This is a genomic window from Hungatella sp., assembly GCF_046966825.1.
On sequence record NZ_JBKVCZ010000028.1, the window covers coordinates 1 to 57671 of the forward strand.

Annotated in this window: 50 protein-coding genes (1 of these 50 running past the window's edge); 37 read left to right on the forward strand and 13 right to left on the reverse strand. The window is 48.6% G+C overall.

Annotated features, from left to right (window positions below):
• The 4 genes from ACLTD4_RS11150 to trmL form a co-directional block, all read left to right on the forward strand.
• Positions 1-463: AIR synthase-related protein (locus tag ACLTD4_RS11150; protein ID WP_412331314.1), on the forward strand; the 463-nt coding region annotated here is incomplete at its 5' end.
• A gap of 41 nt (positions 464-504) precedes the next feature.
• Positions 505-987: an Lrp/AsnC family transcriptional regulator gene (locus tag ACLTD4_RS11155; RefSeq protein WP_055657830.1), complete on the forward strand. Its 483-nt coding sequence runs from the start codon at positions 505-507 to the stop codon at positions 985-987.
• Positions 984-2153 (forward strand): aminotransferase class I/II-fold pyridoxal phosphate-dependent enzyme, encoded by a 1170-nt coding sequence (locus ACLTD4_RS11160; protein ID WP_002601950.1) that lies wholly within the window; start codon positions 984-986, stop codon positions 2151-2153. Before ACLTD4_RS11155 ends, ACLTD4_RS11160 begins: the two co-directional genes overlap by 4 nt.
• A 7-nt stretch (positions 2154-2160) precedes the next feature.
• A complete protein-coding gene (gene trmL, locus ACLTD4_RS11165) occupies positions 2161-2655 on the forward strand; it encodes a tRNA (uridine(34)/cytosine(34)/5-carboxymethylaminomethyluridine(34)-2'-O)-methyltransferase TrmL (RefSeq protein ID WP_002601949.1) in 495 nt (164 codons plus the stop codon).
• Positions 2656-2744: 89 nt separating this feature from the next.
• Here trmL and ACLTD4_RS11170 read toward each other — a convergent pair whose 3' ends face one another.
• Together ACLTD4_RS11170 and ACLTD4_RS11175 are read right to left on the reverse strand one after the other, a co-directional pair.
• Positions 2745-4151, reverse strand: a complete 1407-nt coding sequence (locus ACLTD4_RS11170; protein ID WP_002601948.1) for a sensor histidine kinase — start codon at positions 4149-4151, stop codon at positions 2745-2747.
• 207 nt (positions 4152-4358) lie between these two features.
• Entirely contained in the window at positions 4359-4772 is a 414-nt protein-coding gene (locus tag ACLTD4_RS11175) for a hypothetical protein (protein ID WP_055657828.1), read from the reverse strand.
• Positions 4773-5460: 688 nt separating this feature from the next.
• Between ACLTD4_RS11175 and ACLTD4_RS11180 the strand changes: the two genes are divergently transcribed.
• The 6 genes from ACLTD4_RS11180 to ACLTD4_RS11205 all read left to right on the forward strand — a co-directional run bounded on the left by ACLTD4_RS11180 (position 5461) and on the right by ACLTD4_RS11205 (position 10440).
• On the forward strand, positions 5461-6162 hold the full coding sequence (locus ACLTD4_RS11180) for a lantibiotic protection ABC transporter ATP-binding protein (RefSeq protein WP_055657824.1): 702 nt from the start codon (positions 5461-5463) through the stop codon (positions 6160-6162).
• A complete protein-coding gene (locus ACLTD4_RS11185) occupies positions 6162-6938 on the forward strand; it encodes a lantibiotic immunity ABC transporter MutE/EpiE family permease subunit (protein ID WP_117624223.1) in 777 nt (258 codons plus the stop codon). The genes ACLTD4_RS11180 and ACLTD4_RS11185 overlap by 1 nt, the downstream gene beginning before the upstream one ends.
• Complete coding sequence (locus ACLTD4_RS11190) at positions 6938-7702, forward strand: lantibiotic immunity ABC transporter MutG family permease subunit (protein WP_117624224.1); 765 nt, start codon at positions 6938-6940, stop codon at positions 7700-7702. The genes ACLTD4_RS11185 and ACLTD4_RS11190 overlap by 1 nt, the downstream gene beginning before the upstream one ends.
• Positions 7703-7715: 13 nt before the next feature.
• On the forward strand, positions 7716-8408 hold the full coding sequence (locus tag ACLTD4_RS11195; protein ID WP_055657817.1) for a response regulator transcription factor: 693 nt from the start codon (positions 7716-7718) through the stop codon (positions 8406-8408).
• Between the two features lie 7 nt (positions 8409-8415).
• Positions 8416-9846 (forward strand): sensor histidine kinase, encoded by a 1431-nt coding sequence (locus ACLTD4_RS11200; protein ID WP_117624225.1) that lies wholly within the window; start codon positions 8416-8418, stop codon positions 9844-9846.
• 234 nt (positions 9847-10080) lie between these two features.
• Positions 10081-10440: a sulfatase-like hydrolase/transferase gene (locus ACLTD4_RS11205; RefSeq protein ID WP_207660902.1), complete on the forward strand. Its 360-nt coding sequence runs from the start codon at positions 10081-10083 to the stop codon at positions 10438-10440.
• A 127-nt stretch (positions 10441-10567) separates the two neighbouring features.
• Here the strand turns inward: ACLTD4_RS11205 and ACLTD4_RS11210 are convergent, their stop codons facing one another.
• From ACLTD4_RS11210 to rbr, 3 genes are all read right to left on the reverse strand, one after another.
• The gene (locus ACLTD4_RS11210) at positions 10568-11278 is read right to left on the reverse strand and encodes a response regulator transcription factor (protein WP_002601932.1); all 711 of its coding nucleotides are present in this window, start codon (positions 11276-11278) and stop codon (positions 10568-10570) included.
• A 340-nt stretch (positions 11279-11618) separates the two neighbouring features.
• Positions 11619-14018, reverse strand: a complete 2400-nt coding sequence (locus ACLTD4_RS11215) for an endonuclease MutS2 (RefSeq protein WP_117621207.1) — start codon at positions 14016-14018, stop codon at positions 11619-11621.
• A gap of 220 nt (positions 14019-14238) precedes the next feature.
• Positions 14239-14832 (reverse strand): rubrerythrin, encoded by a 594-nt coding sequence (gene rbr, locus ACLTD4_RS11220; RefSeq protein WP_242353185.1) that lies wholly within the window; start codon positions 14830-14832, stop codon positions 14239-14241.
• 168 nt (positions 14833-15000) lie between these two features.
• On the opposite strand from rbr, the gene ACLTD4_RS11225 reads away from it, so the two are divergent.
• Entirely contained in the window at positions 15001-16317 is a 1317-nt protein-coding gene (locus tag ACLTD4_RS11225) for a S1C family serine protease (protein ID WP_117633842.1), read from the forward strand.
• Positions 16318-16428: 111 nt separating this feature from the next.
• Entirely contained in the window at positions 16429-17376 is a 948-nt protein-coding gene (locus tag ACLTD4_RS11230) for a 3'-5' exoribonuclease YhaM family protein (protein ID WP_002601928.1), read from the forward strand.
• Between the two features lie 85 nt (positions 17377-17461).
• Here the strand turns inward: ACLTD4_RS11230 and ACLTD4_RS11235 are convergent, their stop codons facing one another.
• Positions 17462-18412 carry an Rpn family recombination-promoting nuclease/putative transposase gene (locus ACLTD4_RS11235; protein ID WP_117621204.1) on the reverse strand — a complete coding sequence of 317 codons (951 nt, stop codon included), beginning with the start codon at positions 18410-18412 and terminating at the stop codon, positions 17462-17464.
• 909 nt (positions 18413-19321) lie between these two features.
• Between ACLTD4_RS11235 and ACLTD4_RS11240 the strand changes: the two genes are divergently transcribed.
• From ACLTD4_RS11240 to ACLTD4_RS11270, 7 genes are all read left to right on the forward strand, one after another.
• Positions 19322-20176, forward strand: a complete 855-nt coding sequence (locus ACLTD4_RS11240) for a hypothetical protein (protein WP_117621203.1) — start codon at positions 19322-19324, stop codon at positions 20174-20176.
• Positions 20177-20213: 37 nt separating this feature from the next.
• Positions 20214-20555 (forward strand): hypothetical protein, encoded by a 342-nt coding sequence (locus tag ACLTD4_RS11245; protein WP_055657805.1) that lies wholly within the window; start codon positions 20214-20216, stop codon positions 20553-20555.
• A gap of 31 nt (positions 20556-20586) precedes the next feature.
• Positions 20587-21360, forward strand: a complete 774-nt coding sequence (locus ACLTD4_RS11250) for a sugar phosphate isomerase/epimerase family protein (protein WP_117621202.1) — start codon at positions 20587-20589, stop codon at positions 21358-21360.
• Positions 21361-21519: 159 nt separating this feature from the next.
• Complete coding sequence (locus ACLTD4_RS11255; protein ID WP_147335869.1) at positions 21520-21780, forward strand: Imm7 family immunity protein; 261 nt, start codon at positions 21520-21522, stop codon at positions 21778-21780.
• 300 nt (positions 21781-22080) lie between these two features.
• Positions 22081-23148, forward strand: coding sequence for a TRAP transporter substrate-binding protein (locus ACLTD4_RS11260; protein ID WP_412331315.1), 1068 nt, complete (start codon positions 22081-22083; stop codon positions 23146-23148).
• Positions 23149-23159: 11 nt separating this feature from the next.
• Complete coding sequence (locus tag ACLTD4_RS11265; protein WP_055657798.1) at positions 23160-23690, forward strand: TRAP transporter small permease; 531 nt, start codon at positions 23160-23162, stop codon at positions 23688-23690.
• Positions 23691-23693: 3 nt separating this feature from the next.
• The gene (locus ACLTD4_RS11270; RefSeq protein ID WP_055657797.1) at positions 23694-24998 is read left to right on the forward strand and encodes a TRAP transporter large permease; all 1305 of its coding nucleotides are present in this window, start codon (positions 23694-23696) and stop codon (positions 24996-24998) included.
• Between the two features lie 41 nt (positions 24999-25039).
• On the opposite strand, the gene ACLTD4_RS11275 is transcribed toward ACLTD4_RS11270, so the two are convergent.
• Positions 25040-25249, reverse strand: coding sequence for a hypothetical protein (locus tag ACLTD4_RS11275; protein WP_055657795.1), 210 nt, complete (start codon positions 25247-25249; stop codon positions 25040-25042).
• A 499-nt stretch (positions 25250-25748) separates the two neighbouring features.
• Between ACLTD4_RS11275 and ACLTD4_RS11280 the strand changes: the two genes are divergently transcribed.
• The 4 genes from ACLTD4_RS11280 (at position 25749) to ACLTD4_RS11295 (ending at position 32662) form a co-directional block, all read left to right on the forward strand.
• Complete coding sequence (locus ACLTD4_RS11280; protein ID WP_002601919.1) at positions 25749-26462, forward strand: response regulator transcription factor; 714 nt, start codon at positions 25749-25751, stop codon at positions 26460-26462.
• On the forward strand, positions 26434-28836 hold the full coding sequence (locus ACLTD4_RS11285; RefSeq protein WP_412331316.1) for a sensor histidine kinase: 2403 nt from the start codon (positions 26434-26436) through the stop codon (positions 28834-28836). The genes ACLTD4_RS11280 and ACLTD4_RS11285 overlap by 29 nt, the downstream gene beginning before the upstream one ends.
• Positions 28837-29083: 247 nt before the next feature.
• Positions 29084-30223, forward strand: coding sequence for an N-acetylglucosamine-6-phosphate deacetylase (gene nagA / locus ACLTD4_RS11290; protein ID WP_117621214.1), 1140 nt, complete (start codon positions 29084-29086; stop codon positions 30221-30223).
• Positions 30224-30430: 207 nt separating this feature from the next.
• A complete protein-coding gene (locus ACLTD4_RS11295) occupies positions 30431-32662 on the forward strand; it encodes a YARHG domain-containing protein (RefSeq protein ID WP_117621199.1) in 2232 nt (743 codons plus the stop codon).
• A gap of 311 nt (positions 32663-32973) precedes the next feature.
• Here ACLTD4_RS11295 and phoU read toward each other — a convergent pair whose 3' ends face one another.
• The 6 genes from phoU to ACLTD4_RS11325 all read right to left on the reverse strand — a co-directional run bounded on the left by phoU (position 32974) and on the right by ACLTD4_RS11325 (position 39168).
• The gene (phoU, locus tag ACLTD4_RS11300) at positions 32974-33636 is read right to left on the reverse strand and encodes a phosphate signaling complex protein PhoU (protein WP_002601915.1); all 663 of its coding nucleotides are present in this window, start codon (positions 33634-33636) and stop codon (positions 32974-32976) included.
• Between the two features lie 46 nt (positions 33637-33682).
• The gene (gene pstB / locus ACLTD4_RS11305; protein WP_117621198.1) at positions 33683-34447 is read right to left on the reverse strand and encodes a phosphate ABC transporter ATP-binding protein PstB; all 765 of its coding nucleotides are present in this window, start codon (positions 34445-34447) and stop codon (positions 33683-33685) included.
• Entirely contained in the window at positions 34447-35352 is a 906-nt protein-coding gene (gene pstA, locus ACLTD4_RS11310) for a phosphate ABC transporter permease PstA (protein ID WP_002601913.1), read from the reverse strand. The genes pstB and pstA overlap by 1 nt, the downstream gene beginning before the upstream one ends.
• Positions 35345-36280, reverse strand: coding sequence for a phosphate ABC transporter permease subunit PstC (pstC, locus tag ACLTD4_RS11315; RefSeq protein ID WP_002601912.1), 936 nt, complete (start codon positions 36278-36280; stop codon positions 35345-35347). Before pstC ends, pstA begins: the two co-directional genes overlap by 8 nt.
• 95 nt (positions 36281-36375) lie before the next feature.
• Positions 36376-37308: a phosphate ABC transporter substrate-binding protein gene (locus tag ACLTD4_RS11320; RefSeq protein WP_002601911.1), complete on the reverse strand. Its 933-nt coding sequence runs from the start codon at positions 37306-37308 to the stop codon at positions 36376-36378.
• A 438-nt stretch (positions 37309-37746) separates the two neighbouring features.
• Positions 37747-39168, reverse strand: coding sequence for a uracil-xanthine permease family protein (locus ACLTD4_RS11325; RefSeq protein WP_055657785.1), 1422 nt, complete (start codon positions 39166-39168; stop codon positions 37747-37749).
• 190 nt (positions 39169-39358) lie between these two features.
• Here ACLTD4_RS11325 and ACLTD4_RS11330 point away from each other — a divergent pair, with 190 nt between their 5' ends.
• The 14 genes from ACLTD4_RS11330 to ACLTD4_RS11395 form a co-directional block, all read left to right on the forward strand.
• On the forward strand, positions 39359-40030 hold the full coding sequence (locus ACLTD4_RS11330) for a transcriptional regulator (protein WP_242353198.1): 672 nt from the start codon (positions 39359-39361) through the stop codon (positions 40028-40030).
• Positions 40031-40241: 211 nt separating this feature from the next.
• Positions 40242-41519 carry a serine dehydratase subunit alpha family protein gene (locus tag ACLTD4_RS11335; RefSeq protein ID WP_117621197.1) on the forward strand — a complete coding sequence of 426 codons (1278 nt, stop codon included), beginning with the start codon at positions 40242-40244 and terminating at the stop codon, positions 41517-41519.
• A gap of 16 nt (positions 41520-41535) precedes the next feature.
• Positions 41536-42867, forward strand: a complete 1332-nt coding sequence (locus ACLTD4_RS11340; protein WP_117621196.1) for a cation:dicarboxylate symporter family transporter — start codon at positions 41536-41538, stop codon at positions 42865-42867.
• The gene (locus tag ACLTD4_RS11345) at positions 42864-44204 is read left to right on the forward strand and encodes a CoA-disulfide reductase (RefSeq protein ID WP_055657778.1); all 1341 of its coding nucleotides are present in this window, start codon (positions 42864-42866) and stop codon (positions 44202-44204) included. Before ACLTD4_RS11340 ends, ACLTD4_RS11345 begins: the two co-directional genes overlap by 4 nt.
• Before the next feature lie 33 nt (positions 44205-44237).
• The gene (locus ACLTD4_RS11350; protein WP_055657776.1) at positions 44238-45809 is read left to right on the forward strand and encodes an AbgT family transporter; all 1572 of its coding nucleotides are present in this window, start codon (positions 44238-44240) and stop codon (positions 45807-45809) included.
• 21 nt (positions 45810-45830) lie between these two features.
• Positions 45831-46907, forward strand: coding sequence for a M24 family metallopeptidase (locus ACLTD4_RS11355; RefSeq protein WP_117621195.1), 1077 nt, complete (start codon positions 45831-45833; stop codon positions 46905-46907).
• A gap of 168 nt (positions 46908-47075) precedes the next feature.
• On the forward strand, positions 47076-47477 hold the full coding sequence (locus ACLTD4_RS11360) for a DUF2809 domain-containing protein (protein ID WP_117621194.1): 402 nt from the start codon (positions 47076-47078) through the stop codon (positions 47475-47477).
• A 101-nt stretch (positions 47478-47578) separates the two neighbouring features.
• On the forward strand, positions 47579-49234 hold the full coding sequence (locus ACLTD4_RS11365; protein ID WP_117633868.1) for a plasmid pRiA4b ORF-3 family protein: 1656 nt from the start codon (positions 47579-47581) through the stop codon (positions 49232-49234).
• Between the two features lie 332 nt (positions 49235-49566).
• Entirely contained in the window at positions 49567-49917 is a 351-nt protein-coding gene (locus ACLTD4_RS11370; protein WP_242353322.1) for a hypothetical protein, read from the forward strand.
• Between the two features lie 127 nt (positions 49918-50044).
• The gene (locus ACLTD4_RS11375; RefSeq protein ID WP_055654452.1) at positions 50045-51082 is read left to right on the forward strand and encodes a DNA polymerase beta superfamily protein; all 1038 of its coding nucleotides are present in this window, start codon (positions 50045-50047) and stop codon (positions 51080-51082) included.
• Positions 51072-51869, forward strand: a complete 798-nt coding sequence (locus ACLTD4_RS11380; RefSeq protein ID WP_117621193.1) for a nucleotidyltransferase domain-containing protein — start codon at positions 51072-51074, stop codon at positions 51867-51869. Before ACLTD4_RS11375 ends, ACLTD4_RS11380 begins: the two co-directional genes overlap by 11 nt.
• A gap of 17 nt (positions 51870-51886) precedes the next feature.
• A complete protein-coding gene (locus ACLTD4_RS11385; RefSeq protein WP_117621192.1) occupies positions 51887-53020 on the forward strand; it encodes a Gfo/Idh/MocA family protein in 1134 nt (377 codons plus the stop codon).
• Between the two features lie 61 nt (positions 53021-53081).
• The gene (locus ACLTD4_RS11390; RefSeq protein ID WP_117621191.1) at positions 53082-56438 is read left to right on the forward strand and encodes a DEAD/DEAH box helicase; all 3357 of its coding nucleotides are present in this window, start codon (positions 53082-53084) and stop codon (positions 56436-56438) included.
• A gap of 57 nt (positions 56439-56495) precedes the next feature.
• Positions 56496-57671 carry the 5' portion of a helix-turn-helix domain-containing protein gene (locus ACLTD4_RS11395; protein ID WP_242353210.1) on the forward strand. The gene runs 426 nt beyond the window's last position, so only the first 1176 of its 1602 coding nucleotides appear in the window; it begins with the start codon at positions 56496-56498; its stop codon lies off the right edge, out of view.

Genomic DNA, 57671 nt, shown 5'->3' on the forward strand with positions numbered 1-57671 from the left:
GCAGAAGCACGGAGAACTGCTTACATGGTTTACGGAAAGCTATTTAGACCGGATTATGGAAAATGAAGATGGAACACTGAGTGGGAATCTGGAACGGTGGAAGGCATTGGGAGCCACGGAGTGTGAACCGGCAGGGGAGGGCGGAATACTTTCCGCCCTCTGGAATTTATCCGGGGCATACATGACGGGCATCGAATTTTCACTGCGCCAGATTCCTGTCAAACAGGAGACAATTGAGGTCTGCGAGCGGTACGATTTAAACCCGTACAGGCTTTATTCGGACGGCTGCCTGCTCTTTGTCACAGACAACGGCGGTGAGATGGTTCTGGCCCTGGAACGGGAAGGAATCCACGCTGCGGTGATTGGACGGGTGACGGAAGGCATCGGAAGAATCATCCGCCACGGAGAAAGCTCCGGTTACTTAGACCGGCCCGCGGAGGATGAGATTCATAAAGTATTATAAGCAATCATTATAATAAATCATTTTAATCAGGAGGTAAGGTTATGAGAGAGAAGATATTGGCGGTTATTGAAAAAAACAGCAGAATCGACTTGAAGGATCTGGCGGTTCTTTTAGGGGAAAGTGAGGCCGCGGTCGCCAATGAGATCGCCGAGATGGAAAAAGAGCATATCATCTGCGGTTACCATACCCTGATTAACTGGGACAATACCAGTGATGAAAAAGTGGTTGCCTTAATCGAAGTTAAGGTAACGCCGCAGAGAGGCATGGGATTCGACAAGATTGCGGAGCGCATCTATCAGTACAGCGAGGTAGAATCAGTTTATCTGATGTCAGGCGCATATGACTTTACCGTATTTATCGAGGGAAGAACCATGAGACAGGTAGCACAGTTTGTCTCAGAGAAGCTCTCTCCGATGGAATCCGTATTAAGCACAGCAACTCACTTTGTACTTAAAAAATACAAGGATCATGGCACCGTACTCGAAGAAGAGGCGCAGGATGAAAGGATGTTGATTACCCCGTGAGAAATCCATTATCTGAAAGAATCGTAGAGATTCCGCCATCAGGAATCCGTAAATTTTTTGACATTGTAAGTGAAATGAAGGACGCGATATCCCTGGGCGTCGGTGAACCGGACTTCGAGACTCCGTGGCATATCAGGGAAGAGGGAATCTATTCTCTGGAGAAAGGGCGCACATTCTATACGTCCAACGCCGGTTTGAGGGAATTGAAGGTTGAGATCAGCAGCTACTTAAAGAGACGCTTTGATGTTACATACGATCCGGACCATGAGGTGATGGTGACGGTGGGCGGCAGCGAGGCCATTGACGTGGCTCTGCGCGCCATGCTGGACCCGGGCGACGAAGTGCTGATTCCGCAGCCCTGTTTCGTTTCCTATGTGCCGTGTACCATTCTGGCAAACGGTGTGCCGGTTCCGATTCCGCTGGAGGAAAAGGATAACTTTAAGCTGACAAAGGAAAAACTGCTTTCATATATCACCCCGAAGTCGAAGATTCTCGTTCTGCCGTTCCCGAACAATCCAACCGGCGCGGTAATGACCGCGGAGGAGCTGGCTGTTATCGCGGAGATCGTCATCGAGAAGGATCTTTTTGTGCTGACAGATGAGATATACGGGGAGCTGACGTATGGAATGGAGCATACCACCATCGCATCCTTCCCGGGCCTTAAAGAGCGTACCGTGCTGATTAACGGATTTTCCAAGGCTTACGCCATGACAGGCTGGCGTCTCGGCTATCTGGCCGCACCGGCTGTTATTCTGGAACAGATGTTAAAGATTCACCAGTTCGCCATCATGTGCGCGCCGACCACCAGCCAGTACGCTGCCATCGCGGCTCTGCGGGACGGGGACAAGGACGTGCAGATGATGAGAGAGTCATACGACCAGAGACGCCGTTTTCTCATGAACGCGTTTAAGGAGATGGGACTGGAATGCTTTGAGCCCAACGGCGCATTTTACGCATTCCCCAGCATTAAGCGTTTCGGCATGACCTCCGATGAGTTCGCTACAAGGCTGCTCCAGGAGGAGAAGGTGGCTGTCGTTCCGGGAACGGCGTTCGGCGACTGCGGTGAGGGATATCTGCGTGTTTCCTATGCATACTCTTTAAAGAGCTTAAAAGAGGCGCTGGGACGTATGGAACGCTTTGTGAAGAGACTGGACGGAAAGGCATAGAATCAATATGAACGTTGTATTACTGGAACCGGAGATGCCGGCCAATACCGGCAATATCGGAAGAACCTGTGTGGCCACGGGGACGAAGCTTCATCTCATCGAGCCGCTGGGATTTAAACTGAATGACAAGCTGATCAAGAGGGCTGGACTGGACTACTGGGATAAGCTGGATGTGACGGTTTACTGTGATTACCAGGATTTCCTGGACAGGAATCCGGGAGCAAAGATTTATATGGCTACGACGAAGGGGCTTCATGTTTATTCGGACGTGGAGTATGAACCGGACTGTTTCCTGATGTTTGGGAAAGAGAGCGCCGGTATTCCGGAGGATATTCTCCTGGAGAATCAGGAACAGTGTGTGCGGATTCCCATGTGGGGAGACATACGCTCGCTGAACCTGTCAAACTCGGTGTCGATTGTGCTGTATGAGGCACTTAGACAGAACGGGTTTGAGAAGATGACCATGCAGGGGCAGCTGCACCATCTGCATTGGAAAGAGTAAGCATGACAGTGTGTATAGAATAAGAGCGGGTATCAAATAAACAGAAAAAAGGAAGGCTGAGTCATTCAGCCCTCCTTTTTTCTGTTTTATTAAAGATTAGTAGATTTCGGAAGGCTGAATATAAATTCTGTTCCAACGCCCTCTGTGCTGACCACATCAATGTTCTCACCGTGAGACTGGATGATCTCCTTTACGATCGCCAGGCCAAGGCCGGTTCCCTTCTTATCTTTTCCGCGTGATAAATCAGACTTGTAAAAACGTTCCCATATCTTCTTTATGCTGTCCTTCGGGATACCGATTCCGGTGTCCTTTACGGAGATAAAGATCTTTTCGTATTTCCCGGAAGCCTGGATGTAGATGGTGGAATCGTGGTGGCTGAATTTGATGGCATTGTCGATCAGGTTGTACATGACCTGCTGAATCTTCCCGAGATCGGCGTAAACCATCTGAATATTGTTGGAGAAGGTCAGGTCGAAGTTGATATTCTTCTCCTCACACGTTCCCTCAAAGGACGCCGCCGTGTCCTTGATTACCCGGTTGATGTCGAAATTCGTCCGGTTCAAATAGCCCTTGCTGTCCAGCGTGTTCAGCGTCAGCATTCCCTGCGTCAGCTTGTTTAACCGCTCGGTCTCTGTAATCACCCGGGTTAAATACTTCTCATACATCTCCGGAGGGATGGTGCCATCCAGAATGGCCTCTAAGTATCCTTTGATGGAGGTCAGCGGGGAGCGGAAATCATGAGACACATTGGCGATAAATGTCTTCTGGTATTCCTCCATCTTGTTCAGCTCATCCGACATATAGTTTAAGGTGGCCGCTAAATATCCCATCTCGTCTCTGGTATTCACATCAATGTGGTACGTTAAATTCCCCTGAGCGTATTCGTTGGCGCCCGCCGTGATCTTTTTCAGCGGGAAGTATACCGTCTTTGTAAAGACGAGAAGGATGATCAGGGAGAGGCCGAATACCACAGCGAGTGTAATGTATACAATATTCAAAATGCCATCTCTCGTATTCTGCAGAACAGAGAGCGGCATATGGATGACCACATAGCCGTAAGTCGTGTAATTCCCGGTAATGGGGGCGTGGACACTCAGTACATCATAGGTGAACTGGTCATAGAATGTGCCGATGGTATACGACTTGTTGCCGGCCGCCGTGGGATCGAAGCGGTCGATGACCCGGCCGGTCCGCTCTGACTGGTCGCTGTCCACCACAATCTTTCCCTGGCGGTCGATGATCCAGATCTGGGCGTGGAGGTAATGGGCGGATCCCACCAGCTGAGGGTAGGATGAGATCAGATCCATGTCTTTTCCATGGTACATGCCGCTGTAGGTGGAGGCGATCTGATTGGCTTCATCGTACAGCGAATCAGCCTGTTCGCGGATCAGGTAGCGCTCCGTCATCCGGGAAGACAGGGTGGCAATTGAGGCAAAACCTAAAAGGCCGAATACCAGGTAGCCGAGAATAAACTTGTAATAAAGGGAATGAGTCATTGTGATTCTCCATTTTCATTGATCTGTAGGTATCATTCGATATGATAAATTAAGTATAATACTTTTTGACCATTAAGTCACTACGGATTTTAACGGACGGGGAGAAAGACTGTTACTAATTTACTTTTCATGGAACAAAACGAATGCTCCGCCCTTCCGGCAGTGAAACCGGTTGGCGGAGCATTCACTCTGTTCTGGAAAATCCGTTTATTTTGCAGGCTGAATATCGGTGACAACGGTATCGAGGTTGTCCGGGGTGGGCAGTCCGTTGGTATAGCTCACGGCTATTTTATCTCCGGACTTGATGTCTTTGTACTCTTCACTCTGTGTTTCATCCAGTGGGAAGACGTACGCTTCCTCGCCCTCTTCCGCAACAATGGTAATCATAAAGCCTTTGTTTTCCTCTACAACTCCCGTTACAGTACCTTCGCTGCTCTGGGAATCTCCTGTGGAATCGGAGCCGGAATCGGCAGCACCGGATTCGTCCCTGGTGGTTGCGCTGGCGGAAGTTTCCGTCTTTGCGGATGTAGTCGGGGCAGCCGCTTCCTTTTTCGATGAGCATGCGGCCGCAGATAATGCGAATACCAGGACAGCTGCGATGATTAATAATTTCTTCTTCATAATAATCCTCCATATGATGTTTTTTAATTACAGAGAATTAGACGTGGAAGAGAAGTAAAAAGTTGCAAAGGATGGAAAAAATGTCTCAGCCACTTATCGACATGGCGGGCAAAGTTATCCACAATAATGTGGAAATGTCTGTGGATTAATTGTTAATATCTGAAAATTGTGTAAACTGGGATGTGGAAAACGTAAAAAAGGGAATGAAGAGTGTGGATAACGGAAAGATATGGAGGAAAGAGGGAAAATACGGAAAGATTTTATTTGAAATAACTGAAATTACTACCAATTTACTACTTGCAGAATTAGCTTTGATATGCCATCAAAATCTTTATGATGATATTCCAATACTGTCTCGCATCCGTGCTCCGAAACTTGATTTGTACTGTCTGTTTCCTGCTGCCTGGCAGAGTGTCAAGCTGTCGCTGTATGGATCAATAGCCGTTTTGTCATAATCAATCACCCTGTTACATTTTACAGTTCCTTTTGGCAGTCAACACAGTTCTTAATATTAGCTTAAATAAGACATATTATTTGTATGCTGCTTCTTGAATTTACTTAACTGACCGTATATAATTGCAAACGTGTATGCTAAAATTTAAACTTTTTGAAACGTTATAGAATTGTTATTTTCGTATGTTACCTTTTTCCTGTAAGAAAATCTGGCTTATAGGAAAGGGCTATACACATGAGAGATTTAATACTGGAAACAAAAAATTTATCAAAAAAATATGGGCAACAGATGGCGGTAGAAAACATTTCGCTGCAAATCAAAAGAAATACAATCTATGGGTTGCTTGGCCCGAATGGTGCTGGAAAATCTACGATACTAAAAATGATTATAGGTTTGATGCGGCCTACAAGTGGCCAAATTTATTTTAAAGGACAGTTATGGAAAGCAGAGTGTCTTTCAGAAATTGGTGCGTTAATTGAAACTCCAGCTTTGTATGGAAACCTTACCGCAGAAGAAAATCTCTTAGTCCATACGAAATTGCTAGGGTTACCGAAATCACGAATTAAAGAAGTTCTTGAAGCGGTAGACCTTGTTGACACAGGAAAAAAAAGAACTTCTCAGTTCTCGTTAGGGATGAAACAGCGTTTGGGGATAGCAATTGCACTTCTAAACAATCTGGATTTGTTGATTTTAGACGAGCCTACAAATGGTCTTGACCCTTTTGGAATTCAAGAATTGCGGGAACTCATACAATCTTTTCCTCAAAAAGGTATTACCGTGATACTCTCCAGTCATAACTTATCAGAAGTATCACAGGTTGTGGATGATATTGGTATAATTAGTGGGGGCAGACTTCTTTTTCAAGGGACACCCGACCCTAATAAGGATTTGGAGGAATTTTTTACAGATGTCATTATTAAAGGAGGGAAAAGGTAATGAAAGGACTGCAATCCGAACTTGTTAAATATCGAAGAACCTTTACAGGTAAACTGATTATTCTCATGCCGATTTTTTTCGGTATTTATGCAAGTATCATTCAAATTTTGATGAAGAACCCTTTAGCACAGGCAAACAATAACACGGCTATTGAATGGTCAACATTCCTTGCAATTATATTCAATTGGTGGTCAGTTATATTTTTACCTTTAGGATTTGCTCTTTTTGCAGTGTTAATAGCTTCTCAAGAAAAAAAAGCAGGAAATTACCGCGCGTTACGCGCTCATAATATATCTCCTGCAATGATATGGGTAAACAAAATTGTGGGCATGGGATTTTACAGTTTTCTATCAACAATGACTCTTATAATTGTAACAATTATATCTGGATTATTGACTGTAAGAGGAACAGTTCCAATTGATAAAATTATTTTAGGGGGAATTACTTGTTGGATTACTTCCCTTGTATTGATTTCCATTCAATTATGGGCAGCAACATATGGAAATATCTTTATGAGTATGGGGATTGGCTTTGCAGGTATGCTTTTAGGGGTATTCCTTGCCCCAACAAATTATTGGATAGCATTTCCATGGAGTTGGGCAACTAGATTGATGTGTCCAATTATTGGCGTTCATCCCAATAACACTTTGTTAGTGGCAGGTGACTCACTTTTTAATGCTTCTGTGATTCCAATGGGAATTACTGTATCGTTGCTTACATTTTTCATCTTTTCACTTATTACTGCTTTATGGTTTGAAAGAAAAGAGGTTAAGTAATGAACATTTTAGTTTCAGAATGGCTTCGGACAAAGCGAACAGCTATTCGTTGGCTTACCTTTTTTATGCCATTTTTTGTAGCAGTATGTGCTATAATCTATATTACCTTTCGTAAGGGTACTACACAAGAATTTATATTTGAAGGCTTTTTTACAATATGGACAGCGGTGATAATACCTGTTGGAGCAGGCGTTCTATCAGGTTATATTGTCTACGAAGAAGAAATGGCTGGCAATTTCAATGGTTTTTTAAGTAGTGGTATCTCTCGTACCAAACTTTACTTAGGAAAGTTTCTGTTGCTGTTCTTTTGCTCAGCAATATGTACATTTATAGCGGTTTGTGTTCTATATATTGGTATTAACTATGTTGTTTTTGATAGCGCTAATATAATGATATTTTTGTCGGCAGCCGTCCTTGCTGTTACCGGAACACTCCCTTTACTCGCACTTCATTTATGGGTTAGTTTTGCACGAGGAATGGGAGCTTCTATTGGAATTAGTTTTGCTGGTATCTTGATGGCTGTATTATTCGGGACAACAAATCTTGGAGATAACATTTGGATGTTTATACCGTGGGCATGGCCTGTAAAATTAGGGATGCTTCCGGGAACACATTTTATTATGAATAGTGGCGTAATCTCTTCAAGTGAGATTATTAATAATACAACGAGAACTGCTTTAGTAGGCTTGGTTGTTGTTGTAGCTGCTTTACTTTTATTTTTACTTTTAGGAATTCTTTGGTTTCGAAAGTGGGAAAATAGTTAAAGGGGGGAGAACATTGAGTAAAATTTTAATTATTGATGATGAAAAAGAACTTGTATCACTGCTCGAGAACAGACTAAAAGCAAGAGGACATGATGTGCTGACCGCGCATGATGGTCAATCTGGCATTGGGTTATCAAAGAAACAACCTGATCTTATTATTTTGGATATCATGATGCCAGGGATAGATGGTTTTGAAGTATGCAGAGCAATTCGCTCTGATGTACTTTGCCCCATACTCTTTTTAAGTGCCAGACAGTCTGAAACTGATAAAGTTAAAGGATTAACTCTAGGAGGGGATGACTATATTACAAAACCATTTGGCCTACGCGAATTGATGGCTCGTATTGAAGCAAATTTACGCAGAGAAGAACGCTCGCAATATATCAATGAAGAACATAAACGTGCAAAATTGTATTTTGGCTCCCTTTCTATTGACTTGCATGGACAAAACGTAAGAATCAACGATACAAGCATAGATTTAACGAAAAGAGAATACGAAATAACCGAATTGTTAGCGCTTCACGCTGGTCAGGTCTTTTCCAGGGAACAGATTTACGAAAAGATATGGGGATATGACGCGGGAGGTGATTCATCAACTGTTGTAGAACGCATTAAAATAATTCGTTCTAAATTTGCTGCAATTGCGCCAGAGAAAAATATAATCTCAACAGTTTGGGGTATCGGATATAAATGGAATAAACAATAGGAGGGAAATGAAAAAAACATCACTTGCCGTTCAATTTCGTCAAACTTTTGTGTTGATTGTAATTTTAAGTATTATCGCTTCAATAACTACTATTGCGCTTTCTGCTTTTTTACTAGTTCTTTCTATGAATAAAACGATATATCCTCCTAATTTTTACGAAAAGCAGATACCTTTTGTAGAAGCATATATTCGTTCTGAAAATGTAAATATATTATTACAATCTGGTAAATCTGGAATAGAAGATGTAATTCAAGGTGATGGGCTATTTTACCAAGTAGTAGATAACAACGGTGATATTCTATATGGTACATTTCCTGTAAAACTATATGAAACAAAAGAGGAGCTTCTTAATGAGTTAATTAATTTAACTGTTTTGCGCCATAAATATTATGTCAAAACGGTTCCGATTGAGGAAAATGGAGGATTTAAAGGCGCTGTATTGCTGGCTTATAAAATCAAAATGACATTTATAAATACAGCCGGAAAGCTTGTTGCAGCTTTTTTCTCCTTATCCCTAATTTCGCCTTTTATCTATTTATTCGGGTTTACACTTATTATCTCTAAAAAATTTTCAAAAGAAATAAATTATCCTTTGCAACTATTGGCTGAAGCCTCAAGGAAAATTAAAGATAAAAACCTTGATTTTGAAATTGAGTATCATTCGGATAATGAATTAGGAAAACTTTGTGAAGCATTTTCTGATATGCAGATCGAATTAAAAAAGTCACTCTCTACACAGTGGAAGATGGAACAAGAACGTAGTGAAATGGTTGCGTCATTGGCGCATGACCTTAAATCTCCACTTTCTATCATTATGGGATATACGGATGCGTTGATTGAAGATAATTCCAGTGGGAATGAAGAATTAAAAGAATATCTGACTATTATCCGCGATAATACTGAAAGAAGTGCTAATCTTGTGCGCCAAATGCAATATATATCTGATTTAGAAAGAAAAAGCTCGGAGTTATGCCTTACTCCTATAAATCTAAAAGATTTCTTGCAGAAAAAAGTCAATGAGTATACACTTCAAGCTATAAAAAAAGGAATCAATTTAACTTGGATAATGCAGCCAGAGGTACATTGTGAAATTCAGATAGATACTGACAAACTTACTCGCATCTTTGATAACATTATTTCAAATAGCTTACAATACACACCACATGGTGGACATATAGATATTGACGTTAGGATGAATGGGCAAAAAATCGTCTATAAAGTTTCTGATACTGGATGTGGATTTAGTCCAAAAGATCTGAGAAAGGCAACGCAAAGATTTTATCGTGGTGATGAAGCGCGACTAAGTGAAGGGAACCACTCTGGGCTTGGATTATACATTGTAAAACAACTAGTAGAACAACTAGGGGGAACGCTCCAGATAAAGAATGGGGAATTTGGTGGTGCCTGCGTTATGTTTTACCACCTTCTTATAATATAGTGAAACAATATTCTAATGCGGCGGCTCTGATTTTTTAGAGCCGCCGTTTCTACTTTGTTTTTCCATAATACCCATGAGTTTCATCAATTAATAAAAACATAGCTCCACCGGCGGGCAAGTCTATCTTTGAATATGAACTATCAAGGGGTGAGATCATGGATTACCCTGTTGGGTTAGAATGGCAGACAAGATGTGAGTTTAATGTGTATCAGTAATACAATTGGGGGCTCATTCGTGAAGCCTCATAACCCATATCAGGTGCTCGAATCGTATTTTGACATGTTTCCTCCCGAGAAGCTTTTTCCTCTCCACAGTACGACAGAGAATCTGGAGAAGAATACCATTGTCATTTACGTGTCGGACCATGGGGATTTCAACGGCGAGTATGGATTAATACGGAAAGGGCTGGATTTGCTGACTCATGTTCCCATGGTAATGAAAGGGCCTGATATTGTCCCTCAGGGTCGGCGCGGATTGTGCTTCGTAAGTCTTGTTGATATGTCACGAACCCTGTGCGATATGTTTGGAGCGGGCATCCGAAAGGCTACTGGTATCAGGAGTGGTCTTGTGAAGATATGGGAGTGTGAAGGATGAAGGCGATTGGAAGCCGGGGACTGGAATAAAGACTTAATGAGAATGGGAGAAGGCCGTATCCTGGCCTCCTCCCATTAAGTATTTTGCTGTTATATTTCAAATATTCTGCTGTTATACCTCAAATATCCTACCGTTTTACCTCAAATTTATAACCAATTCCCCACACTGTGGTCAATGCCCAGTTGGCGTGATCCTTAATTTTTTCCCGCAGACGTTTGATATGTACATCCACGGTTCTGGTATCTCCGATGTATTCGTATCCCCAGATGTGGTCTAATAGCTGCTCTCTGGTAAATACCTGGTTTGGTGAGGAAGCAAGGAAGTAAAGCAGCTCCAGTTCCTTCGGCGGCATCTCGATGGAGTGGCCCATATAGATGACGGAATAGTTCGTAAGGTTTACAATCAGATCAGGATACTCCACGTAATCGCCCTGCTGGTCGGTCTGGGCAGCCGCCGGCACTGCGGCCTGCTGGTAACGGCGAAGCACCGCCTTGACTCTGGCCACCAGTTCCTTTGAGTCGAAGGGCTTGATCATATAATCATCGGCGCCCAGCTCCAGGCCCAGCACCTTGTCGAAGACCTCACCTTTTGCGGACAGCATGATGATGGGAACCGGGGACTGAGCCCGCATTTCCCGGCAGACCTGATAGCCATCCATACCCGGAAGCATCAGATCGAGGAGAACCAGATTCGGTTTAAACTCCGGAAATACCCGGAGCGCCTCCTCACCGTCGTTTACAATCATCGTTTCAAAACATTCTTTCGTCAAATAAAGAGAAATCAATTCGGCGATGTTATTATCATCGTCTACGATCAATATTCTCTGTTTTTCTGCCATAGCCAAATCCTCCTTGCGTTGTATTCAGTATTCCCTTTGCTGTTCCCGGCCCCGCCGTCCTTTGCTTCCCGGTCTGTCCCGGCCCCGGCTGGCTCATGCGGCCTTTCCTGTGACTTTGCAGGGTATTAGCAATTCTTAACGCGCAAAATTTTTCGTTCAGAGAAAATCCCCACCTGTTTGAGCGCAGCGAGTTTGGGGATTTCCTCTGGTTTTTAGAAAAATTCTGCACGTTTAGAAGTGCTTATACCCGAAACCGGAACTGGAAAGGCCGCATGAGCCAGCCGGGGCCGGGACAGACCGGGAAGCAAAGGACGGCGGGGCCGGGAACAGCAATAGATTCCTATTTAAAAGTGACGATCGTTACGCCGGAATCCCCTTCGCCGAATACACCCAGCCGGAAATCTTTGACGTATTTCAGTTTTTTCAAGTGCTTATGGACCGCATTCTTGAGCGCTCCAGTGCCTCGCCCATGTACGACACGAACCTGAGGCAGGTGCGCCAGATAGGCGTCGTCTAAGTACTTATCCAGTTCCGGAATGGCCTCGTCGGTAGTCATACCGATCAGATTTACCTCCGGTGAGATGGACAGAGACTTGGACATACGGGTGGAACTGCTTCCGCTTCCTGCCTTTTTCCTGCCGTTGCCGCTTCCAAGAGTCGGGCCTGAGACGGACTGCTCATTTAACAGCTCCAGATCGCTTATATTGACGAGAGAGCGGAGAATTCCCATCTGTACATACAGATCCCCTTTGGGATTGGGAAGAGAACTCACCGTTCCATTTAAGTTCATACTGAGAACGCGCACGCCGTCGCCGAGTTTCAGCTTTTTCGGATCGATGGACTTTTGCGGCTCTTTTGCCTGGTTCTTTAAGGACAGTGAGGAATCCACTTCCTTTAATTTACCGCGGATACGGGCCCGCTCTGCTTCCAGCTCTTTTCCGACACCCGATTCGGAAGCCAGCTTGTTGATCTGGCGGATCGTCTGGTCTGCGGTATCCTTGGCGTCACGCAGTATCCGCTGAGCCTCTTCTCTGGCATCGTGGATCATCTTGTCACGCCGCTCGTCAAGACGTTCTTCCTTCTGCGTCAGCCTGGCCTTCAGCTGCTCTACCTCCATCTTGTATGACTCAATCTGGATGCGCTCCTTTTCGATGGTAACCCGGTTCTGTTCCAGATGGGTAAGCAGGTCTTCGAAGGTTTCATCCTTGGCCTCCAGGTGGGTCTTCGCATCCTCGATAATGTAATCGGGAAGCCCCAGCTTCGATGAGATGGCGAAGGCGTTGCTCTTGCCCGGGACACCGATCAGAAGACGGTAGGTGGGCTGCAGCGTCTCCACATTAAATTCACAGCAGGCGTTTTCAACGCCCGGCGTGGTCAGGGCAAAGACCTTCAGTTCGCTGTAGTGAGTAGTCGCCATGGTACGGCATTTCATGTTGTGTAAAAATGACAGGATAGCGATGGCAAGCGCCGCGCCCTCGGTCGGATCCGTTCCAGCCCCCAGCTCGTCGAAAAGGCAGAGTGAGCGGCTGTCGGCCTGACCGAGAATCTGTACGATATTGGTCATATGGGCGGAGAAGGTGCTGAGGCTCTGCTCAATACTCTGTTCATCTCCGATATCTGCAAACACTTCATCAAAAACGGAAAGCTCCGAGCCGTCGAAAGCCGGTATATGGAGACCGGCCTGTCCGATCAGTGTAAATAATCCGACGGTCTTCAAGGAGACGGTTTTACCGCCCGTGTTGGGGCCTGTGACGACCAGCAGATCGAAATCCCTTCCCAGATGCACGGTGATGGGAACGACCCTTGACGGGTCTAAAAGCGGATGGCGGCCATCCTTGATGTGGATGACGCCCTTCTTATTAAAACGCGGCTCGCTGGCCTGATAGTGCCGGGAGAGCGCCGCTTTTGCAAAGATGAAGTCCAGTTTTGTGAGAACCTGGAAATCGGCCAGCAATTCGTCCTGATACGGGACCAGCTGATTGCTTAAATCGGCCAGTACCATCTCGATTTCCTTCTGTTCCTGTATTTCCAGAGCGCGCAGGTCGTTGTTCAGCTTTAAGATTGCCATGGGTTCGATGAAAAGAGTGGAACCGGTGGCAGACTGGTCGTGAACCATGCCTGGGACATTGGATTTGTGTTCGGATTTGACGGGGAGACAGTATCTTCCGTCACGCATGGTGATGACTGCGTCCTGTAAGTAAGTTCTGTTGGAATTCAGGATAGAATTCAGCTGCGTGTGAATCTTATCATGAATGTTCTTCATGGAACGCCGGACGTGGTGGAGACCCGGGCTGGCGTCGTCGCTGACCTCTTCCTCGGAAAGGATGCAGCGCTTGATCTCCGTATTTACCGGGGTCAGAGGTTCCAGTACGGAAAAAAGCTGTTCCAGCGAATCCTCCGGAAGCTCGGAATCCTCATGCCGTCCATATGATTTGGCGCGGGCCGCGGTAGTAAGTAAGGCGCTGACGGAGAGAAGCTCCACGATACCGAGTGAACTCCCCACCTCCAGCCGTTTTAAGGAGGCGCGGATATCTTTGACGCCTCCGAATGAAATGCCGCCTTTCTGGCGTACCCTGGTCACCGCGTCGGTAGTTTCCCGCTGAGCGGTGACGATCTCATCGTAGTCGATGGAAGGTATCAGCTTGCGGCAGAGTTCTTTTCCCGATTCACAGGAAGCGTACTCCACCAGCTGAGCTATAATTTTATCGTATTCTAACGTTCTTAATGCTTTCTGATTCATGATTCCCTTTCTCTGTTTCTAACTAATATCAGACAATGGCAGACTAATTTCTGGCAGACGCCCATATGGGCGGTAATGATTACAGTATATCATAAACACAGTACGGCCTGCAATCAAATAAATCCCTTAGTTTTGATACAGCAACGAGAAATATACCAGTGAAACCGTGAGTCAGAAAATCCCGCTTCAGGAAGTGATACTCCCGTTTACGACGGGGATTTTACTTGAGAAATGGTGAGAGCTCCACGCGTACGAAATATCCCTGTTCATGATGGCAGACCGGACAGGCCTTCGGGGCCTCAAAGCCGTGCTGGATGTGGCCGCAGTTTAAGCAGAGCCATCCGGTTTCCACATCGGATACAAAGAGTCTGTTCTGCTCCATGTAATCGGCAAACATCTGGAAGCGGTCTCCATGTACTTTCTCGATCTCGGAAATCAGGGAGAAGGAAGAACTGATCTGGAGGAAGCCCTCCTGCTTCGCCACCTCTGCGAAATTCTTATAAACGTCCTGATATTCCTCATACTCATTGTGGCGTGCGGCCTTTAATAAATCAACGGTCTGATCGTATAAATCCACAGGATAACCGCCATCGATAAAAATGGTCTCGCCCTTTAAGTCCTTGAGGTAATTATAAAAGATCTCCGCATGCTCTTTCTCCTGGCCTGCTGTATAGGAAAATACGGCCTGGATGACAGGAAGTCCCTCTTTTTTCGCCTGGCTGGCTGCAAAGGTATAGCGGTTTCTGGCCTGGCTCTCGCCTGCAAACGCACGCATCAGATTCTTGACTGTCTCGCTGTTTTTTAAATCGTTCAATGTAAAGTCCTCCTTGGATAATTTTTCATGTGATACCATCAGTGTCCCTCAAATTCAAGATTCTATACCAGCATATTGGTGCAGTTCACTGCGTTTCTTATCTTTTCCTTGCATAAAACAGAGAAGAAACGTATAATAGGTTTAGGTCTTCTGCAAAGGAGGGTGTGTATGCCGGATAAAAGCGGGCCAGATGATAAAAAGACGGAACCGCGCCGTTTTATCAGCGAGAAAATTGTGAGACAGCCCAGAACAAAGAGAGAGATCATGAGAAGGGCGATTGCCCTTTTATTAACTGCGGCCCTTTTCGGAATCGTTGCTGCAGTTACTTTTGTTGTTTCCAGGCCGGTGGCGGAAAAATACCTTGGTAAAGAAACCACAAGGGAGACTACTCCGGTAACAATCCCGAAAGATGACCCGGATACGACAGCGGCGGAAGAGCCCGAGACTACTCAGGCTACGACGAAGGAGTCCGAGCCTATTGAGGATCTTTTGGAGTCAGCGATGAAAAAGTATCCGTTCAGCATAGATGATTTGAATACCCTGTACGGGAATTTGAGAGCCGTTTCATTAAAAGCGGATAAAGGAATCGTGACGGTCCATTCCGTTAAGACACAGACAGACTGGTTTAATAATCCGGTCGAGAATTCAGGCCTTTTTGCTGGGGCAGTTATCTCTTCAGCCAATGAAGAACTTTTGGTGCTGACACCGGAAGGCGCAGTAGAGGCGGCAGATTCTATCCGTGTGGCATTTTCAGACGGAACGGAGGTTCAGGGAACGATCAGACAGACTGATAAGCTGTCGGGCATGGCGATTGTAAGCGTTCCGACTGCGGAACTGGGAAGGGCGCTTTTAGAAGAGGTCAAGGCGATTGAACTGGGGAATTCTTATTCCGTGAAACAGGGCGATCTGGTTATCGCAATCGGCGGGCCGGCAGGCATGGTGCATTCTACCGGCTATGGCGCTGTATCCTATATCGCGAAGAATGTTCAGATGACGGATGGAATGACCCGTATCATATACTCCGATTTAAAGAGTAATGCAGGAACCGGAACATTTCTCATGAACACGGCCGGTCAGATCATTGGCTGGGTGACAGATGAATATAAGAGCGAGGGCAGTGAAGATATGACCGTTGCCATGGCAATCTCTGATTATAAGAGCATTCTGGAGAAGATGAGCAATGGCAATGCATTTCCATACTTTGGCATCAAGGGACAGGAAGTCAGCGCGATCATGAACGAGAGCGGCATGCCGCTCGGTGTCTATGTGGTGGATGTGAATGCAGACAGTCCTGCTTATAACGCAGGCATCCAGTGCGGAGATATTATCACGGTCATGGGCGGTGAGAGTATCGTAACCATGAAGGATTTCCAGGTGAAGCTGGAAGCGGCGACACCGGGAGAGGTTCTGCCGGTAACAGTACTCAGAAGCGGCAGAGATGAATATAAAGAGATTGAATATCAGATAACCATAGGAGCCAGATAAGCTTTCCAGTACTGCTTTGCATCAACCACTGTGCCGTTGTCTGCGGAACAGTGGTTGATGCAAAGCAGTACTGGCTTCTGTGGCGCTTATAAAAGGATATGGAGGAGAGCAATGAGATATATAGAAACATTTCGGGAAGGGCTGCATATATCGGATGTATACTTATGCAAGAACAAGCAGATTGCCCTGACCAAAGCCGGCAAAGAATACGGAAATTTAATTTTACAGGATAAGACCGGTACCATCGATGCAAAGATCTGGGACTTAAATTCGCCGGGAGTAGGGAATTTCGAGACCATGGACTACGTCTATATTGACGCGGATGTGACCATGTTCCAGAATTCCAACCAGCTGAATGTGAAGCGTGTCAGAAAAGCGGAAGAAAGCGAATATATACCGGGAGACTATCTCCCTGTGTCCTCCAAAAACATCGGTGAGATGTATGAGGAACTGACCGGATTTATCAAATCCATCCGGACACCATATTATCGAAAATTGGCTGAAAGCTTCTTCGTGGAAGACAAGGCTTTTGCAAAGGCGTTTCAGTTCCACTCTGCGGCCAAAAGCGTCCATCACGGATTTGTGGGAGGCCTTCTGGAACATACATTGAGTGTTGTCAAGCTGTGCGACTATTACGCAGGCTACTATCCGCTGATCAACCGCGACTTGCTGCTCACGGCTGCCATGTTTCACGATCTGGGTAAGACGAAGGAACTCTCTGTTTTTCCGGAAAATGATTACACGGATGACGGCCAGCTTCTGGGCCATATCATCATCGGTACGGAGATGGTATCTGAGCGGATTCGTACAATTCCGGATTTCCCGGTGAAGGCGGCCACAGAGCTGAAGCACTGTATTCTGGCACACCACGGAGAACTGGAATACGGTTCACCGAAGAAACCGGCCCTTTTGGAAGCGCTGGCATTAAACTTCGCGGATAATACCGATGCGAAGATGGAGACCATGATCGAGGTATTAAAGGGCGCTGGAGATAACAATGGCTGGCTTGGGTTTAACCGGCTGTTGGAGACGAATGTGAGGAAGACATCGGAGACTTAAAGAGATACGGAAAGAATGATGTGTACATAAAAAGCATTTCCGAAAGGAGCTGCGGCCGGAGATATGTGGCCGCAGCTCCTTTCTTTTACAGATGGTAATGTTGGAACAGCTGTCTGCGCAGCGATTCATTCCCCGTGATCTGCGCGATTAAATCCAGGCGGTTCTCTTTTAAAAGGATGGAGATAAGGCTGGCCATACGGAGTTCGCCTTCCTTCTTTCCATCTGCAATCAGATCATCGATTGCCTTACACATGGTATACTCCTCCTCTCGTCCGGGAGCGGCCAAGAGCCTCATCAGCCGTCGGTTTTCTCCCAAAAGGCCCATAACTGCCGTCAGGGCGTCATCGTCCAGCTGGCATATCTGGTCATGGTTTAACGTGATATAGTTGTAAAATTTACTCTTATCTGTACTATATTTTAACATACCAAAGACCTGTTGTAAACCTGTTTTGTAATGCTCCAGGTTTTTGATGTTTCGGATATCGACGAGATTGATGCGATAGTCGGGGAGGGCGGCGAGAAGATCTGGAATACACTCTCTGGGTCCGCTTAAATCCAGCATATCGCTGAGACTTTTGGGACCATCCCATGAATTTTTTCCGCAGTAGAGTACCAGTGTGAGTATGGGGACGAGTTTATCCTGGCGGGTGATACCGGATAAAAACTCCGGACTTTTTGTAAGATCTTTCTTTTTCCTGTGTTCTTTTTGAATATCCGTAAGCTGTTCCGTATAATCCAGCGCATCATAAGTCAGAACCCGGACAGGCATACCGTAGTGTACCTCTCCCTGAGCCTCGCAGCACGCTGCGATAAAGCAGGCTCCTAAGGAGGCTTTCATCGCAATATCACGACGTCTTTGTATCGTTTGCCGTCTGCCATTGCGGTCTGTTATGACGATTCCGGATTCCAAAGATACCGGCGACAGCAGTTCTGCTTTTAGAATCTGCTTTCCGTGAAAGATCTCGGCATTATACAGGTCCGCAAAACGGGCCCGGTCCTGCAGCAGTTTTTTTATATAAAAATCCTGTCTGGCCAAACCACCATCCCTTTCTAAAATAAACTGTTTCTTACAGGTTTTATCATGGAATTGCCGGCAGATGTGCCAGATATACATGAGTGATTTAATGGAAATGAATTTACATATAGAATGTGTTTTTAGTATACCACGGTTTGATTATGATGACAATAGAAAAACACTATTATGTAGTAAAAAATACCTAAAATGGAGTGCTGAAAATTCCAGCAGATTATGAAATGGTACTTTCGGTATGTTCAAAAAACTGTCAGTTTCGTGTAAAATACCAACATATCTTGTAGTGAATAGAACTTATATTAATTAGAACTCGTATTAATTGGAACTCATATTAATTTAGAACTCGTATTAATTTAGAACAAGAAAGGATCAGATTATTGTATGAAGGATAGGAAAAATATCAATTTAGAGTATGTAATCAATGATGGCACCGCACATGAGGTCGCAGTTGAGATTCAGCAGAATTGTGGAAACAAATATTCTGATTCAGAAAGGTTAAAACGATATATGGAGGGCGTCCGGGACGTAGGTGAGGTGTAACTGCACGGTGTACTGTGTTTAATCGGAAACTGGAAGCTGGGGATTGGCAGAAAATCAAATGGTAATAAATTGGACTTAAGCTTAAGCTGACGTTTTAAGCGAAGCTGAACCTGAATTATTAAAAAGATTTATTAAGCGGATAAAAAGAGCCTGGAGAAGACAGAATATTTCTCCAGGCTTCTTTATTTTATGTAGCCTTACCTGGATAGAATCGAATATTACTGCCGCATAAATATGATAAAGAATCCCAAACTGGTTTCTGAACGATGTGTTGAAACCTTCTGTCATCCATGCTAAACTGGATGAGATAGGGTGAGAAATGGACAGCATCGCAGAGGACTGCGGCATGGAGAGGAGGCACCGCATTTACTCATGACTTTTGGAGAAACATTTCATAAAATAAAGGGCATAGAAAAATTACTGGGGCTCAAGCCGGAGTTTTATGGCTGGAACTGCTTGAGTAAAATTCATTCGCTGTATCTTTATGGCGATTACGATTATGAGGAGTGGTGGGAAATACAGAATCTCCGGCTGGTTATGGAGTCGCAGGATCAGGAATACCGCGTGACACTTCTTTTTCGTGATGTCACATCCTTCTTTCTGGCACAGTCTACGGAAATCAGCGGGTTTGAGATCGAATGCAGCGAGGATCACGCCTTCGGTGACCGGCGTAATTTTTATATTTTTGACTTCGAGGAGGGAGATATCCGGTTCTACTGTAAGGAAATAGAGGTAGAAGATGTCTCGAATAGAGAAGCAATGAAGGCAAAAGCAAGGAAAGAAGTGAAAGAGAGCGAAAGACTAAGCTGCGGGATGCTGTATCAGATAGAGACCTGGCATGAAGTGAGGGAGCGATTTCGGGAGGAACTGGATGGGGCGGTCTGCCGAATGAAATTTGGAGTAGATGATATCAATGTCCCTGGAACGGCCATGATACCGGTTCCGGATTACGAAGGGTTAAGTGACGAAGAATTGTATTTACGTTTAACCGGGCTGTGCGAGCCGGCCGGGGAACTGTATGTCATCACGGATATCTGTTATAAAGACGGGTTTGGACCATTTCGTCTACAGGCGGAGAAAATGGAAAAGCTTGTGAGCTGCCATCAGCGTATATTCTCGGAACTGTTTTTTGATACAGACGCCATAATTATCAGTTTTCCAATGAAGCGTGTCTGGATGTTTCACCATTCCGGATACATCGGTTTGTTTTGTTATAAGAATGACTAAGAGAGACATCCAGATCAGAGAGGATAGGTAAAAGAGTATGGAATTATTCAGGCCTGTGGGCGAAAAGGAGTTAGAACTGATTAAACAGGCGGGCTGGAGAAGCTTTCCGCCCAGACTGCCGGAGCAGCCGATTTTCTATCCTGTGCTTAACGCCCGTTATGCGGGGGAAATCGCAGGAAGATGGAATACGAAGGATGCGAACTCTGGTTTTAAAGGGTATGTTACAAGATTTGTGGTTGAAGATGAATATATATCCCGTTTTGAGCCGCATCAGGCTGGCGCGTCTTATCACATGGAATATTGGATACCAGCGGAGGAGCTTGCTGAGTTTAACCGTCATATTGTGGGTGAGATTGAAGTGATACAGACATTTGAATAGGGAAGCCGGTACATCGGCAGGAGGAGCGGATATGGAGTATGGTATGCCGTTTTTAATGGAGACGGACACTCTGGAGGAGTGTGCCCGGCTGTGCAGCCATTTGGGACTGGATTTTATAGAACTGAATATGAATTTTCCTCAGTGTCAGCTGCCGGAACTCCAGGCAGACCGGCTGCGGTGGATCATGGATCAGGAGCATCTGTATTTTACGATTCATCTGGATGAGAATCTGAATGTCTGTGATTTTAACCCCAAAGTCCGGCAGGCGTATCTGGAGACTGCTGTAGAGACAATCGAACTGGCGAAGGCCATTGGAACGCCTGTGATCAATATGCACCTTGCAAAGGGAATCTATCTCACGCTGCCGGGCAGAAAGGAATATCTGTTTAAGCGGTATGAAGAGGAGTATCGGAAACATATTGCGGAATTTGGAGAGATGTGCCGGGGCGCAGTCGGTGACACGGCTATACACATGGCGGTTGAGAATACGGAAGGATTTATGGAACATGAGAAGCGGGCACTGGAACTTTTATTGCAGCAGCCGTGTTTCGGACTGACACTGGATATTGGACACAGCCATGCCGCTGGAAATGTGGATATTCCCTTTTATCAGGCGCATGAAGACCGGCTGATTCACATGCATGGTCACGATGCGAGGGGAAAGAACTGTCATCTGGCGTTCGGGGATGGAGAGATTGATCTGGAGGAACGGCTTTCCATGGCTGAGAAGGCGGGAGCCAGAGTGGTTCTGGAGACAAAGACGATAGAGGCGCTGACAAAGACCGTGGCATGGATTCGGAAGTGAACGGAGGCAGGAGGGGATCGTATTATGCTGGAATTGCACGGCTGGATTACATTTCGTGAAACGTATGAGGCGGTGGAAGACTGCCAGTTCGACCGGATAATGGAGGCCATTTTCAGAAAATGTGAAAGCCTGAAGTATCATTGATTGAAGCCGGGAGCCATGGACGGAGAGTGGTATCTTGAGGTGACGCTGTTTGCCAACCATCACAACCCGGAGGTGGAAGAATTGTTTGAGTTCCTTACCTATGCGGCCGCGAAGGCGCCGGGCAGTTATGGCATGTTCTATATGCATGACGATGAAGACCGAACAGGCATGGAAAATGAATTTCAGGTTTTTGTGATAGCGAGAGGAAAAATCCGCAGGGAAAAGGATCCGTTTCTATCACCATTCATACCTGCGGTGGAAGACGCCGAGGCGTGAGAAAAAACAGAGGTCAGAGAAAACACAGGTCATAGGAAAAAACGATTCAAGTTAAGTTCTTATAGCGGACCGGAATCAGCAGAGTGATTTCCGGTCCGTTTTTGGTATGCAGAAATGATTCTGACCGATATGTGGCGCGGTTTGTAAAACGCCGGAAGTTAGCCGGGCAGGTGGAAAATATTAATATCAGAACCGTTCTTATGACAAGATTTTACTTTTTAAGTTAAGGTCATGTTAAGCATTGCCGTAACGTATTTTCAAACGTTTTTTAATATGGTATGTTTCTTGCGGAACCTGCTGATGAGGCAGTTTGCCAGTGTAAAAAAACAGGAGGGATTTATCAATGAAGAGTTGAAAAAGTTACTGGCTCTTGTATGTTGCGCAGCGCTTACGTGTCTGGCGGTGACCGGATGCGCGGGAAATCAGGAAAAGAGGACGATCAGAATCGGTCACAACCAGTCTACCAATCACCCCACTCATATTGCGCTCACGGCTTTTCAGGATTACATCAATGATAAGCTGGGCGACAAGTATGTGGTGGAGGTTTATCCCAGCGAGCTTTTGGGATCCCAGACCGACATGGTACAGCTGACACAGACGGGAGCGATTGATTTCTGCGTGGCCAGCAATGCCATTTTAGAAACATTCAGCAAGAATTATGAGATCTTTAATCTGCCGTATCTGTTTGCGAGTCCGGAGGCGTATCACCACGTGATGGATGATCCGGAAGTGACGGGACCAATCTATGAATCCACAAAAAAAGCAGGATTTACTGCGGTGACGTGGCTGGATGCGGGAACGAGAAATTTTTACACCATTGACAGACCGATCGAGAGTCCTGCGGATTTGAGGGGATTAAAAATCCGCGTGCAGCAGTCGCCTACCAACATCGAGATGATGAAGCTGCTGGGCGGCTCCGCGACGCCTATGGGATTCGGAGATGTCTACACGGCGCTTCAGTCGGGAATTATCGATGGGGCGGAGAATAACGAGATGGCTTTAACGGATAACGGACACGGCGATGTTTGTAAATATTACTCCTACGATATGCACCAGATGGTGCCGGACATTCTGATCGGCAATAACGCTTTTATGGAAAGCTTGTCCGACGAAGACCGGGCAGTATTCGAGGAAGGTTTTAAGCTGGTAAATCAGGTTGAGCAGGAGGAATGGGTAAAGGCTGTGGCCAATGCCAAGGACCGCGCGCAAAACGAGCAGAATGTGAATTTCATCTATCCGGATCAGAAACCATTTGTGGAGGCGTGTCTGCCGCTTCACGACACCGTGCTGAAAAACAACCCGGCATTGCAGCCGATCTATGATGCGATCCAGATGTATAATGCAGAGTATCCTGCGGAAACGAATTAGGGGGAAACGAGATGAAGCAGTTAAGAAAACAATTGACAAAACTATTAAACGGCCTTGCGGGCATCAGTTTTCTGGCTATGGTTATCCTGACCTGCTGGCAGGTATTTACAAGATATATCCTGAAAAATCCTTCCACATGGTCGGAAGAGCTGGTCTCCTACTTATTTGCCTGGATGTCCCTGCTGGGAGCCAGTCTGATCACGAGTGAGAGGGGCCATATGAATATCCCCGTCGTGGTGGAGCGCATGCCGCAGGCGATGAAGAAGGGATTTTCCATTTTTGCTGAGATCGTGGCGTTCGTATTTTCAGCGGTAATCCTGGTGTACGGCGGTATGCAGATCACCAGCCTTGCCATGGGGCAGATGACCTCCTCTCTGGGTGTGGCCATTGGTATCTTCTACATTGTACTCCCTTTAAGCGGAGTTCTTAACATGATTTATACTGCTATGAACATCTACGATATCGTAAAGGGAAACATTCCTGTGCTGCCGACCAGCGAGGAAGATACCCTGGTAGAAAATCTGGAAAAGGGGGAAGCATAAGCTATGGCAATCCAATCTTTAGCAATTATTATTTTCGTTCTGGCGGTATTCCTGGTTGCAGGAGTTCCGATCTCCTATGCGATCGGTATTTCCGCGCTGGCGGCGATCCTTCAGATGGTGAGTCTGGATGTATCCGTGCTGACCGCGGCGCAGAGAACCTTTGTGGGTATGAGTAAATTCAGTCTGACCGCGATTCCGTTTTTCGTCCTGGCGGGCAACCTGATGAATCAGGGGGGAATTGCCAAGCGGCTGGTGGATTTTGTGCTGGCAATCCTGGGAAAACTGCCCGGAGCTCTTCTGGTGACCAATGTCGGCGCCAACGCCCTGTTCGGAGCCATCTCCGGTTCCGCATCGGCAGCGGCTGCAGCGGTTGGAAGCATGGTGCAGGAGGGCGAGGACAAACAGGGCTATGAGCGCGCGGTGTGTGCGGCTACCAACGGTGCTTCCGCTCCCTCGGGACTTTTGATCCCGCCGTCAAACGCGCTTATCACATATTCGCTGGTTTCAGGCGGAACCTCTGTGGCGGCCCTGTTCCTGGCGGGCTACATACCAGGAATTCTATGGGCGGTGTGCTGTGTTGTTGTGGCAGTTATCATTGCACGGAAAAAAGGATATAAGGGAACTCCGGGGAAATTTGACTGGAAGAACCTGGGTGCGGCTACCTTAAAAGCTATCCCGGCGCTTTCCCTGATTGTCGTGGTTATCGGAGGCATTATCGCAGGCGTGTTCACCGCGACGGAAGGCTCGGCCATCGCCGTTGTCTATGCGCTGGTGCTGGGCATCTGCTACCGCAATATTACATGGAAGAGCTTCTGGAAGATTCTGGTGGACAGCGCAAAGATGAGCGGTATGATCGTATTCCTCATCGGCGTATCGAATATTCTCGGATGGGTTATGGCATTTACTCAGATTCCCCAGGCGATTTCCGCAGGACTTCTGGGCCTTACCAACAGCCCGATTATCATCCTGCTGATTATGAATGTGATCCTGCTGATCGCAGGTACCTTTATGGATGTAACTCCGGCAATCCTGATCTTTACGCCGCTGTTTCTTCCGATTGTCAAGACCTTTGGCATGCATCCGGTTCATTTCGGGCTGATCCTGGTCTATAACCTCTGTATCGGAAATATTACACCGCCTGTAGGTAATACGCTGTTTGTGGCGATTAAGGTTGGAAAGACGTCACTTGCCAGGGTTATGCCTTATATGGTCATGTATTATGCCTCTATCCTGGTGGGCCTTGTGCTGGTAACGTATATTCCTGCTGTCAGCATGGCGCTTCCGACGATGGCTGGGCTGGTCAAATAACAAGATGTAAAATATGGTTTTATGCAGTAAGAAACCGTCTGTCACAGTGCTGGTGTGACAGGCGGTTTCTTTTGATTCCGTGTCCGGTTATCCGGCGGCAGTGTTAATCCTTGAAACCGTGTATAGAGCGCCGCCGAAAATGCCGCGAGAAACAGCAGAAGACAGCCGGTTATGAACCATTTGAATTTTGCTGCCTGCCCGCGCATACGGTTTACTTCTTCTTTTACATCAGGAAGAAGACTTACCGTCATGTCAGGAGCTGCCAGATCTTTTGGCGAAATCTGAAAGAGCTCCGCCAGATGGATGAGACGTTCTTAATTCCTGTATTTTTTCTGCCAGTGACATGTGGAATCCCTCCATTTCCCTTTGAAGCACTCTTTGATACTTCTGAGTGTAACAGAAATGATAAAAAAACACTACCAACTATCTGTCAACCGGCATATTTTTCCTGCGCGACCAGAGGCTGCAAGCGGTTTAAGGGGCTGCGGACATTTTTAAATAAAAGATTTAGAATTTCTTTCGTTTTACACGTCGTTCATTTTAAGATTGCCCATATATCCTAGTATTGCAGGCAGGAAGGGAAGATAAATGCATGTTTGTGGCATAATACAGAGATGCAGACAGTGTTCTTTCATGCAGTACCAATCATGATAAAACGTCAGGCGGGTCTTTTAGGAATCCGGCGTTCATGGTATACTATTGTTTGAATCTGTATGAACCATAAAATATCCGAAAGCGAGGAGAGATACCATGGAAACAAATCACATTCTGCTGGTAGAAGATGATAAGGAGATTAGAGAAGGAGTCGAGATTTATTTAAAGAGCCAGGGCTATGAAGTATTCCAGGCGGCCGATGGAATCGAGGGCCTTAAGATTCTGGATCAGGAAGAAATACATCTGGCTATCGTGGATGTGATGATGCCGAGAATGGATGGCATTACCATGACTGTCAAGCTGAGAGAAAAATACGACTTTCCGGTTATTATCCTTTCCGCGAAGACGGAGGAGGTCGATAAGATCATGGGACTGAATATCGGTGCCGACGACTATATATCGAAACCATTTACTCCGATGGAGCTGCTTGCAAGAGTTAATTCCCAGCTGAGACGGTACAGAAAGTATCTGGATATGCTGGAGGCAAAGGAACAGAAGGAAAAGAGCAACATTTATATCATCGGCGGACTGGAGCTGAACGAGGATACCGTGGAAGTTACGGTGGACGAAAAGCCGGCAAAGCTGACGCCGATCGAATTTAAGATTCTCGCTCTCCTGATGAAGAATCCAGGAAGGGTCTTCTCCGCGGAAGAGATATACGAACGCGTCTGGAATGAGCGGGCGATCAACACGGACACCATTATGGTACACGTGAGAAAAATCAGGGAAAAAATTGAGATTAACCCGAAGGAACCCAAATATTTAAAGGTGGTGTGGGGAGTTGGATATAAAATTGAAAAACAGGCATAGAATCAGTGCGCTGCTGTCCTTTCTTATTGTAGTGGCGGCGGCTGTTATCATGACGGGATTGTACCCGTTTTTTGAAAAAGAGGCGGGACGCCATGAGCAGCCCGCATATGAAGACCAGGCGTTTTTACGCCACCTCGTCTTTGGCAACTACGTGCTGGATTTAGAACAGTATCAGTATGCAAATGGTGTGGTGATTTCGCCGTTCGAGCATTTCTTCCCGGAAGGCGCCTATGAGCTGAAAAACGGAAGTCTGGACGGATACGCAGAACAGACGGCTGCGGCGGAGGAAGGTGCAGGGAATCCGGGAGATGAAACGGCACCGGCACCGGAGGCGGACAGTCAGATTCCGAAGGACGAGACGCAGGCGGTGGGAGAGGATACCACATCTTTTCTGGAAGATGAGTATTATGGGAACCCCACAGACGAGGAAGAAAGCTATATGGCCGAGGAGCGGCAGGAATACTTACGCAATCTCCGCCAGAACTGTATGATGGAGTATGAGAGCTGGAACCGGTATTTCGGAAGCATCAGGAATGCCATCGATTTTCAGGTACTGGACGAAAACGGAAGCATTCTCATGAATTACGCAAAGGACAGGAACATCTTAACCGATGACAGCTATGTGTTCCGGGTTGTGATGCATTACGATGGGCATGGCCGCATGGATGTGATGCAGCTGGGCGGGCAGGATACCTCGTATCTGCTGAACATTCTCCAGAAGTTCGGGGAAGTCGATCCCATGGAAGAGTACTACTGGGAACAGTACAGCAGTAAACCGCAGTTTAAACTGTCAAATCCGAAGAATATTACCTTTGCCTACGCCATGACGGAACAGCAGCTGGCGGAGTATTCTCTGGCCAGAAGCTCATCCTGGGGTTCCTATTATAACTCCGGAAGAGTCGCTCAGGTATTTGCAGGACTGGGAATCTTTGTGGCATTAGCCGCATTCCTGTTATCCTGCTTCGATGTGACGCGGGCAGATGACAGCAAGGTGCTGCGTGCGCCGCTGGGGATCGTCCTCGGTGTTGGTGCGGGAGGAATAGGCTTCGGCTACAGTCTGACCAGCCTGGTGGCTGTGACGAACCATGGAAGCCTGTATTTCGGTCTGATCCGTGCGAATTTCCTGCCGAAGGCAGCGGATATAATGGTGAAGCTGTGGAATGTGTTCTGGTGGTGTATCCCGTTTGCGATCATTTACTGGGCTGTTCTGTGTATGAGAGATGTGTTCCACATCGGATTCAAGCGCTACATCAGGGAAAGAACCTTATGCGGGCTGTTCTATGGCTGGTGCGCAGGACTCTGCCGCAGATTTTACAACTTCCTGGGAAGTATCAATCTGCAGGATAACTCGGACAGGACGATCTTTAAGATCGTGGGTGTGAACTTCATTATTCTGACGGTATTATGCAGCTTGTGGTTCTTTGGAATTGGGGCGCTGATCATCTATTCGATCGTGCTGTTCCTGGTGCTGCGCAAATACTACCGGGATTTAACCCGGAAATACAGAATCCTGTTAAAGGCAACTAATCAGATCGCTGAAGGAAATTTAGATGTGACGATTTCGGAAGATCTCGGTGTGTTTGAACCGTTTAAGACGGAGATCCAGAAGATTCAGAGCGGCTTTAAGGTGGCTGTGGATGAAGAAGTTAAGAGCCAGAAGATGAAGACGGATCTGATCACCAACATGTCCCATGACTTAAAGACGCCGCTGACGGCAATTATTACTTATGTAAACCTGTTAAAGGATGACAATGCGGTACCGGAACAGAGAAAAGCTTATATTGATGTGCTGGAACAGAAGTCCATGCGGCTGAAATCCCTGATCGAGGATCTGTTTGAAATCAGCAAGGCCAACAGCAATAATGTGACGCTCAATCTGGTGGATGTGGATATTGTAAGCCTGTTAAAAGAGGTGAGTCTGGAGCTGAGCGATAAGATTGAGGAGTCTACCATTGATTTTCGGTGGAATCTGCCGGACGAGAAGATCGTCCTGCCGCTGGACAGTCAGAAGACGTACCGGATCTTTGACAATCTTCTGACCAATATCATGAAATACGGCATGCCGAATACCAGAGCGTATATTGATATGAAACGGGACGACGGCGGAGTGGTCATCACCATGAAGAACGTGTCGGCCAACGAGCTTACCTTTAATCCGGAAGAGATAACGGAACGTTTCGTCCGCGGCGACCAGTCGCGCAACACGGAAGGCTCCGGCCTGGGTATGGCAATCGCCAAGAGTTTCGTGGAGCTGCAGAATGGGAAGATGAATGTAGAGGTAGAGGCGGATTTATTCCGCATTATAATTCGGTGGCCGGTGGAGCAAAATCCGGTTGAGGAAGACAAAGACGAAGAAGATGGAGGTGTAATATAAGTAAGGATATGAGAAGAATGTAAGAAGACACATAAAAAGACACATAAAAAGACGCATAAAAAGAGTCTTTGAGCACGCGGTCCGGCACCCGGGAAGAGAATTTCCGGTAGCTGGGCCGCATTTTTTATTTCTAATTTAATTTTGAAAATTATTTTCAAAATGGTCTTGAAATAGAGATGGGAACTGGTTATACTAAGGATAGCCGGACAGATGACTGCCGGCGATAAGAAAGAGAGGGTGTATGGTCATGATAATACAAAGTAAAAAGGTCTGGATCGCAGGCCAGTTTATACCAGCTCAGCTCGAGGTCGCAGAAGGAAAGATCACTGCTGTCCGCGAATATGGCGAAAGATCCGTGGATCAGGATTATGGAACCAAAAGGATTGTTCCAGGGTTTATCGATGTGCATACCCATGGAGCTTATGGATATGATACCAATGACGGAGAGCCGGAGGGCTTACGAAACTGGATGAAACATATACCGGAGGAAGGAGTGACCTCCATTCTTCCAACTACGGTAACACAGATGCCGGATGTCCTGGAGAAGGCTGTGGCTAATGTGGCCTCGGTCGTAGAAGAGGGCTATGAGGGCACGGAGATTCTGGGAATTCATTTTGAAGGACCGTATCTCGACATGGATTATAAGGGAGCCCAGCCGCCGGAGGCGATTGCACAGGCGGCCGTTGACCAGTTCCGGAGGTATCAGGAGGCTGCGAAAGGGCTGATTAAATACATTACGCTGGCGCCGGAGCATGACGTGGATTTTGCTCTGACAAAATACTGTAAGGAGAACGGAGTCGTGGTCAGCATGGGCCATTCCTCTGCAACCTACGAGCAGGCGCTGATGGGCATAGCCAATGGCGCTACCTCCATGACGCATGTATACAACGGCATGACACCTTACCATCACAGGAAGCCGGGCCTTGTGGGAACCGCATTCCGGGTAAGAGATATCTACGGAGAGATTATCTGTGACGGCTGCCATTCCCATCTGGCCGCGCTGAACAATTACTTTACGGCAAAGGGCCGCGATTTCGTTATCATGGTGACGGATTCCCTGCGTGCAAAGCACTGCCCTCCGGGCGGAAGCTATCAGCTGGGCGGTCACGATATCGAGATCAGTGAGAGTGGACTTGCCTATTTAAAGGGCACCGATACGATCGCAGGAAGCACGCTGTACATGAACCGCGGTCTCCGCATTCTGGTTGAGGACGCGCTTCTTCCGTTTGATCAGGCCCTTAATTCCTGTACCATCAATCCGGCCAGATGTCTCGGTGTGGATGACAGGAAGGGAAAACTGGTGGCTGGTTATGACGCCGATTTCGTCGTGCTGGAAGACAATTACGATGTGGCACAGACGTACTGCAGGGGAACTGCGATGCTGTAATAGAATGAGATAAGATTGTAAGAAGAGAGGCTGCGGTATTTCAGGATACCGCGGCCTCTTTTTCACTCGTCACGCGGCGAAGGAAAGGTTTACTTGTGATATTTCTTACAAATTCCAGAACATTCTGCAAAATCATGACGGTAAAATGACTTTATGGTATGATGGAGAAAAGCAGGGAAATGATAGTTTACGCGAACGAGGTGTGATATGAAGAAAAAAGTTCATTTGCTGCCCGTGGCACTGGCTTTCCTCATTGGTTTGGGAACTGTGGGCTGCGGCAGTAAGCAGGAACCGGCCGGGACGGCCCCGGAGACGGTGACGTCCGGTGTCAGTGAAGAGGAAAGTACGAAACAGGAGACGGAGAGCCAGACCGCCGAAGAGGTCCCAGCCTATCCGGTAGGGAGCTGGGACGATGATTATATTCTTCCGGATGCACAGACTCATATCTATACGCAGGAGGAGCTTCAAGCCCTCACCAGGGAAGAACTCCGCATTGCCAGGAATGAGATCTACGCAAGGCACGGACGCAAGTTTAAGAGTGATGATCTGAGTACGTATTTTTCAGGAAAATCGTGGTATCAGCCATCTGTCGAGGCGGACGCCTTCGATGACCGCGTACTGAATGAGTCGGAAACCGGCAATCTGGCCGCGGTAAAGGAGGCCGAAGAGAATGCCCCCTCGGCGATGGTGACGTGTCCAAAGATGGGAAGAGAGGAATTTCCGAAGATCGACGGTTCCACCGCGACGATTCCACTGTCACAGGCCATTTTCCGCCTGGCAACGGGAGCAACGGAGCAGGAGGCGGAACGCTTTATCCGGCATGACAAGACAACCCAGGCGTATTTAAATCTGATCTGGGGGGAGGAAACGGATCTCGTCATCGCCTATGAGCCTGGCGAGAGCGTGAAGAAACGGCCGAAGGAAGAGCGCGACAATCTGATTATCAAACCGGTCGGCCGGGACGCGCTGGTCTTTATGGCGAATCAGGGGAATCCTGTAAAATCCCTGACCGGGCGGCAGGTGATCGATATCTATTCCGGTAAAATTAAAAACTGGAAGGCGGTGGGAGGCAGCAGCCAGACCATACGGGCGTTTCAGAGGCCTGAGAACTCCGGCAGCCAGAATCTTATGGAGAAGCTGGTGATGAAGGGAACCGCCATGGCGGAAGCGCCGCAGGACTATGTGGTTTCAGAGATGGGAGAGCTGATCGAAAAGGTCTCTGCCTACGATAATACGGGAGAAGCCCTCGGTTATTCCGTATACTACTATGCAAAAAACATGTATCAGAAGCCGGAACTGAAGTTTATGGCGGTCGACGGCGTGATGCCCTCCAGCGATACCATACGGGATGGAAGCTATCCCTATGTCAGCGATTTTTATGCAGCAGTCCGGAAGGATGAACCGAAGGACTCAAACGCATACCGCCTCTTTGAATGGCTCACGTCGGATGACGGTCAGGCGCTGATCAATACTCTGGGCTACGTGGGTATCCGGGACGTGAAGAAGCCGCTTCCCCAGGGATTTGAAGGGGAGGGCGAGGTATTTAAGGCGGAGATTCCTCTTTCAAAGGGTGAAGCCATACTTGCAGATGGGGATTACCTTTACGGCGAAAATGGAATTGCTGTGTTCGACCGCTCCATGAATCTGTTGAAATTTATCCGTCATGTGGATAATCAGGCGGTTTCTCCGTTTATGGTGTGGGACGGCCGCAGCCTGCTCACCATGCAGGATACTCTGACCAGCAATTACGGCCTCTATTCTATTGCAGAGGAACGCTGGGTCTGTGAACCGGTGTACAGCGATATCTTCATCACAAAAGATGGTTATGGGCTGGAACACGCGGTATGGGTAGAGTCGGGCGTATCAGGGGAATGGCATTATACTTACGACTATGCGGATAAAAATGGAACAATCACAGAAAAAGGCGTGCCGTCGGATGAGAAAATATGGGAAGGAGAGGGCTGTGAGGAGCTCTACTACGATGTGAAGGAGTTCATGGAGCACAATCCGGAGATTGCGATGAAATTGGAAGTGACTTCGGACGCGGTCTCCATATTTGGCACTGAATTCCAGGAAAATATAGCCGTGATCGAGAAAGGCAGCCGCAACTATTATTATGATATGAGGGGAAAATGTCTCTTCGAGTTCGATAAGAGTAAGCTGCCCGGCGGTAAGGAGATTATGATGTTTCCGATTCTTGTGAACGATCATATGGCCTATTTATCTGTCAATGATTCGGGAGGAACATCGATCTCCAGCGATTACATATACCGTGATGGCGTTTTGGTGAAGACGCTGGAATCCGACAGTGCGTCCGGGACTGTCTCGACTATCGAGGAATGCTTCTATACCCGGACGTCCGGCAATTATCTTTATGTATACAATTATCAGGATGAATTGTGTGCGAAATTCCTTATGGGATACTATACCAGCGACTGACGGCAGACCGGGCAAGCGTTTTTTCGCCCAGTCTGGCCAGCAGGAATGCTTTCAAGTGCTGGTGCTCCGGCAGGAGAATGCGATAATATTTTTGATACTCCATCTGGTACAGGGTCTCCTCCGGCTTCTCCATATTTATTATGATTTAAATATGTCAGAGGAAGAGATGGTCGACTGGTTAACTGAAAACATCAGTACACCATGGAGATAATTGTGAAATTGCATCATCTGTTATGTAAAACAAATTAAAGGTGCCGCTAGTGGCTTTAAAATTATTGAAAGCCACTAGCGGCACCTTCTTCCAATCCACCCTACAGAATCCGAACGTTCTTCAAAGCGCCGGTCTTCGCAAATTCCGTCCATTCGCAGACATTAACGGCGTGATCGCCGATGCGTTCTAAGTATTTTGCGATCATCAGAAGATCGATGCACTGGTCGGCGTGCTCGGCGGACTGCTTCAGGAGATCGATTACATCGTTTTTTACCTTGGTAAACAGTTCATCCACGATATCGTCCTGCTTTTCGATGGTCTTAGCGGCGGTGATGTCCTGGGAGATGAAGGCGTCTATGGCGCTTCGCACCATCTCGCGGGCGGCCATGGCCATTCCCGGAATGTGGCGTACCACATGGTAGATGTGCTCCCCACGGATGCGCAGGATAAGTTCCGCGATATCGGAGGCGTGGTCACCGATTCGTTCTAAGTCCGTGACCACCTTTAAAGCGCTGGATACGACCCGCAGATCGCCGGCCACCGGCTGCTGGCGGAGAATCAGGGAGAGGCATCGGGCCTCAATGGAGCGCTCTAAATCATTGATGGTGCGGTCGCCCCGGATAATTCCCTCCGCTTTTTCGAAATCCTGGTCCTCAAATGCGATAAAACACTGTTCGATCGAAGACTCCACCATGTATCCCATCTGCTTGATGTCATCGTTTAACAGCGTCAGCTCGTGGTCATAATTGATTCTTGTCGTCATTTTAAGTAAATCCTTTCTGAATTAAGTTTACATAAGTTAAACCGGATCAGCCGAAGCGTCCGGTGATATAGTCCTCGGTTCTGGAATCCTTTGGAGAGGAGAACAGCTCCGTGGTGGGAGCGTATTCTACCACCTCGCCAACCAGGAAAAATGCGGTATAATCGGCGATACGGGTGGCCTGCTGCATGTTATGGGTCACGATCGCCACCGTGTACTTGCTCTTCAGCTCATCCATCAGATCCTCAATTTTCAGCGTGGAAATAGGATCGAGGGCGGAGGTCGGTTCGTCCATCAGAAGTACCTCCGGCTCCACGGCCAGGGCTCTGGCGATACAGAGACGCTGCTGCTGGCCGCCGGATAAGCCGAGAGCGGATTTCTTCAAACGGTCAGACACCTCATCCCAGAGGGCCGCGCCCTTTAAACTCTTTTCCACGATATCATCCAGCTCCGATTTGCTGTGAATTCCATGGATTCTGGGACCGTAGGCCACGTTGTCGTAAATACTCATGGGAAATGGGTTCGGCTGCTGGAATACCATGCCTACCTTTTTGCGGAGAAGGGTGGTATCGACTCTCTGGTCGTAGATATTTTCGTTGTCCAGCAGAACCTCGCCTTCGATCTTCACATAGGGCACAAGATCGTTCATACGGTTTAAAGTCTTTAAAAATGTGGACTTTCCGCAGCCGGAGGGGCCGATGAAGGCGGTAATCTTATTGGTATACAGCTCCATGGAGACGTTTTTTAAGGCGTGATTGGTGCCGTAATATAAGTCCAGGCTGTCAGTTGCTATTTTTACTGTACTGGTATTCACTATTCTCTAACCTCCGTGTTGAATTTGTGGGATAAATATTTGGCAAGGCCGTTGATGGCGAGGACGATGAGGAGCAAAACCACCGCAATGCCGAAGGCCTGGTCGTATTTGGCTTTCTGCATGGAAAGGTAGAGCTGGATCGTCAGTGTACCGCCGGATTCAAAGATTTTTCCGAAAAAGTCCTTTGCCAGTAAGTAGCCGCTTCCCGCGGTGAACAGGAGGGCGGCGGATTCGCCCACGATACGGCCGATGGCCAGAATGACGCCGGTCACGATGCCGGGCATGGCGCTGGGGAGCAGGATGGTGCGGATCATATACCATTTGGTGGCGCCGATTCCCAGTGCGCCGGAGCGGTAGCTGTCGGGAACTGTCTTAAGCGCTTCCTGCGTGGTTCTGGTGATCAGCGGCAGGACCATGATGGAGAGCGTCAGGGCTCCGGTTAAAATGGAATAGCCTAAACCCAGTGTCGTACCGAAGAATACGTAGCCAAACAGGCCGAAAATGATAGAGGGGATACCGGAGAGCGTCTCCGTGGTGAATTCGATGAGGCGGACGGCACGGCCTCCCTTTGCGTATTCATTTAAGTAAATGGCGGCTCCCACACCCAGTGGGGTGGCGATGAGCAGCGTGATTACGACGATATACAAGGTATTGACGATATTTCCCAGGATTCCGAAGGTGCCCTTTATCGTGCTGGGAACAGTGCTTAGGAATTCCCAGTTGATCTGTGAGATTCCACGAAAGAACACGTATCCCATGATACCGACCAGAATCAGGATGGATATGGATGCACTCAGATAGATCAAAAACGTGAGTATGGAGTCAGAAACCCGCGTCTGCCTGCGGCAGATGCTGTTTTTGATGACGGTATCCTTGTGAAGAGGAACTGCGATTTCGTTAGTCATGCTGTACATCTCCTTTCTTTAACAGCCTGGTCAGAGAAATATTGATGATCATTATAAAAGCGAACAGGACGAGGCCGATGGTGAAGAGCACCTGTTTGTGAAGGCCCGCCGAGTAGGACATTTCCGAAACAATTGCCGTCGTCAGAAAACGGACGGAGTTGAAGGGAAGGGGGAAATTAACCGAACTTCCCGATACGAGGCTGATCGCCATGGCTTCACCGATGGCGCGGCCGGTGCCGAGTACGATGGCAGTAATAATGCCTGATTTCGCCGCAGGGAGCACGACCTGGAAGATGGTCTGAATCTTTGTGGCGCCAAGGGCCAGGGAGGCGCTTCGCAGCTCTCTGGGAACAGAGCGGAGAGCGGATTCACTGATGTTGATGACTGTGGGGAGAATCATCAGGGCCAGAACCAGGACGGCGGAGATCAAATTGGCGCCTCCCGTGAACTGGTGTGTCGTGGAGCCCTCGAAAATCTTAAGTTCCAGCTTATACATGAGCGGATTCAGGATCAGAATTCCCAGAAGGCCGTAGATGACGGAGGGGATTCCGGCCAGCAGTTCCACCGCCGGACGAACGATTCCCGCCAGCTTTGGCGGCGCCACTTCAGCGAGGAAAACGGCCGTCATAACACCGATGGGAACTCCGATTAAAATGGCGAGAGCGGTTCCGGCAATGGAAGTCAGGATAACATAGAGGATACCGAAGGCGGGGACTGCGGCTTCCGGTTTCCAGACGGTGCCGAACAGGATATCGACGATTCCCACTTTAAAGAGAGCGGGAGTACCGCTGATGATCATGTAAATCGTGATGGAAGCGACCGCCAGGACGGCAAAGAAACCACAGACGGTAAAGATAATCTGCGCCGCATGTTCCACCGCGGATTTGCTGCCGCGTCCGGCAAAGATGGAGTAAGATTTCGGGTGCATAAGATGGCTCCTTTCATATATGCGGATAAAAGGAACGTAGTGTCTGATCGCCTTCTACGTCCCTTTTTATGATGTCTGATTCAGCCGTCAGGCTTTTAGTTTGTTGGGATTAAACCAACGGATTTCACTAATTCGGTGCCTTCATCGGAGTAGATGTAGTCAAATAATGCTTTTACCAGGTCGTTCTGTTCGGAGATTTCTCCTTTGGTTGCCATAACGAACGGGCGGCTTAAGAAGTAGGCGCCGGCCTTGATATTATCCGCAGTGGCCTCTGTGCCGTCCAGCTTTAAGGTCTTAACCGTGTCGTCCAGAACGTCTAAGGAAACGTATCCGATGGAGCCTGGTGTGGAAGCAACCTTTGCCATAACTGCGCCGGTGCTGTCTAACTCATTGCTGTATTTGCAGGCGTCAGCGACATCGAGGATTTCCTCAAAAGCACTTCTTGTACCGGAACCGGACTCGCGGCCGATGACTACGATCGGCTGGTCTGCACCGCCTGCGTCTTTCCAGTTGGTGATTGTACCGTTATAGATGGAGGTCAGCTGATCCTTTGTCAAGTCTTCCACGGCATTGGCCGGATCGACAACGACTGCAATGCCGTCGATGGCTACGATGTTTTCGGCGATGCCGTTGGCTTTCTCTTCGTCCTTTAAATCACGGGAAGAGTTGCCGATATCTGCGGAGCCGTTATTCACTGCTTCCACTCCGGCGCCGGAGCCGACGAATTCGGCCTGAACCGTTACGTTCGGATACTTTTCCATGAAGATCTCGCTGAGCGCGGTTGCAAATTTTTCCATGGAGGTGGAACCTACCATGCTGATGGAACCCTTTAAGTCTGCGGAAGCCGCAGGAGCCGCGGTGGTTGTCTCAGCGGAGGAAGTACCTGCTGTGGTCGCCTCAGCCTCTGACTGTGCGGTGGTTGGCGCCGCGGTTGACTCGCTTGTATTGCTGCCGCAGCCAGCCAGGGCTCCCATTGTTAAAACTGCCATTCCGGCAAGTGCAAGTGTTTTTACCATGTTCTTTTTCATAATTGCCTCTCCTCTTTTTCTGATATGATATCTTACATTTATTTTTATCTTACATTTGGAGTATACTAAGGAATGGAAGCAGAAGATATCAGGATTTAGTATAGGTTTTGTAAAAGATGTGTAAAGTCGCCGGATTAGAAGCACTTATGAAAATATTAAAGAGTTTTTCATACTTTTTAGAAAGGCTTTAGGCATACAACAAATTTTGGACACATTTGCCGTGTATGATAGGTATCAGAAAGCCCGAGAGGGATTGAACATAGAAGAAGCCATGGTCATAAAGAAAAGCGCGCTTGATGTGACCGGCTTCGCCAAATTATTACGAACAGTTTACATAGATGAAAATGCCGCATGCAGTACCGAGAGGGGTTCTGCATGCGGCATTTATCGTGTTTCAATGTTCTTTTATGGCAGCAGGCCGTCAATGGCTTCCTGTTTTTATTTTTTTGCCGTCTTTTCTGCGGCAGATTCCCTTGGCAGGCATACATTTAAGATGATTGCCACCAGCGCAGCCGGCACGATACCGGATCCGCCGAAGATTAAGCGCACCGGTTCCGGCAGGTATGTAAGGGCAGCTGCATTAGAGCCAAGACCGTATCCGAGACCGAGAGCTACGGATACGATGGTAATGCTTCTGGTATTGACCTCTTCCTTGGTGATCAACTGGATACCGCTGACTACGATGGAGGCAAACATCATGACAGCCGCTCCGCCGAGAACGCTCTGAGGCATGATGGAGACGATGGCTGCCAGCTTCGGGAATAAACCACAGGCGATTAAGAATACGCCGCCGGTTGCGATGGCAAACCGGTTGACGATCTTCGTCATGCCGACCAGACCTACGTTCTGGCTGAAGGAGGTATTGGGAAGCACACCGAAAAGGGCCGCAAAGGAAGAACCAAGGCCATCACACATAACGCCGCCGGACAGTTCTTTATCTGTGGCTTCACGCCCCATACCGCCTTCTGTAATACCGGAGATGTCACCTACAGTCTCAACTGCCGTTACGATGAACATGATTCCAATCGGGATTATGGCGCGGGCGTCAAATACCAGCTTTACAGGCATCAGCTTCGGGATGGAAAACCAGCTGGCTTCGGCAACCTTATTCCAGTTTAAAACCCAGGATTTCGTCATCTCTGCCGCAGCTCCGGTAGCCGGATCTGTGAAGGTAAAGGTGTTGGGAAGAATGAAGCCCATGACTGCCGCCACCACGTAACCAATGATAATACCAATTAATATAGAAGATACACTTGCAAAGCCCTTGCAAAAATGCTTTAACAGTACGATACTCAGGAGGACTACAAAGCCCAGAAATAAGTTCTCCAGAGAACCGTAATCCTTAGAACTGCTGCCGCCGCCGAAGGATCCGATACCGACGCTGATTAAGGAAAGACCGATGGAGAGAACGACCGTACCGGTAACAACGGATGGGAAGAAGCGGCGCAGAGGTTTTAAGAAAAAACCCAGCACTGTCTCAAATAATCCGCCGAGTAATGATGCGCCGAGTATGGCACCGTAAGCTGCGACGCCACCGCCCATGACACCGGCCACACTTTGGCATACGCCGATAAAACCGGAGCTGGTACCCATGACAATGGGAAGCTTGCCGCCCACAGGACCGATGGAGAAGAGCTGAACCAGTGTGACGATACCGGCTACCAGCATGGCGTTCTGAAGAATTGCCACCTGTTCCGCAGAGCCGGCTGTGATTCCGCACGCACCTGCGATTAAAAGAATTGGTGTTAAGTTTCCTGCGAACATGGCCAGAACGTGCTGAAGGCCCAGCGGGAATGCTGTTTTAAGCGGCAGTTTTCCGTCCAGTTCGTAGGGTGATGAGTAATTTGTTTTCTGTTTCATATCATTGCCCCCTTTAGAATAATAATGTTTCCATGAGAACTATACATAAAATGACAGAATTTGTCAACAAATCGCAATAAATTATAAAATTTAGTGAATTTAACAGCAGAGCGTGGCGGCAGAATCGGTTGCGGAACGGTTTTTCCTCTGTTATAATGAAAATGAGTGTTGAACGATGCGGAAAGGAATTATGGAATTGGACATACTGGATTATTATAAAAAGCTGGTTGATTTTCTGGGAGAGGTTCTGGGAAAGAATGCAGAGGTCGTACTGAGAGACTGCCGCAAACCGGACCATGATATTATCGCGATCGCCAATGGACATGTCAGCGGCCGTACGATTGGAGCACCTATTACCGATTTTACACTGTCCATATTGGCGAATGAAGAGTGGAAAGAAAGAGATTATGTAGTAAACTATGAAGGCAAAGCGGCTCCAGATAAAAGGCTGCGTTCTTCGACGTATTTTATCCGGGAGGAAGGGAAGCTGGTAGGGCAGCTCTGTGTCAATATTGACATGACGCCGTATGAGCAGGTAATGGATAGTATCCGCCAGCTGAGCGGTATGGAGCTGATGAGCGACGGCGGCAAGTCGGGAATCATCTGTTCCGGCCCTGTCGAAAATTTCTCCGAAGATGTAATGGGAGATATGATGAAAAAAGCTGTGATTACCGTGGTGGGGTCCAGTGAAGCAAAGGTCAGGGAGCGTCTGACGCAGAATGAGAAGATTGAGATTATCGGCGAACTGAACCGCGCGGGACTGTTCCAGTTAAAGGGCGCGGTGGGGGCGGTCGCGGAGTATTTATACTGCTCGGAGGCGAGTGTATACCGCTATCAGTCAAAGATTCAGAGAAAAGCGTAAGAATAGAGGCATAAGTACAATTCATATGAAACAGAAGAGAGGTCCGGAAGACAATAGTCCGGGTCTCTTTTTTTGTGCAGAGGAATAAAATGATAGATAAATTATTATTACGATAAAAAAAAGTTATTAAAAATGTTGACATATCAGATAGAATAAGATAAAATTTTTATATAAATTTATAAAAAATACATAAACTAATCGGAGGGAAATCATGGAACGTACCGGAATTCAATATTCGACCTATGTACAGATTCTAAAAGAGGAACTCGTGCCTGCCATGGGGTGTACGGAGCCGATTGCTCTGGCCTATTGCGCGGCGAAAGCCAGAGAGGTGCTGGGCTGCCTTCCAGAACGCTGCGTGGTGGAAGCCAGCGGCAATATAGTGAAAAATGTAAAGAGTGTCATTGTCCCCAACACAGGCGGCTTAAAGGGCATTGAAGCCGCGGCGGCGGCCGGCATTGCAGCCGGGGATGCGTCCAGAATTCTGGAAGTTATCGCAGGTGTGACGGAGGAACAGAAGGCAGAGATAAAAGCGTATTTACAGAATGCGGAGATATCTGTGAGGCCGCTGGAGACGGACGAAATCCTCGATATGGCAGTGACGGTATCCGGCGGCGGTTCCTGCGTGAAAGTGCGGATTGCCGGGTATCATACGAATATTGTGCTGATCGAGAAAGATGGAGAGGTCCTTTACAAAGTGGGAGCCGTGGCTGCCAGGGAGGCGCAGATGGCGGACCGGAGCCTCTTAAATGTAGAAGATATCTACGATTTTGCCAAAACGGTGGATTTGGAGGACGTGAGAGACGTTATAGGGCGCCAGATTGCCTATAACAGCGCGATCTCGGAGGACGGCCTTCAGAACGACTGGGGCGCCAATATCGGCAGTGTCCTGTTGAAGGCCTACGGTGACGATATCCGCGTCCGGGCAAGGGCTGCGGCTGCGGCCGGATCGGACGCCCGTATGAGCGGATGCGAGCTTCCTGTTATTATCAATTCCGGAAGCGGGAATCAGGGTATGACCGCATCCCTGCCCGTGATTGAGTATGCGAAAGAACTGGGCTCCAGCGAGGAAGAACTCTACCGCGCTCTTGTGCTCTCGAATTTAATCACGATCCACCAGAAGACGGGAATCGGCCGTCTGTCCGCCTACTGCGGAGCGGTCAGCGCGGGATGCGGGGCCGGATGCGGAATCGCCTTCCTGCTGGGGGCCGATTATAAGACCATCGCCCACACCCTCGTCAACGGCCTTGCCATCGTGTCGGGCATTATCTGCGACGGCGCCAAGCCGTCCTGTGCGGGTAAGATCGCGGCCGCGGTGGACGCCGGAATCATGGGATACTATATGTATATCAATGGTCAGCAGTTTAAAGGCGGCGACGGCATCGTGTCCAAGGGAGTGGAAAATACCATCACTAATGTGGGCCGTCTCGGAAAAGATGGAATGAGAGAGACCGATAAGGAAATAATCCGTATTATGACGGAATGCTGACAGAAAGGAACCATTCATGAATATAATAGAGTTTTTAGGATTAACGAGGGTGGAGAGCCTGGCGGGAGTGATCGTGTTTTTCGGTCTGCTGTTCGGAATCAGCCGCCTGCCGAAGAAAAAGTTTACATTTGCGGCCCGTGTGCTGATCGGAACAGGGATTGGAACTGTATACGGGCTGATCGTATGGGGATTGTCCGGCCGCGCAGGAGTATATGCCGCGGATCTGGGCCGCTGGTTTTCCCTGGTGGGGAACGGATATGTTTCCTTGTTTCAGCTTTTGATCGCTCCGTCCATCTTTGTCGCAGGGGTACGCCTTGTTATCCACACGCCTCTTGTAAAGACAGAGACGCCGCTAATAAAATGGAAGAAATGGGTTAATACGCTGATGCTTGCGGTCAGCGCCCTGATTGGGGCCTGCCTTGGCCTCTGCTTTAAGGTGGGCGCGGCGCCTGGAGCAGATACCGCAGTCTTTTCCTGGGAAATCGGGGAGGGACAGAAGATCACCGATTCGATTGCGCATCTGATTCCATCGGGAATCGGTTTCGATTTTCTTACCGGCAATGTGGTGGGAATCTTTGTGTTTGCCGTATTGATTGGCATTGCAGCCCGGAGAATGTCCGGTAAATATATGGATACGGTAAAGCCGTTTCTGGACGTTACAGATGCCGCTTTCTCTGTAATAACGAGTGTGTGCAAGGCCGTTATCGCCTACAAGCCCATGGGGGCGGCCGCTGTCATGGCGTCGTTTACGGCGGCGTATGGCCCGGCGTTTCTCCTTATGCTGGTGAAGATGCTGGCAGTTCTCTGTGCGGCCTCTCTGATCATGCTGGCGGTACAGCTGGTACTGTGCGCGGTTTCCGGTGTGAGCCCGACGGCATTTTTCCGGGCGGGAAAGGCGGCGATGAAAAAGGCGCTGGTTACCCGTTCCGGTTCCGCCTGCCTCCCCGATGCGCAGGAAGCGCTGACGGCCGGTCTGGGGCTTAAAAAGGAGATTACCGACGAGGTATCTGCCTACGCCATCTCTTCAGGAATGCAGGGATGCGGCGCCATGTTCCCGGCGATGGCAGCGGTATTTGCCGCAGGCTTAAGCGGACTTACCATGACACCGGCGCTGGTGTTCGGTCTGGTGATGGTTATCGTACTGGTTTCCTATGGGATTACCGGTGTTCCGGGTACGGCCACCATGGCGGAATTCGGAGCCGTGATGGGCAGCGGAATCACCGGCGCGGTGAACGGTCTCGGACCGATGATCGCCGTCGATCCCATCGGCGATGTGCCGAGAACACTCATCAATGTAACTGGCTGTATGACAAATGCGATTATCGTAGAAAGAAGGGTGAGAGAGTGAAAACAGTGATTATCGGCGGAGTTGCCGCCGGAATGTCGGCGGCCTCAAAGTTAAAAAGACTTCTGGGCGATGCGGTCGAGATCGTGGTTTATGAGAAGGGCGGAGAGGTATCCTTTGGCGCCTGCGGAATTCCGTTTTATATTTCCGATCATATCAAACAGGGGAAGGAACTGATCGCCAGGACGGCGGAAGAATTTGCGAAGAGCGGGATCCCGGTAAAAATCTACCATGAGGTGACGGCCGTGGATACGGACGCCAGGACCGTGACCGTGAAGAATCTGCAGACTGGAGAGGTGTTTGACGATACCTATGACAAGCTGGTGATCGGAAGCGGAGCGGGGGTGCGCCATTTTCCGCCGTTCGACCGTTCTTACACCAATTTATTCGAGATCCGCGACGTGGCGGATGGAACCAGGGTGAAACAGGCGTTATTGGATGAGAACCAGCGCCATGTGGTCATCGTCGGAGCCGGATTCATCGGGCTGGAGCTGTCCGAGGCGTGCAGACATTACGGCAAAGAGGTTACGGTCGTGGAGCTGGCTGAGCACGTGCTTCCGGCCTTTGACACCGAGATCAGCGAGGCGCTGGAAGCCGAGCTTGCAGAAAACGGCGTGACCGTGCGCGTGGGAACCATGGTGCAGAGTCTGGTCGAGGAAGACGGCCGCATCGTACGGGCCGTACTGCAGCGCGGGGAAGAGACCGAGGAGATCCCGGCGGATCTGGTGATCAACAGCGCGGGAATCGCACCGGCCACATCCTTTATCACCAATGTGGAGAAGGCCAGAAATGGGGCGATCTGCGTGAATGAGCGGATGGAGACGAGTATCCCGGACGTTTACGCGGCAGGCGACTGCAGCATCATGAAGTCCGCAGTCACCGGCGACTATCTGTATGCGCCTTTAGGAACCAATGCCAACAAACAGGGCAGAATCATCGGCGATATTTTAGGCGGTGTGCAGCCGAAGCCATTTAAGCTGATCGGAAGCTCGGCGCTGCGGCTGTTCGGCATCGATGCGGCCAAGGTCGGTTTATCCGAGAAGGAGGCGAAGGCAAGGGGGCTTCATTACAAGGCCCATATGATTACGGGCAACAGCTACGCTTCCTATTACGGCACGGAGAAGCTGAATATTAAGCTGATCTACGACGCCGATACGAGAAAGATCCTGGGGGCGGAGACGTACGGACAGGGAATCGTGGTTCCGAGGGCCAATTATTACGCCATCGCCATCTACGCCGGACTGACCGTGGATGAGATGGGATTTATGGATTTATGTTATTCCCCGCCGTTTTCCGGTGTGTGGGATGCCGCGCTGATCGCGTCAAATACTGCGAAATAGGCAGTAAATAATATAATGTATAAAGGAGAAAGTATGAAAAACACAACCAAGACAAAAAAACGTTCCTGGATCCTGCGCTTTCTGGATAAGATCGAAGTCGCAGGGAACAAACTCCCGACACCGCTCACCATATTCTTTTATCTGGCAGTGGCAGTAGTCATCGTCTCCGGTATCGGTTCAGCCCTTGGGTGGAGCGCCGCAGGCGAAATGTACAATTCAGGCAGCGGCACGGTGGAGGAGGCCACCGTATCCATCGTCAGCCTGTTCAGCGTTAAGGGACTTCAGTATATGCTGACCTCCGCGGTAACCAACTTTACCAGCTATGCGCCGCTGGGCTTTACCATCGTTATCATGCTGGGAATCGGAGTGGCGGAAAGCTCCGGCTATTTAAACGGCCTGATCCGCAAGGTGGTCAAGGTGACACCGGCCGCGCTGGTGACACCGATGGTCGTTTTTATCGGCGTTATGACAAACGTAGCGGAAAATGCCGGTTACGTTGTCTTTATCCCGTTGGCAGCCATGATTTTCAAGGCATACAAAAAGCATCCTCTGGCAGGTATCGCCGCCGGATTTGCAGGTGTATCCGGCGGCTTCTCCGCAAATTTACTGATCGGTTCCGCGGATGCCACCTTATCCGGTTTCTCCACTGCGGCGGCTCAGACTCTGGATCCATCCTATACGGTTACACCGCTGGGCAACTGGTTCTTTATGATTGTATCGACCATCCTGATTACCATTGTGGGAACCTATATCACCGAGCGTGTGATCATCCCGCGCCTTGGGCCGTATAAGGAAAATGGAGACGGAACTTTAATCGAGGCGTCCGACAGCATTTCCGCTAAGGAAGAGAAGGCATTGAAGGCTGCCAACTGGGTATTCGTAGGAATCGCGGTATTTTACATCATCTGCTGTATTCCGAAAAATTCCTTTATGAGAAACCCGGAGACCGGCAGCTTAATCGACGGTTCCACCCTGATGAACGCGATTATTCCGCTGTTCACCCTGCTGTTTTTTATTCCTTCCTTTGTATATGGAAAACTGTGCGGCACTTTCAAATCCGATAAGGATGTAGTTTCTTCCTTTAATAAGGCCATCGCTTCCATATCCGGTTTTGTGGCCATGGCGTTTGTAGCGGCCCAGTTTACCAATTACTTCAGCTATACCAATATTGGCCGTGTTCTGTCCTTCAAGGGCGCGGAACTGTTAAAGAGCTTAAATGTCAACTCCGTAGTTCTTGTGATCTGCTTTATCCTGGTTGCAGGCTTTGTGAATCTGTTTATGGCTTCCGCTTCCGCGAAATATGCGATCTTTGCCCCGGTATTCGTGCCGATGTTTATGAAGATGGGATTATCTCCGGAGCTGACCCAGGTGGCTTACCGGATCGGTGACAGCACTACCAATATCATCGCCCCGGTTATCGCATGGATTCCGTATATCCTGACAATTATGAAGAAATACGACAAGGATACCGGGTGGGGAACGCTGGTTTCCTCCATGCTTCCGTACTCTATGGCATTCTTATTCTTCTGGTCGCTGCTTTTAGCTGTCTGGATGATCATCGGTCTGCCGTTAGGACCAGGAGCGCCTGTATTCTACGGAGTTTAAGGGAACAAAGGAGGCAGGAATATGTTTGAAGAGAGAGTAGGCCGCGTCTTACATAATATGGAAGAGATGGGGCTGGAGCAGATGATCATCAGCGATCCGCCGTCGGTCTTTTATCTAACCGGTAGATGGATTCTGCCCAATGAACGTTTGCTGGCATTGTATTTAAATAAAAATGGAAACAATAAGCTGTTTATCAATAAACTGTTTACCGTGGACGGTGATATCGGAATCGAAAAGGTGTGGTTTTCCGATACGGACCCGGCCTGCCGGATGATCGCGGACTGTACAGACCATGAGAAGCCGCTGGGGATCGATAAGAAGATGGCGGCCAGATTCCTTCTGGAGCTGATGGAACTGGGAGCCGGTTCCTCCTATAAAAATGCCTCAGAATGCGTGGACGGAGCCCGCCGGATCAAGGACGGGGAAGAGAAAGAAAAGATGATTCTGGCCTCCCGGTTAAATGACGAGGCCATGGCCCGTTTCCGCGGTCTCATAAAGGAGGGCGTGACGGAGCTGGAGGTCGCTGCCGGAATGTGTGCAATCTACAAGGAGCTGGGGACAGAAGGCCCTTCCTTCGGCCCGCTGGTAAGCTTTGGGGCCAATGCGGCCATCGGCCATCATAAGCCGGATGGAACCGTTTTAAAAGACGGCGACTGCGTGCTCTTCGATGTGGGATGCAAGAAGAACAGCTACTGCTCCGACATGACCAGAACGTTTTTTTATAAGAGCGCCAGTGAAAAGGGCAGGGAAGTATACGAGATCGTCAAGAAGGCTAATTTAGCCGCACAGGCGGTCATGAAGCCGGGGATGAAGTTCTGTGAGATTGATAAGGTGGCAAGGGACATCATCACGGAGGCAGGGTACGGCCCGTATTTTACACACCGTCTCGGCCACTGCATCGGAATCGAGGTGCATGACGCAGGAGATGTCTCTTCTGCGAACCAGGACGTTGTGCAGGAGGGCATGATCTTTTCCTGTGAACCGGGAATCTATCTTCCGGGCGAGCTGGGGGTAAGGATCGAGGATCTGATGTTGATTACGGCGGACGGCGCCGTAAGCTTGAACCGGGATTCCAAGGAGATGGAGATCATCGGATGATGCTCCGGTTACAGAGAATGGAAAGAGGATAAAAATCATAGTACTGCAGCAGGAAAGTGACTGGCCGGAGACGGCCGGAGGCGTGGAACTGCTGCGGTATTCTTTTTATTGCAATCATGCGTGTTCTCCGCTATGATAGTACGTATAAAGAGGAAAGGGGCTTTCGCGATGAGGGAAATGACAGAGAGAGATAAGAAGCTGCGTCTGCTGTACGGAGCTGCGTTTCTGGTGCTGATGGCGGTGGAAACGCTGATTGCCCTGTATGTTCACGACAGAGTGGTACGGCCCTATGTGGGGGACATGCTGGTGGTTCTCGTAGTATACTGTTTCGTCAGAATATTTGTCCCGGTGAAGGTGCGGCGGATGCCGCTTTACGTATTTTTATTCGCGGCATGCGTGGAGGTGCTTCAGTATTTTGACCTTGTGACGCTGTTGGGACTATCCGGCAGCAGATTCGCCAGAATCGTGCTCGGTTCGGTGTTTGACGTGAAGGATCTGGCCTGTTATGCGGCCGGCTGCCTGCTTTTATGTGTCTGGGAGCGGGCGGTTCGAAGAAAAATATGCGAATAGACTGGACAGGAGCAGTAGATTTGTGGTAAATTGTCATGGCGCCGTTTTTTATATATGAGGCGAGGCGCAGGACTCTTTATTTAAAGCAGGAGGAAATTTTCATGGGAGCTTATCAGTTCAAGATCGTTATAAAAGGGAGTAAACCACCAATCTGGAGAAGGGTTCTGGTTCCTCAGGGGATTACGTTTGAGCAGCTGCACCAGATTATTCAGGCCGTATTCTGCTGGTCGGATTACCATCTCTATGAGTTTGAGTTCCGTACAATGGGAATTCGGGTGAGAGATGACAGGATGGAGGAAGACTTTGACATGCCCGGGACCATCTCCAGCGGTACGGTTATCGATGAACTGGTGGCTGATACGAAGAAATTTACATATACATACGATCTGGGAGATAACTGGGAACATACCATCGAGGTGGAAAAGGTTCTGGAGGAAGATACGGAGCCGTATGCGCGGGTGACGAAGTATAAGGGCGACGTCATACCGGAGGACTGCGGCGGAATCTGCGGATACTATCAGCTTCTGGATACGCTGGCGGACCCGCAGAGGCTGGCCGCGTATAACGAAGAAAACGGATTTGATTATAAAGAGTGGGCCGAGAGCCAGGGAATGCGCGAGTATGATGCGGATCTGGTCAATGAAGCGCTTAAACAGCTGGCTTTCCCTGATGGCAGTATGCCGGAGCAGGAAGGTGTGAAGCTGGCCGATATCTTCCGGTTTTACGACAAGGAGACCATCACAGAGCTGGCAAAGCGCCACGGCTTAAGCGGATATTCGAAGCTTAAAAAGGAAGAGCTGATCCGTAAGACGGCGGAATACATGCTCTGTCCGGAGGTGATGAGCGACTACTTTGTCTGTGCGAGAGATGCAGAGATCAGGCTGTTTGAACAGGTTCTGCAGGGAGAAGGCCATATTCCCTATATTGAACAGGAAAATATGGATTATCTCTATGCCGGCGGCTATGTGACAATGGAGATGAGCCCTGAACTCTATATGGTGGCTGACGATGTGAAGCAGGCGTATGAAGTCATCAATACGGAAGCGTTTCAGGCGGTAAGGAGGCGGATCAGCCGCATCGGAGATTATCTGTGCGCCGCCAACGCGCTGTACGCGGTGACTCCGGTCTCCCTGGTTCTGGAGATATTCAATAAGTATGAAGCGAAAAAGCTGACGGAAGAGGAACTGACAGACGCGTACAGGATACTGTATGCGGCCCGTCCCGAGGTGGAACTGATCGAAGGCCGGTTCGTGGACTGTGTGCTGGCCGAGCAGAAGTCGTATGACGAACTGTACAGCAGACAGCGGAACGTCCCTTACTACATTCCGAATCCGAGGGAAATCGAGTGGATGGCGGACAACGGTGGATTCCTGATGAGCAGGGAGCTGCAGCAATTTGGAGAATTCTTAACAAAAGGATTAGGCGTCGGGGACGAGCGGATCCCGTATATTTTACGGGATGTCCAGTCTGCAATCAGTGTCGGCTCCGATTTACAGACCGTGGTAGACGAGCTTGAGACCTATGGAGTCATATTCCGCGGGCAGGAGGAACTGGAGAAGTTCACCAGCCAGATCATGGACGTGTGGAACAGCACGCGTATGGTACTGAACCGTGGGTATACGCCTCATGAGATGGTGATCAGAGGCTTCAGCCAGGCCGCGGAACCGCGCAGGAACGTTCAGAAAATCTATCCTAACGATCCGTGCCCGTGCGGAAGCGGCAAGAAATATAAGAAGTGCTGCGGGAAGAAGCGGTAGGAAATAGTATTGAGATGTGATTGGAAAAACAGAAGATAATGTGTGGAAAAGCGGAAATGGCCGGATTGAAGAAGGCAGTTTCCGCTTTTTTGGAATAATCAGGAAAATAATCCTTGAATGGAATGAGAAGGATAAAAGTTAGGAATTAAATCCTGACTTTTGTTGATGCTGCCTCTTTCCTTTTCAGAATTCTGTGGTGCGCTGACCGAGACCGATCTTTCCATGCAGCAGAAGTTTGCCAGGTATCTGGAATTTAGTTCATTTCCGCGGGGCGTTACAATATAAAAGGGAAGCAGTATTTAACACAGCAAAGCAAATACTATGCGGTCGATATCGGTCTGCGAAATGTCCTTGTGCGGGGAAAGGACAGCGACGTGGGACATATCCTGGAAAATATTGTTTATCTGGAGCTGCTGCGCCGCGGGTACCGGGTTTATGTCGGACAGATGAGTGACGGCGAAGTGGATTTTGTGGCGATAAGTTCGGAGGAAACCATTTATTATCAGGTGGCGGCAACCACATTGGAGGAATCGACGCTGGAAAGGGAACTTGCACCTCTCAGAAAGATCCAGGACAATTATCCCAAGTATCTCTTAACACTGGATGAATTGTTTAATAATGTGGATTATGAAGGAATTAAAAAAAGAAATGTGCTTGAATGGCTCTTAAAGAAAAGTCAATAGATATGGTCACGCAGTACCCGATGGTTCCCGAATATGGAATTATCGGGTATTTTTAAACGCTTATTGGCATTTTTCCGGGGAGCAGTTATACTATAAGTATTATATTTGCAGGAAAGGGGGAACCCCCATGAGTGGAACAGAGCAGCATCTAACACAGCAGCTTCTGGCACAACCGCAGTACGGCTTTTTGAAAACGGATCCCCATCTGGGAAAACATATTATTCTGCTGGGGCTGGCGGGCAGTTATGCCTATGGGACGAATCAGGAAAACAGTGATATTGATGTCCGGGGAGTGACATTAAACAGGAGGTCCGATTTGATTGGAATGACCTCTTATGACCAGTATACAGATGAGAATACGGACACGGTAATCTATGCGTTTAACAAGATTATACGGCTTTTGCTGGAGTGCAATCCCAACACGTGTGAGCTGCTGGGGCTGAATGAAGAGCACTATTTATACCTGTCTCCCATCGGGAGGGAGCTTCTGGCCAACCGCCGTCTATTCCTTTCCAGGAGGGCGATCCAGTCCTTCGGGGGATACGCGGACCAGCAGCTGAGGCGGCTCCAGAACGCGCTGGCGCGGGACCGGATGGCTTCGGAGGAACGGGAAAGACACATCTACAATTCCGTGAAGAACGCCATGTATGAGTTTAAGGAGCGCTACCGGATTACCGATTACGGTTCTCTGAACATTTATATCGATGAGGCTGAAAATCCGGAGATGGACACGGAGATATTTCTGGATGCTTTAGTTTCTCACTATCCGCTTCGGGATTACCGGAACATATGGGGTGAGATGAATAACATTGTTAAAGAGTATGATAAGATTGGAAAACGGAACAGGAAGAAGGACGACAACCATTTAAACAAGCATGCCATGCATTTGATCCGCCTGTTTATGATGGCGATTGATATTCTGGAGAAGGAAGATATTATTACGTATCGGAAGGACGAGCATGAGCTTCTGATGAAAATCCGGCGGGGAGAATTTCAGAAGGAGGACGGCACCTACCGGACGGAATTTTATGAGATTCTGGCAGACTACGAAAAGCGGCTTCATGAGGCTGCTGCGAACACATCACTTCCGGATGAGCCGGATTATGAGCGCGTGCAGGAGTTCGTCATGAGCGTCAACGAAAGGGTGGTAAGAGATGAGATATAAGGATTTTGAAGGAACGCTGGAGGAACTGGTGGAACAGAAGCTTCAGGAGATAGAGGAAAAGGAACACGTTCGGATTCTTCACGCAGTGGAATCCGGAAGCCGTTCCTGGGGATTTGCATCCCCGGACAGCGATTACGACGTTCGGTTTATCTATGTGCGCCGTCCGGAGGATTACTTAAAGCTGGAACCCGCCCGCGACGTGATCGAGTGGGAGCTGGACGAAACGCTCGATATCAATGGCTGGGATTTGCAGAAGGCACTGCGCCAGTATCATCGATCGAATTCCACACTGTTTGAATGGGCGAACTCGCCGGTCATCTACCGCACGACAGAGGAATGGAGGCAGATACACCAGGCGGCGTCCGTGTACTTTTCTGAAAAGGCGGCCATGTACCATTATTACGGAACGGCGAAGAGCAACTTCCTGGAGTTTCTGCAGGGAGACACGGTGAAATATAAGAAATATTTCTATGTGATCCGTCCGGTCCTGGCGTGTAAGTGGATTGAGGAACACGCGTGCCCGCCGCCGGTGCTTTTTTCGGAGCTGATGGAAGCGGTCCGCGGCTGCGGTGACCTGGCAAAAGTCCTGGCGGCCATTGAGAAGCTGCTGGAGATCAAAGCAATGACGCCGGAAAGCGGATCAGGAGAACGGATCGAAGTTTTGAACCATTTTATTGAAGGACAGCTGGATTACTATAAAGCGCTGCTGGACAAAAAGACGGACGACAGGAGAGAGAGCTGGGACGTGCTGGACCGGCTGTTTCTGGAAAGTCTGAAGGTGCGATAACCGGAAAGGAGATTCCTATGAAAATGACGATAGACAGGACTGCACTGGAGAAAAAGCCGCTTCGCTTTGTGGTGATCGGTTCCGGCTGGCGTTCTCTGTTTTACTGGAGAATTGCCTGTGCGTATCCGGAGCTGTTTACCATGGAGGCGATGCTCTGCAGGACGGAAGAGAAGGCCGGGCACATGAGAAAACAGTACGGTGTTCCAGCCGTGACATCGGAGGCCTCCTGTGAGGCCATGAAGCCGGATTTCGTGGTGGTGGCAGTAAACAAGGCGTCGATCTTTCCGGTAACGAAGCAATGGGCCGGGAAGGGCTTTCCGGTGCTCTGCGAGACTCCGGCGGCGCTGGAACTGGATGAGCTTAAGGAACTCTGGCGTATGAAGATGGAGGAAGGTGCAAAAATACAGGTGGCGGAGCAGTATTTTCTCTACCCTTCCTTTGCCGCAGCTGCGGAAGTGGTCAGGCGCGGATTTTTAGGAGAGGCCTCCATGATGACGCTGTCAGCCGTTCACGACTACCATGGCGCAAGCATCATCCGCCGTATGCTGGGGACGGGACTTCAGAATATGACTATTTACGGGAAGGAATACCCGTTTACGCTGATGGAGACAGACTCCAGAGATGGGGCCATCACAGACGGCCGCATGTCGGAGCGGATGAGGCGGCGGGTTACATTTGAATTTGAAGACGGGAAAACGGCTTTTTACGATTTCAGCAGTGTGCAGTACCATTCTTATATCAGGAGCAGGCATTTGAACGTTCAGGGTATGACGGGGGAATTAAATGACTGGACAGTGCGGTATGTGAAGGAAGAGGTACAGCCTTCGGGAAGGCGCTTCCTGCCAATGGAACAGACGATGAGCGTGGAACGGAACGCGTCCGGCGGCGGCATCATCCGGATTTCCCTGGGAGAAGAACAACTTTATGTAAACCCATTTGTACATATGGGACTGAAACAGGTTCTGCCTCAGGACGAGACCGCCATTGCCGTTCTCATGATGGGAATGAGGCGGTATATCGAAGAGGGGCTGGAGTGCTATCCTCTGGCGGAAGGGCTTCAGGACGCCTATGCGCTGATCCTGGTCAATGAAGCGCTGAAAAGTCCGGGGCGTCCGGTCCGGTCCGAGACCCAGATATGGGCAGGAATATAGAATCAGGGCAGCAGTAGGGAAGACAGTTTCAGACAGAGAGAAAACGGGGTAGAGAGACAGTATGATAACGATTAAGGCAATCAGAGTGGAAGCCAGTCCTCAGTCATTTACGAAAGGAAATCAGTTGTACCGAAGAGGAATGGTGGAAGATCTGGATTTTCAGAATATCGATGGTAAGCTGGAGGCAAGTGCATGGGTAGAGGGATCTTATGATAACCGCTACCAGGTGGAAATGACATACAGTCTGAAGAGCCATACATTTACACGGTACTACTGTGAATGTCCGGCCTACCAGTCTTATGACGGGATGTGCAAGCACTGTGTCGCGGTCGCGCTGGAGATGATGGAACGTGATGCGGAGAGAGAAGAAGTATCTGGGGAAGCAGACAGAGTATCTGCTGCCGCACCGGCTGCGACACCGGCTGCGACACCGGCTGTGACACCGGCTGCGGCCGCCAGACTGAAGCAGCCGCCGACAGATACCGCGGTTAAAAAACTGATATTTGCCAGCACTATTCGGGAAAATGCCTGCTATTTCCAGCCTGAGGTAAATGGAAATATAAGGCTGGTTCCTATTCTGCACCGGGATGCAGAGGGGTGGATGGTTGAGTTTAAAATCGGTTCGGATCATCTGTATGTATTAAAGGATATTACCGCTATGGTAAATGCTCTGAAAGAAGAAAAGTATGTACACTATGGACAGAAACTGGCATTTTACCATGTAAAAAGCGCATTTACTGAGGAGAGCCGCAGACTGGTGGATTTTCTGGAAGACTGTGTGAATCAGGAGCAGGACTTTATTACGGAATTGTATGTGATGCGGCGCAGTTACCTGCCCACAGCAGCTTCTGCACGGAATCTGGTTCTGTCAGGTGATAAAATGGTGCGCTTTTTGCAGGCAGTGGGGCCGGGATTCATTGCGCTTCAATCCAGATTCTCCAATCTGACCCGGATAAAGATTGTGGAAAAGGATCCTGTACTTGGATTTTCTATTGTGGAACGGAGTAGTGGCGGCTGTCTTATTTCCGTTCCCAGAGGGGAAGCGTTTGTAAGTAAAAACGGGCTGTGTGTTTTTACAGAAGATACCATATATTTATGCAGTGAGGAGTTCGGAACGCATATGGGTGGTATCTGTGGTCTGATGGAGCCGTATAAGGAACAGGAATATCATGTAAATGAAGAAGATATGCCGGTGCTCTGTACCTCGGTACTGCCTTCGCTGGAGGAGTATTCAGTCCTTAAAAAGCCGGATTCACTGGAACGTTATATGCCGAAGCCGTGTGAAATACTCCTATATCTGGATTATGTGGACCGGACTCTGATTGCATCTGTTTACAGCCAGTATGGAGAGGTGCGTTATAATCTGATTGAGGGACTGGAGGTCAAGGATTTATATCGTGATATGAAAAAGGAGCAGTATGCGGCGAAGCTGGCAGGCAGTTATTTCCAATATGCAGACGAGGAGAAAAATCTGCTGTATATTCCGGAAGAGGACGAAGAGGCGCAGTATCGTCTGCTCAGCACCGGAATTGCGCAGTTTCAGCAGATAGCTGAGGTATATATTTCTGAGTCCTTAAAAAGGCTGAGGGTCTTGAAGTCACCTAAAATAACCATGGGAATTACCAGGAACAGCGGACTGCTGGATATTACACTCCAGACTGAGCGGTTAGAGCCGGGAGAGTTGGAGGGGCTGCTGTCAAGCTACCGGAGGAGGAGAAAATATTACCGCTTAAAGAATGGAGATTTTCTGGAGTTGGAGGATAATGGACTGTCGGCAGTGGCAGAACTGGCCGAAGGGCTGGAGCTGAGTGTGGAGGAACTGGAGGAAGGCCATATCCGGGTACCGGAATACCGATCCTTTTATTTAGACCAGGTTCTGCGGGAGAATGAAGGGATCGTAGAAGTTAAACGCAGTTCATCCTATAAGGCATTTCTGCGGTCCATGAAAAATGTGGAGGACAGCGACTATGAGGTTCCGTCCGGATTGAACGCGGAGCTACGGCCGTATCAGAAGTTTGGATTCCGATGGCTCATGACTCTGGGGGCGATGGGATTCGGCGGAATTTTGGCCGACGATATGGGGCTTGGGAAGACTGTTCAGGCGATCGCGTATCTGGTGGCGGTGAAGGAAAATTATGAGGGGGATACGCACCGGCACAGCCTTATTATTTGCCCGGCTTCCCTTGTCTATAACTGGGAGAGTGAAATACACCGGTTCGCGCCCGGACTGACTGTGGAGACGGTTGTGGGAGGGGCCGGGAGCAGGAAGGAAAAGATACGGAAAAGCAGGGCGGATATTCTGCTCACATCCTATGACTTATTAAAACGGGATGTGGAGGCGTATCAGGAGGCTCTGTTTGATACTGTTTTCATCGATGAGGCGCAGAATATTAAAAATCATGGAACGCAGACAGCGAAAGCGGTGAAGGCCCTTGGCTGTGCCCGTAGGTTTGCGCTGACCGGGACGCCTATAGAAAATTCACTGAGTGAGCTGTGGAGTATCTTTGATTTTCTGATGCCCGGATTTTTAGGAGGCTATAAGCATTTTAAGGAGAAGTATGAGCAGCCTGTGTCTGCGAGACAGGATGAGGTGGCTGCGGAACGGCTGCGGCGGATGATAAGGCCGTTTATCCTGAGGCGTCTGAAGAAAGAGGTCTTAAAGGAACTGCCGGACAAGCTGGAAGAGGTGGTGTATTCCCGCATGGAGACGGCGCAGAGGGAGATCTATGAGGCCAGAGTGCAGAGGCTTCTCGACTCTCTTTCGAAACAGAGCCAGGAGGAGTACCGGGTCGGAAAGCTGCAGATACTGGCGGAGCTGACTCATTTGCGTCAGCTCTGCTGTGATCCGTCGCTGGTGTATGAGAACTATAACGGCGGGGCGGCAAAGGTGGATACGTGTGTGGAACTGGTGAATAATGCGGTGGAAGCGGGAAATAAGGTTCTTCTGTTTTCACAGTTTACGTCCATGCTGGATATTATCCGGAGACGGCTCGATGAGGAGGGGATCGGTTATTACATCCTGACGGGATCGACCTCCAAGGAAAAGCGGAATGAACTGGTGAAGTCCTTTAACGGGGATGGACCGCCTGTCTTTTTAATCTCCTTAAAGGCTGGAGGAACGGGGCTTAACTTAACTGCCGCCAGTATCGTGATCCATTTCGATCCGTGGTGGAACCAGGCGGCCCAGAACCAGGCCACAGACCGCGCCCACAGAATCGGGCAGCAGCAGGTGGTCACGGTGTATAAGCTGATTATGAAGGACACTCTGGAGGAGAAGATTCTGGAAATGCAGGAGAGAAAGGCGGGGCTGTCTGAGGAGATTATGGCGGATGGAAGCATCAGCGAGGTGATTGGGTCGAAGGAGGAGTTTATGGAGATTCTGCGAGGGGCGGCGAAAGAATCGGCGGGCAGTCAGTAAGTGGCGGCAGGACAGAATAAAACCAGCAGATGAAAGATACGGGGGATGAAGAAATACATGCTTAAAGTATTAATTGCAGACGATGAATATAAGGTAGGCTTTTTAGTTAAAAAGTTAATTGATTGGGATAAGCTGAATCTGGAGTTTGCCGGGCTTGTGCAGGATGGGATGACCGCATATGAGAAGATATGCGAGTGCGCCCCGGATATTGTGATTACGGATATCCGTATGCCGGTTTTAAGCGGCCTGGAACTGATAAAGAAGGTGATTGATGAGGGACGCAGTGTCCATTTTATTGTAATCAGCGGATATAAATACTTCGAATACGCCCAGCAGGCTATAAAATATGGTGTGGAGGACTATCTTTTGAAGCCGATTGACGAGGTGGAGCTAAACCAGATCTTGAAGAAGATTGCGGACACGGAGACAAACAGGGAGAAAGAGAGCCGCAGCGTGGATACGATGGTAAAAAAACTTCATGACAGCCGTTATATCCTTCACAGAGAGTTTTTAAATTCCATATCCGGGGACTGGGAGATGAATCTGGAGGAGGTCAATAAGAATTACGGCCTGAATTTCGGAGACGGTCTGTTTCGGGTTATCTGCTGTAAACTGGACGGCGACAACCGTGTGGAGAAGAATGAGCAGCAAATAAACCTGATCTTAAAAAAGACGGGAGCACTGGTGGAACAGGCGTTTCAGGGGTGTGTACGCGACATTGCTATTACTTATCAGAAAAATTCTGCCGTTACGGCAGTCATCAATTATACGGCTGAATGCAGAGACGAGGTGGAACAGCGGATTGACAGGCTGTTTCAGTCACAGATGGACTACTTAAGCGGATTTGAACACTACGAGCTGACGATGGGACTGAGCTCGGAATGCGGGGAATTCGGCAGACTTCATGTGGCAGTGGAGACAGCCAGGGAAGCTGTGGCGTGCCGGATTCTGGGCGGAGCCGGGAGACAGATTGACGAGCGGTCCATAGAACGGGATTCTACAGTCTGTGCGGAGGAGATCTGCGGGGAGCTGGAGGAGAAGCTGGCCGGAGCAGTGGAAACCGCAAGATACGACGATGTGAAGTATATGATCGGACTGGCGTTCCACGAGGCCAGAAAGCGCAGGGCGTTTGCAAGTGAGTATTATCAACTGGCAGGGCTCCTGTTTCAGTGTTATCTGGAGCTTAATCCATTTAAAAGTCCGGCAGATAATGTGGAACTGAAGGAACGTTGG

Bases quoted from the DNA above. Each gene is read 5' to 3' on its own strand.
- trmL (WP_002601949.1), top strand. From the start codon at position 2,161: ATGAACGTTGTATTACTGGAACCGGAGATGCCGGCCAATACCGGCAAT.
- ACLTD4_RS11275 (WP_055657795.1), bottom strand. From the start codon at position 25,249: ATGACGGTAAGTCTTCTTCCTGATGTAAAAGAAGAAGTAAACCGTATG.
- ACLTD4_RS11280 (WP_002601919.1), top strand. From the start codon at position 25,749: ATGGAAACAAATCACATTCTGCTGGTAGAAGATGATAAGGAGATTAGA.
- pstC (WP_002601912.1), bottom strand. From the start codon at position 36,280: ATGCACCCGAAATCTTACTCCATCTTTGCCGGACGCGGCAGCAAATCC.
- ACLTD4_RS11230 (WP_002601928.1), top strand. From the start codon at position 16,429: ATGAGATATATAGAAACATTTCGGGAAGGGCTGCATATATCGGATGTA.
- ACLTD4_RS11215 (WP_117621207.1), bottom strand. From the start codon at position 14,018: ATGAATCAGAAAGCATTAAGAACGTTAGAATACGATAAAATTATAGCT.
- ACLTD4_RS11355 (WP_117621195.1), top strand. From the start codon at position 45,831: ATGTTTGAAGAGAGAGTAGGCCGCGTCTTACATAATATGGAAGAGATG.
- ACLTD4_RS11335 (WP_117621197.1), top strand. From the start codon at position 40,242: ATGGAACGTACCGGAATTCAATATTCGACCTATGTACAGATTCTAAAA.
- ACLTD4_RS11240 (WP_117621203.1), top strand. From the start codon at position 19,322: ATGACTTTTGGAGAAACATTTCATAAAATAAAGGGCATAGAAAAATTA.
- ACLTD4_RS11155 (WP_055657830.1), top strand. From the start codon at position 505: ATGAGAGAGAAGATATTGGCGGTTATTGAAAAAAACAGCAGAATCGAC.
- ACLTD4_RS11340 (WP_117621196.1), top strand. From the start codon at position 41,536: ATGAATATAATAGAGTTTTTAGGATTAACGAGGGTGGAGAGCCTGGCG.
- ACLTD4_RS11190 (WP_117624224.1), top strand. From the start codon at position 6,938: ATGAACATTTTAGTTTCAGAATGGCTTCGGACAAAGCGAACAGCTATT.
- ACLTD4_RS11250 (WP_117621202.1), top strand. From the start codon at position 20,587: ATGGAGTATGGTATGCCGTTTTTAATGGAGACGGACACTCTGGAGGAG.
- ACLTD4_RS11245 (WP_055657805.1), top strand. From the start codon at position 20,214: ATGGAATTATTCAGGCCTGTGGGCGAAAAGGAGTTAGAACTGATTAAA.
- ACLTD4_RS11365 (WP_117633868.1), top strand. From the start codon at position 47,579: ATGGGAGCTTATCAGTTCAAGATCGTTATAAAAGGGAGTAAACCACCA.
- ACLTD4_RS11260 (WP_412331315.1), top strand. From the start codon at position 22,081: ATGAGGCAGTTTGCCAGTGTAAAAAAACAGGAGGGATTTATCAATGAA.
- ACLTD4_RS11255 (WP_147335869.1), top strand. From the start codon at position 21,520: ATGGACGGAGAGTGGTATCTTGAGGTGACGCTGTTTGCCAACCATCAC.
- ACLTD4_RS11295 (WP_117621199.1), top strand. From the start codon at position 30,431: ATGAAGAAAAAAGTTCATTTGCTGCCCGTGGCACTGGCTTTCCTCATT.
- ACLTD4_RS11170 (WP_002601948.1), bottom strand. From the start codon at position 4,151: ATGACTCATTCCCTTTATTACAAGTTTATTCTCGGCTACCTGGTATTC.
- ACLTD4_RS11270 (WP_055657797.1), top strand. From the start codon at position 23,694: ATGGCAATCCAATCTTTAGCAATTATTATTTTCGTTCTGGCGGTATTC.
- ACLTD4_RS11375 (WP_055654452.1), top strand. From the start codon at position 50,045: ATGAGTGGAACAGAGCAGCATCTAACACAGCAGCTTCTGGCACAACCG.
- ACLTD4_RS11350 (WP_055657776.1), top strand. From the start codon at position 44,238: ATGAAAAACACAACCAAGACAAAAAAACGTTCCTGGATCCTGCGCTTT.
- phoU (WP_002601915.1), bottom strand. From the start codon at position 33,636: ATGACGACAAGAATCAATTATGACCACGAGCTGACGCTGTTAAACGAT.
- ACLTD4_RS11175 (WP_055657828.1), bottom strand. From the start codon at position 4,772: ATGAAGAAGAAATTATTAATCATCGCAGCTGTCCTGGTATTCGCATTA.
- ACLTD4_RS11210 (WP_002601932.1), bottom strand. From the start codon at position 11,278: ATGGCAGAAAAACAGAGAATATTGATCGTAGACGATGATAATAACATC.
- ACLTD4_RS11330 (WP_242353198.1), top strand. From the start codon at position 39,359: ATGGAATTGGACATACTGGATTATTATAAAAAGCTGGTTGATTTTCTG.
- ACLTD4_RS11320 (WP_002601911.1), bottom strand. From the start codon at position 37,308: ATGAAAAAGAACATGGTAAAAACACTTGCACTTGCCGGAATGGCAGTT.
- ACLTD4_RS11325 (WP_055657785.1), bottom strand. From the start codon at position 39,168: ATGAAACAGAAAACAAATTACTCATCACCCTACGAACTGGACGGAAAA.
- ACLTD4_RS11385 (WP_117621192.1), top strand. From the start codon at position 51,887: ATGAAAATGACGATAGACAGGACTGCACTGGAGAAAAAGCCGCTTCGC.
- pstA (WP_002601913.1), bottom strand. From the start codon at position 35,352: ATGACTAACGAAATCGCAGTTCCTCTTCACAAGGATACCGTCATCAAA.
- ACLTD4_RS11225 (WP_117633842.1), top strand. From the start codon at position 15,001: ATGCCGGATAAAAGCGGGCCAGATGATAAAAAGACGGAACCGCGCCGT.
- ACLTD4_RS11200 (WP_117624225.1), top strand. From the start codon at position 8,416: ATGAAAAAAACATCACTTGCCGTTCAATTTCGTCAAACTTTTGTGTTG.
- nagA (WP_117621214.1), top strand. From the start codon at position 29,084: ATGATAATACAAAGTAAAAAGGTCTGGATCGCAGGCCAGTTTATACCA.
- ACLTD4_RS11380 (WP_117621193.1), top strand. From the start codon at position 51,072: ATGAGATATAAGGATTTTGAAGGAACGCTGGAGGAACTGGTGGAACAG.
- ACLTD4_RS11390 (WP_117621191.1), top strand. From the start codon at position 53,082: ATGATAACGATTAAGGCAATCAGAGTGGAAGCCAGTCCTCAGTCATTT.
- ACLTD4_RS11360 (WP_117621194.1), top strand. From the start codon at position 47,076: ATGAGGGAAATGACAGAGAGAGATAAGAAGCTGCGTCTGCTGTACGGA.
- ACLTD4_RS11265 (WP_055657798.1), top strand. From the start codon at position 23,160: ATGAAGCAGTTAAGAAAACAATTGACAAAACTATTAAACGGCCTTGCG.
- ACLTD4_RS11185 (WP_117624223.1), top strand. From the start codon at position 6,162: ATGAAAGGACTGCAATCCGAACTTGTTAAATATCGAAGAACCTTTACA.
- ACLTD4_RS11180 (WP_055657824.1), top strand. From the start codon at position 5,461: ATGAGAGATTTAATACTGGAAACAAAAAATTTATCAAAAAAATATGGG.